Raw genomic sequence first — 57671 nt, forward strand, 5'->3', positions numbered from 1 at the left:
ACCGGAATACTACTTGTAGCTATAGTCAAAATCTATAAAAGGTGCTAGAAATATAATATTGGACAAAAATATCAATTCCTTCTATATTATGTGCCGGCGTGAAAAGCCTACAACTGCAAAATTTTGCAAGGGAGACTCGCCATGTCAGAAATTAAAGAACGAAATTTAGACTTTGATACCGTTATTGAGCGTCGCCATACCAACTCTATCAAATACGATTTTGCTATTGAACGCCGTGTTGTAAAGCCAGGTGAAGATCCATACAGTCTTCTCCCGCTTTGGGTTGCTGACATGGATTTCAAGACATCTTCGTTTATTCAAGATGAGTTGACCCGCGTTGCCGAATATGGAATCTTCGGGTACAGCGAACCCAAAGAAGACTACTACGAAGCTATCAAAAATTTCTACCACCGCCGACACCACTATGATATAGAAGACCGCAAATCGATTATCAAGATTCCCGGTGTGATGTTCGCGCTTGGCATGGCAATAAAAGCATTCACAAACGTTGGCGATGGAGTACTTATCCAGCAGCCGGTCTACATGCACTTTGTTGACGTCATCGAAGACAACGAACGCAAAGTTGTCAGTAACGATCTCGTTTACGGCGAAGACGGTCGCTATCACATTGACTTTGAAGATTTCGAAAAGAAAATTGTCGAAAACAATATCAAGCTCTTTTTGCTTTGCAGCCCGCATAATCCCGTTTGTCGCGTCTGGACTCGCGAAGAACTTACACGCCTCGGAGAGATTTGCCTCAAGCATAATGTAATCGTCGTGAGCGATGAAATCCACAGCGATTTCGTCTTTGAAGGTACGCACACCGTATTCGCCTCCATAAGCGAAGAACTGGCCAACAAATCCATCATCGTCACGGCGCCAACAAAAACATTCAACTTGGCAGGCATCCAAATCGCACACGCCTTCATAAAGAATCCATCAATCCGTCACGCGTTCCGCAAGCAAATCTTTGCCACCGGTTATAGCCAAGTCAGCATCCAGGGAATCGTCTCGACGCAAGCCGCCTACAGCAAAGGTGAAGTCTGGCTCGATGCCCTCCTCAAGTACATCAAAGGCAACATTGAATTTACAGACAAATTTATTAAAGAAAATTTGAAAGGCGTCAAGCTTGCGCCAATGGAAGCGACTTACCTCGCATGGATAGACTTCAACGGGACAGGACTTTCGCCAGACGAAATCCAAGATCGCGTCCGCAACAAGGCGCGACTGTGGCTCAACAACGGGATCTTTTTCGGGAACAACGGAGAAGGATTCCAGCGGCTTAACCTTGCTTGTCCACGAAGTATCCTGGTCGAGGCACTCGATAGACTAAAAGTTGCGTTCAATACATAGGCTACGCACATCGAGAAGCTCCCAGGAAGCCTAGAATCCACCTGGGGGTTTCTTCTTTTTTTAATATTCCTACAATACATATAGGATTCTTCTATTAAATTTCTTATATTTACCACGTAACTATAAAGGGATATAAACAGAACATGACACTACAACAATTACGTTACGCCATCGGGATTGCAAAAGCAGGCTCCTTCAACAAGGCCGCCGAATCCTTGTTCATATCCCAACCGTCTCTCACGACAGCCATCCGCGAGCTCGAAGATGAAATCGGCATCACCGTTTTCAACCGCACAAGCCGAGGCATCACGCTCACGCCCGAAGGCGAAGAATTCATCGCCCGCGCGAACGAGCTCTACAACCATTACGAGTCCGTTCTCGAACGCTACAGCAAGGAAGAACAGAAGAAGAAGCGTTTCGCCGTTTCGACACAGCACTATTCCTTCGCCGTCAAGTCCTTCGTGAACATGGCCAAAAAGTTCAACATCGATGATTACGAATTCGCCATCCGCGAAACAAAGACCAAAGAAGTCATCGATGACGTGACGAGCCTCCGCAGTGAAATCGGCATCATCTACTTGAGCGATTTCAACCGCAAGTACATCACGTATTTGCTCAAGGAACACGATCTCGTTTTCCAAAAGCTGATTGATTGCAAGGCTTACGCCTACATGTGGAAAAACAATCCACTCGCCAACAAGCCTTACGTGAACCTTGAAGACCTTTCGGATTACCCGTGCCTTTCTTTTGAACAGGGCGAAAGCGGTAACTATTACTTCGCCGAAGAAATCTTGAGTACAAACGAGTACCACAAAACCATTAAGGCAAACGACCGCGCCACAATGCTCAACTTGATGGTGGGTCTCAACGGTTACACGCTTTGCTCCGGCATCATTAGCGAAGAAATCAACGGTTCCGATTACGTTGCCGTGCCGTTCAAGGACGCCAAAGGCGAAGACGACCGTTCAATGGAAATTGGCTACATCACCAAGAAGAATTTTATGCTCAGCACCATCTGCCGCATCTACATCCGCGAGATGGAAGAATACCTCAAGGCTTACACCGCTGAGCACAATCCAAGCGCCTAATCAAGCGTACAAACTCATTGCATCACGCCCATCAACGATGGGCGTTTTTTATTATAGCAAAAACCTATAAAACACGCTAAAAATAAAGTATTGGACAAACTCATATTTGCCTTCTATATTTGGCATCGAACAAAAACAAAAAGTCATCTAGGAGGTCATTATGAAACAAGGTATTTTATTCGGCGCAACAGCAATTGCATTCGGCGTTCTCGTTTCGCTACTTTCATTTGTTCTGCTTCCATTTTGCTCGGGTCATGGAGACATGATCATGCGCTGCCAAAAGACCTCTAGTGTTGACGGAATTATCGGCATTGTCATCGCGATTTTCGGTATCGCCTATATCGCGATCCCGAAAGCACAAAAAGCATTATCGGCAGCAGTGATTGCAGGCGGTGTTTTCACAGCCCTTGTACCCGCCGTGATTGTAGGCGTTTGCGCAGCACCCCACATGCATTGTCATTCCATTTCTTCCCCGGTTTTGCAAATCACAGGAATCGTCATTGCGCTCGTTGGAATCGCCAACAGCATTTACTTATTGAATCGCAGTATAACGCGACAGGAGACTTTAAATGAATCAAATCATACTTAGAATTATTTATACAAACTTTTGGCGTCATCCGTTCCGAAGCATTGGACTTGTCATCTTAACCGCAGTCACTTCGGCAACACTTTTATCAAGCGCTCTTTTTTCTGAAAGCCTTGACGCAGGCCTGGAACAGCTCTCATCGCGCATGGGCGCAGACTTGCTCATCGTTCCATACGGTAGCGAAGCAAAAGACCAACCAGTTCTCTTGCAAGGAGAATTAAGCCATCGCACGCTCCCCCGAGAAATTCTCGAATTCACCCGAAAAACTCCTGGAATCAAAATTGCCACATCGCAATTTTATTTTTCCACGCTCGGATCTAGCTGCTGCGATAAAAAAGTCAACATCATCGGTTTCGATTCCAAGACCGATTTTACCATCAAGCCGTGGATTCGCAAAACATACAAGAAAGACTTTCCCATTGGTTCTGTAATCGCGGGTAGCGACATTCAAGTCGATGAATCCGGGAAAATCAAGTTCTTCGATCAGGAATTTACTGTCGTAGCACACCTAGAACGCATGGGTAATAAGCTTGACCAAGCCATTTTTGCCGATGTCGGGACCATCGAAATCTTGCAGAAAGCAGCGAAAGAAAAAGGTATCAACTTCATTTCCGAAGGCGAACCTTCCGCGATTCTTGCGAATCTCGAAAAAGGTGCAGACTTCGAAAAAATTTCGCAGACGCTTCACGAGAAATTCGACAACATCCACGTGATTCCGCGCAAGGATTTATTCGATAACGTCATCGCCACGGCAGGTTCTTTCAAGATTATCGTATGGGTTATCGCCGTATTCTTCTTGATTGTCTCCATCGCCGCCGTTTCCATAGCCTTTTCAATTTCTGCAAACGAGCGCAAGCGCGAATTTGCAACACTCCGCGTCATCGGTTTCACGCAAAAGAGATTGGAACACATCGTTCTTGGCGAATCATTGCTCGCAACCATCATCGGCACTGTCGTAGGCGCGTTTATCAGCGTATTTGCAACGCTCTCGTTCCGCGTGTTCATTATCGACAGTTTATCCGTACCGTTCTTGCTTCCGAGCGCACTAACCATTTTTGCGATTATTATCGTTGCAATATTCATTCCCACAATCACAGGCACAGGAGCCGCCTATCGAATAGCTAAACAAGTTGGCCGTCTAGATGTTTACTCGGCTTTAAAGGAGGAAACTTAATGATACTCAATGGTAACAACATTACAAAAGAATATACCCGACGCGGTGAAAAGTTCCCAGCCGTCAACAACGCCGATTTTTTCGCCTGGTCAGGCGATTACACGGTCATCTTCGGAGAATCCGGAAGTGGCAAGAGCACGCTTTTGAACGCCCTCGCAGGCATCAGTGCACCAACATCTGGCAGCATCGCCATTGACGGACAACCGCTTTACACTTTGAATGACGAAGACCGTTCAAAGTTACGCAACGAGCGCATCGGCTACATCCCGCAAAATGCAGCCTGCTTGCCCGCATTCACCGTAACCGAAAACATCGAACTCGCTGCAAGCCTTTACAAGCGACGCATCGACAAGGAGCAAATCCAGAGCCTCCTCAAAAAGCTCGGCATCGCTCATTTGGCAAACGAATACCCCGCCAACTTATCGGGTGGAGAATTGCGCCGAGTCGCCATCGCACGTGCTCTTGTCAACAATCCCGATTTGATTATCGCCGATGAACCGACAAGCAATCTCGACGAAGATAATAGCCGCAAGGTTTTCAGCCTTTTCGGAAGGCTTGCAAAATCAGGCGCAGCAGTCATTGTCGCCACGCACGACCGATCGGCATTTGGCTACAGCAATCGCACGTACCACATGAAATCGGGAACACTCATCCCCGACATCGGAGAATACGGCAATCTCTAAAATTTCTAATTTTACAACGTCGTAAACCTGTCATGCCCGATTTAATCGGGCATCGCCTTTTCATGTCGATATGAAGCTATTACTCATATACTTCTTTGTTCTCGGTTTCATCTGCATTCGAGACTTGTTCAAAGTCAAGAATTTTGACGATTATGTTGTTGCAGGTCGCAAGCAAAGCTCCCCATTCGTATTCATGAGCCTCATGGCAACAGTCCTTGGGGCATCAGCAACGGTGGGCATTGCCGCACGTGCCGAGAGCATCGGTTTTGCCGCCTTTTGGTGGCTCGCCGTTGGAGCTATTGGGTTCTGGTTTCAAGCCGCATTTTTGAGCAAACCCGTTCACGATCTTGACGTGCGCACGCTCCCCGAAATTGCAGAAAAGACAGTCGGCAAAACAGGTCGAAAGCTTGTCGCTTTAATCATCGCCGTTTCGTGGATCGGAATCATCGCCGCACAATTTGCAGCCGTCGCAGGATTCATCGGGCTTGTGCTCGGTCACGATGCAGGGACGCAATCCGTATTGATTACCGCCGTAATCGTCATTGTCTACACGCTATTGGGCGGGCAACTTTCTGTTGTCCGCACTGATGCTTTGCAATTTGGGATTTTGACGCTCGGATTTTTTGCAGCTGCCGTTTATCTGTTCGGCGGATTCTCGGGCGCCGAAAATGCAGCACTCCAAGCCGCTGGCAATCTCGCCGCCAGCAGTTCGACAGCGGGTAACGCAGGTCTCGCGACTTTCGGCAACTTCAATCTTTTGAACGAAAAATTCGGTGCTAGCGATTTAGCCATTATGCTATTCACAATCGGCGGCGCTTATTTCCTTGGCCCCGATGTAATTTCCAGAAACCTCGTCGCCAAAGATGCCACATCGGCACGCAAGGCTGTTGTCGCTGGCAGTTTTGCCATCCTCGCCTTTAGCGTGATTATCGTTTTGCTCGGCATGTGGGCCGCCACTTACGCCCCCGCTACAGCAGGCTCCACCACAAATCCGCTATTCCGCCTCGCCTCCGGCGTGCTCCCGCTCCCGCTTGCCGCCCTCCTTTCCGTCGGGCTTTTATCAGCACTCCTTTCGTCGGCAGATACATGCCTTATCAATTCCGCCGCCATTTTCGGGAGCGACATTCTGAACACGCGTCGCATTTCTGTCGTGCGCATTTCAGTCGTTGTCATCGGCATTATCGCCACATACCTTGCACTCCAAGGTAAAGACATCATCGGACTTTTGACGATGGCGTACTCCGTTTACACGCCGGGCATTGTCGCCCCGCTCGCAGTCGCCATCATCGCGCACAAAAAGTTCAATGTCAAGAAAACGCTCTGGTACGCAGGCGTGATTATCGGCGGGCTCTTCGGGCTCATCCCCGCAATTCTCGCCTCCACCGCAAAAATCCAAAGCCCCGCTTACTTGCCGCTTGTCGGGATTGCGATATCGCTCGCGTTTGCATTGGCAAGTTTAAAAAAGAAATAACTGGATCCATCGTCGCTTCGCTCCTCAGGATGACGAGGTGCGACATTTCCTAACAGAGAAATTTCAAAGGGAGATGTCCGATCGGTGTCGGGCATGACATAGAAAAAGCCGGACTTAAAGTCCGGCTTTTTCTGTTCAAATTTTTAGCAATTCGAAATTTTAATTTCTCAATTACTTCTGCAAATTGAGGCTTGCGTTGGCAGCGCCGTACAAGCTAATGCTGTAATCCTTGATGAGGTACACCGGGATCTTGTTCAAGAGCGGACGGATGTTCGGATTATAGTTCTTTTCGAACCAGGTCATGAACAAGTTATCGCGTTCGAGCCAGCGGAGGTCCTTCTGCACCGTGCCACCGGCGAGGTAGAAACCGCCGAGCGGGAGGAACAACGTGCAAGCGTCGCTAGCAAAGCGGGCAAGCATCTTCACGAACATGCGCATCATTTCGGCAGCCACCGGATCGGTATCGCTTGCGCGGCTGATGTACTTCGGGCGGTCGTGCCAATCGGTTTCTTCAATCTTCTTGAAGGCATCGTTCTGCGGTACGCCCTTCGTGTCGCGCCACCATTCATAGAGGTGAGCAAGGCCCATGCCAGAGACGAGCGGTTCAACGCCCGGCACCGTGCCGATGCGCTTTTCCATGTAGTCGCGGAAGTCCTGAGTTTCCTTGTCGAACGGAGCAAACGTAGAGTGGCCACCTTCGGAGCAAGCCGGAATGTACTTCTGACCGTCAAATGCGAGGAAGCCAACGCCCATGCCCGTACCCGGACCAATCACAGCCTTCGTGGCAGCCTGCGGCTTCGGTTCGCTACCGTCGGTGTGCTTGAACTTGAGAATCTGCTTCGGATCATCGACGTCGAGGGTCGGGATGCCATAGCTAATAGCCATAAAGTCGTTAATCACGAGGGTCGGGATGCCGGTTGCATTCGTAATAGCATCGCCGTCAACGCACCACGGGAGGTTCGTCATGACGCACTTGTTGTTTGCCACCGGACCTGCGGCGCTGATGCAGATGTGGGACGGCTTCAAATCCGCGCGGTTTTCGATTGCTGCCTTGAGCGTTTCACGGATCGGGGTGTCGAGTCCTTCAATGCACTGGCTCGGGCAAACGGTTTCGAGAATGAGCGTAAACTTGCCATCCTTGTAGCCCACAAGACCAAGGTTCGTATTCGTACCACCGATATCACCCGCCAAAACGAGACGGTCAAACTGAGCATCGGGATTAAGCCATTTAATTTCCATAATTTAAAACTCCATGTTTTTCTCGATGAATATAATAAAAACAACTGTTTCAACCCACTCAAAAAATATACATTAAGCCCATAGGGACCTAATAAACAGGTCTAATATTCACTTTTAACAAGCAGAGACCATGCGCGCTATTCTTGCACTCTTTTATTACATCGTCGTTTTCACTATCATGGTTGTTGCGGGTATCCCCTACACCCTCTATTGCGGTATCCGCGGGCACTGGGAAAACTGCACCAAGATTTGCACTTTCGCCTTCAGGAACATTATTTTCAAGCTTTTCGGCATTAAAGTCGCGGTCAAGGGGGCAGAAAACATTCCAAAGGGCGTAAACTACGTCATCGTCGCCAATCACCAGAGCTTTTTGGACATCAACGTCGTCTGGCATTCCATCACGTCGGCGTCATTCATGGCGAAGGCAAGCCTCTGGAAAGCGCCCGTATTCGGCTGGGTCCTGAACCGCTCCGGCAACATTCCTATCCACACGAACCCGCGCAAAAACGCAGGCCTCGGCAAAATCCTCAAGAAGCGCCTCGAAAGCAATTACAACATTGTCGTGTTCCCCGAAGGCCACCGCAGCGAAGACGGGCACATGTTCAAGTTCCAAAATGGAATTTTCCGTTTGGCAAAAGAACAGCACTTTGACATTTTGCCAGTTACATTTATCAATACCGGAAAGATTCTCCCGAAGGTCAAGTGGGCGGTCTATTCCGGCACCGTCGAGATGGTCGTTCACCCGCTGATCCGTTATGAAGATTACGCCGAGAAGCCGATGGCCGATCTCCGCGACGAAACGCACGATTTAATTGAATCCGTAATGCCGTACAAGCAGGCGGAACTTGCCGCAGCAAAAGAAGCGGCAACAGAAAACAAGGAGGCTTAATTATGGCTAAGGAATTACCGAGCGAAGAACAAATTATTGCAATCCTTCGTGACGAACCTATGGTAGGGAGCCAGCTCCGCAGCGCTCTCGGCCTCCCGAAAAAACAGAAGATGGCTTTTAAGCAACTCCTCGCCGACATGATCGAGCGCGGTGTTCTCAAGCGTTCCGCCCACAAGGAATACCAGCTGGGCGATGGCGAACCGCTCGAAGACAAGCGCGAAAAGCGCCGCAAAAAGCTTGCAGAGCAGGGAGTTGAAGACAACCGCCGTCCAGGCGCACGCAGCCGTCGCCAGACCGAAAAGGATTCCGGCACACGCGTGAAGCGCGGCATTCTGCACCAGACCGGTGACGAAGACTGGCAGGTGACCGAAATCGATACGGGCAAGGTGTACGAAATGTGCCACCGCAGACAGGCGCCGGGCAAGGAAGGCGAGACCATCAGCTTCACGCTTTATCCGCACCCGAAGCTCAAGCACAGCTACTTGGCGAAGGTCGACCGCTCCGCAGAAATCATGAACGTGACTTGGGACGAAGTCAAGAAAAAGTTCATGGAAGAGAGCAACTTGCCCAAGGGCTTTAGCCCCGCTATTGAAAAGTACGTGGCCTCCATTACAGAACCGACCGAAAAGGATTTCAAGGGCCGCGTGGATTATCGCAAGCTCGACATTCTCTGCATTGACCCCGAAGGCGCCATGGACCACGACGATGCTATCAGCGTGGAACGCAAGCCGAATGGTGGTTACAAGCTCGGCGTGCACATCGCCGACGTGAGCTACTACGTGCCTGAAGGATCTGACCTCGACGAAGAAGCTCTTGAAAGAAGTTATACGCAATACTTGCCGTGGACGGCAGTGCCGATGCTCCCGGAAAAGCTTTCGAGCGGCGTTTGCAGTTTGCACGAAGGCGTAGACCGTTGCGCATTCACCTGCATGATCGACTTGGACAAGGAAGCAAATGTTCTCGGTTGGGACTTCCACCGCAGTGTCGTGAACATTACGAAGGGCATCACGTACCAGCAGGCAGTGAAGATGATGGAAGAAGGCGACGATTCCATCAAGGCTCTCGCCGAAGTGACGGCACTTCTCAAGAGGAACCGCACCAAGGATGGCTTGCTCGAATTCCAGACAACCGAATACGGTTGCAAGTTTGACGAAAACGGTGAACCAGTCAAGATTTTCCCGCGCGAACACGACGAATCGAATTCCTGGGTCGAAGAATGCATGCTCATCGCGAACAATTGCTGCGCGAAGGAACTCAAGCAGCGCAAGCTGCAAGGCATTTACCGTATCCATGAAGCTCCGGACACGAAGGACATCATGGAACTCTATTACATGTACCCGGACCTGTTCAAGGACGCTCCGGTAATGTTGCGCGACTTAGGCAAGCCGCGCAGCGGCGATACAAACTTGAACCCGGTAGCCTTCAAGCTTTACGAACACTTGGTGAAGCGCGCCGCCGGTGACGAGACGCTCACGAACCGCATTTTGCGCAGTATGCAGAAGGCCCATTACGACAGCAACAGCTTCGGGCACTTCGCCTTGAACTGGCAGGATTACAGCCACTTCACTTCGCCGATCCGCCGTTACGCGGACCTCTGGTGCCATCGCGAACTCGCCCGCAAGGGTAAGGAAATCGACGCCGAACGCGTGAACAGCGTGATTGAAGTTTGCGACTTGATTTCTGCAAACGAAATCAAGAACATGAAGGTGGAACGCATCGCCATCAAGGTGTGCAGTTGCTGGATTTTGAAGAGCCGCATTGGCGATAGCTTCGAAGCAAATGTAACAGGCATCGAAGAATGGGGCATTTACGTTTCTATCGACGATCCGATTGCCGAAGGTCTTGTGCGCTACCGCGATATCACGGGCGATGACTTTTACGTGTTCAATCCGGACCAGGGTCTTGCATTTGGCAAGCGTAGCGGCCGCACCTTCCGCCGTGGCGACAAGGTGATGGTTCAACTCCTCAGAGTTGACCCATTGCGCGGTCAGGCAGATTTCAGCATCACCGAAAAGCTGAGCCCTGAACCGAAGAAGCGCCGTACCCGCGAAGATACCGAACGCGACATTCGCAATTTCAATGAAAGAGCTGACCGCGCTGCGGCCGCCGAAGCACTCGGCTATGTAAGCCAGCCGGACGAAGACGACGATTACGAACCGGAATACGTTTCTCGCGGTCGCCGTGGACGTCGCGATTTCGATGGTCCGATTTTTGAACGCACCGGACGCGATTCTCGTGAACGTGGCGGTTTCCGCAAGGGCCGTGACGAATTCGATGAAGGCCGCCGTTCCGACAAGCGTGGGAAACACGGAGGTCGAGACTCCCGTGATTTCGGCGAAGGATTCCATGTAGCAAGCGAGCCGCGTGAAGCAAGACGTGGCCGCAGATCTAGCGAAAAAGGTCGCGGACGCAGCAGCCGCGGAGGCCGCAGAGGAAGATAGCTGATGGACGCATGCAATAAAGTCGCCCTCTATGCCAGTTACCAAACCGGGGAAGACCTCCCCGGCTATGTCCGTTTTGCGCTCAAGCATCTTGCCGAGACCGACTTCAAAGTCGTCCTCCTCACGAACCGCCGAACGCTTTCGAACGACACCTACGATTTTCTGAAGGAAAATCACATCGAGCTTTTCCTCACCGAAAATCGCGGATTTGACTTTGGCATGTGGCGGCGTTATTTGCAACTGCAGGCGAACCGAACAGACGCTGCCGGCAACTACGTTCCCGGCGTCATCACGCGCGATGTGGAACGCTTGTTGCTCATCAACGATTCCATCGTCTATTACCAAAACAAATTCAAAGAATTCTTTGAACGCGCCGAACAAAGCAACGCCGACGTCGTCTCGCTCACAAGCAATGACGAATTTGCACCGCACCTGCAATCGTTCTTCTTGTACATGAAACCAGCCGCACTCGGCGTGTTCTTCTTGCACATTTTCGAGACTCCCGAACAGACCGAATTCTACGATGTCACCCGCAAGCTCGAAGTCGGCTTAAGTGAAAAATTCACCGAAGCCGAAGTCATCATGGAATCGCTCTACCACACGGAACGTCCCGTGTTCTTCGCATACGACGAGCTCATCCAACAAGGTGCTGGTTTCGTAAAGCGCAAGCTTCTGGAACGCCGTTTCAACTACGAAGAAAAGAAACACTTCGTACGCCATCATGCCTACGATGCGCTCAACAAGGACTACACCGCACTCATTCTAGAAGCCGGGCTAGACGCCGATTTTGACGAGAGTTGGCTCCCGAAATGCAATGAGACTCGTGCAGAGCGCATCAAGGACTTTATCTGGGAAAAAGGTTTCCAGCTCGTCGGCTTCCCCGCTAAACGCCTGATTGACAAGCTGAAGAAATAAATGCTCTTGATGGAGATGCCCGCACAGAGGCGGGCATGACAAAATTCACATTATACGTTTACTAGCGTTCCTTAAAACGGTAAGTCGAATTCTTCCTCTTGGGCGCGTTTCAGCTGATTGCGAAGTTCAGTCGCAAACTTGCGCGGAACAGGTCTCGAAGGCGGAAGTACGTTCACGGAAAGTTCATCAGAAACACAATAATTTACGGCTCCATTTTCCGACACAGAGTAAGTGACGACTTTATAGGAATCACCCATGCTCAATTCGTTTAAAAGCGGGCTCGCTCCATCCTTAGAATTACGAAGTTGCTCACGGACTTTTTCGATTTGCTCTGCAGTAGACGGCGTATTCCACACAATCGCAAGCTGAGCGTAATCATTCCGCGGGATTTCTACAATGTCCCCTTGCTTAAAACGAATCGTCTTGGGGTCACGACCATTATAAGGTTCTTTATTGCATACCCTCAACTGTCTCGGGAGATTACTCGGTCCTTCACTTTTCAGCCACAAAGAACCATCTTCGAGGTAACGCCAGCACGAAACATAGTCTGTAGAGTGCATCAAAGATCCCAGCGGCAATTCCGTCACTAAAAAGCCATAGGCGTCATTTGATTTTTTCTTGACGATTTTACGAATACTCTTTTCGGCATCCGCCAAAGATTGATAGTACCCGACCTCACCTTCCATCAAATGGAAACAAGGGCAAACAGAGGGGTAAAATGCGAGCTCATCCTTATCAATACTAAAGCTCTCTTTTTTGCTAATCATATAGCGAAAAACGCGTAAAACGAACAGATTTGTATTGTTTTCGGACTGTTGTGGCATATATACCTCTCTTTTTATTCAAAATAACAGGTATAATTTATAAAATCGTACTGACATATAATGACATTTTGAATATATTTTTGCACCTAGCCCCTTTCCACAAAAAGAAGCACATCAGTAAAGCAGGTATGGAATGAAGAAATTTGGTTTAACAGCGATTGGTTTTGCTGCTTTTGGGGCATCGTTATGGATGGCGGGCTGCGGCTCCGACGGAAACCCCTCTAACGGTGGCGATATCGACCCGAGCCAGCCTATTTCTCTTCTCGACACTTTGACCGTTCCGAGTGCAGCCAACTTGCCCGCCTGCGATGCAAGCCGAGAAGGTCGTGCGTTCTTTGTGCAGAACGAGAACTTGCCGCGACTTTGCGTAAAAGGCTCTTGGCGCAGTGCAGCGGACTCCACAGACTTTAGCATCACCTGCAGCGACGGATTTTTGCACGCGGTTGACAAAATTTCGTCAACCGGAACAACCGTCGGTAGCGCAGACACGGTCTTTGTCGAAGGCTTCGTTTCGCCGATTTCTGGCATTGCACAAAAAGGGCCGTTCGTCTTTGGCACAAGCGTTACCATCACCGAAGCGAACAAGGAATTCAACACCGAGACTTACCAAAAAGCAGAAGGCTGCATCCTCACGAATGACGGCCGCTACACCTTTAACGAAGTCCATTCGAATTCCAACTGCGTGAAAATCAGGGCGACCGGATTTTACCGCAACGAAGTGACAGGCAGAGTTTCAAACAACCCCATTACACTTGCTGCAAAGACATGCTCGCCCGAACATGCGAACGTGAACATTCTCACGCACATTACCATCCCGCGCATTGAGCAGCTCACGATGAACCACATTGACTTCGCCGAAGCCAAAGCGCAGGCGGAGCGCGAAGCATTTGCCGCATTCGGGATTGATACGGTCATGCTTTATTCGCAGCCGTACTTTACCGACGGGCGAACCGACAAGCCCGTTGCCGAAGATTTGGACATGTTCGGGAACAGCGAATATAGCGCCGCACTGTTTGCCATCTCCGCCATGATTCAAGGCGAGCGCAGCGAGAACGACATGATGAATCTTGCGAACAATCTCGCCGAAGACCTCAAGGGCGATGGCACTTGGAACGACCAGAACTGGAAAATTCAAATTGCCGACTGGATTGTAGGTCTCGACACGCTTTGGAAATACAACGACATCCGCAACAACGTTTCATCGTGGGGCATGAGCATCCCGAACTTTGAGCGTTACATGCGCGCGTTTATTCCTATCGCTTACGGATTCGAGCCATGCACGGACGCCAACGCAGGGCAAGTCACGTACGTGAACCAAGGTCAAAGCGCCCTTTTCGCAAACGACTACGAACACGCCGACCATTCTAGAGTCCGATTCATCTGCGATGCAAATTCCAAGGAATGGCGCATTGCACAGCCCATCGAAAAAGACACGGCTGGATTCGGCCCCGGCGAATACGACAAGGAAGTCCGCGAAGGCCGTGTAAATCACGACAACTATTACATCTTCGAAACCGCCACAAACGCATGGCGCGTCGCCACCCCGCAGGAAGCCGACGGATTTACAGACCTCGTTGAAGTTTATGCAAATCTCAAGTCCGACGAAAAAGCAGTCTTCATCATCCGCCACAGCGAACGCACCGATGACACGGGCCCGAACGGCCACTTGACTAGCAACGGAAAAACGTATGCTCGCAATTTAGGCACACGCCTCGCTGCCGTTGCGAAGGAAGATTTTTACTACGGTTATTCGGGCTACACACGCACGCAAGAAACTTGCGAAGAAATCGCCATTGGTAAAGGTCAAGTGGGCTACACGCTCAACATCCTCCCCTACATGGACGGAGCCTGGTACATTAAGGACGAAGCCACCGCCAACAACTATATCAATGCCGAAGGCGGCTGGGTCGTATTTTCCAAGTACGGCTTTACAGGCGCCTACCCAGACGCATTCTACGATTTAGAAACTCGCAGCGAAGAACTCCTGAAGAACAACATCCTCGCAAACCTCCCAGCCATGAAACGCGTAAACGTCATGTGCACGCACGATTACCTGGTCGTGCCGCTCCTCGCCTACACCACCAACGGTCACGCGAACGTGCGCTACTACGAGAAATGGCGCTGGGTCAATTACCTCTCGGGCGTTGCAATGATCATCTCCGCTGACGGTTCCGTGCGTTACGTCCCCGTCAAGGGACTTGAATCGGGAACAATGTAATTACTTGCGCTTCGCACGGATTTTCGGATCGAGCCTGCGCTGTAACATCGTAAGCACACGAGTCAAAATCCAGATGATGATCAGGTAAATAATTGCCGTCATAATCAGCGGGAAGAACGCCTCGTAAGTGCGGCTGCGGATAATGTCCGACGCCTTTGTCAAATCCAAGATGGCAATATAGCCCACCACCGATGTCATCTTCACCATGCTGATAAATTCGCCCTGGAACACCGGCAAAAAGTGGTGCGCCGCCTGCGGGAAGACAATCTTGAAGAACGCACGAGGTTTCGTATAGCCGAGCGCAAGCGCAGCTTCCATTTGTCCTTTATCGACCGCCAAGATTCCCGTGCGCATAATTTCGGCCGCGTAAGCGCCAAAGTTCATACCAAAGCCGATAATGGCAACCCACACGCCATCAAGCCCCGTACGCGCAAACACGATGTAGAACAGCACCATCAAAAGCACGACCGACGGAATCCCTTGCAAAAGGCGAATGTAGCCTAGCGCAAAAACATTCGCGTATAGACGACTCGAGAGGCGCAACATGCAAAAGCCAAAGCCAATCAACGAGCCCAAAATTCCCGAAAGGATCGAAATAAAGATGGTCACGCCGACACCCTGCGCCACAAGCTTCCAACGGTCTTCACGAATAAATGTTCTCTCGAAGCTTTTCTTTAAAGAACCCCAAAAGGTTTCTTCATAAGGGGCAATAGCCTCTTCTTCTGCAGTCCGTTTTACAATGGCAACGACTCCACCATCATAAACAGGAGTAGAAAAATTAACGCTTCGCTTTCGTTCTGCGGTAACGGTAATCTCCCCCACGGCCAAATCACTTGCGCCAGACACGATCGACGGCAATATGGATTCAAAATTCATATTCACAATTTCAAGTCCATAACCATAAGCCTCACAAAAACGGACAACCCAATCAATATCATAACCAACAATAGCATTGTCCTTAATGTAAACAAACGGGGCTACCTCCACATTCGTGGCCAAGTGAAGTGTTCCATTGGTCGCTTTCAACTTTGACAAATCAATTTTCTTGAGCGATTCATCGGATCCAAACCAGACTGATTCCAAATCAGTTTGCAAACCTTGTTTGATAGAATTTTGAATAAATTCTGTCATTTGTGCACACAACTTTTCACCTTTTTCACTTTTTGAGAAAGCAAAGGCATAGTTAGCCTTTTCTAAAATCTTATTTACAATTTCAACTTCTTTACGACCTTCTACCAAAAGCCTTGCGGTAGGCTCATCAACTAGCATGGCATCCAATTTTCCAGCATCAATCGATTTGACCATATCAGCATAAGTATTGAAAAACAGGGATTTCGCTGTCGGGAAAAATTCATTCAATACTTTATCGAAGACTCCTCCTGTCATAAGGCCAATCTTAGCGCCATCGCGATTCAAGCTTTTAATCATGTCTTCAGGATTTTTCGCTACCTGTTGCTTAGCTTTACCATCAAGAATCTGCACCGCCATCACGCATTCAGAAACGTAAATAGGATGCGATAGATAATTTTTCTCCTTGAATATGGGAGTGGCGCTAAGCGTTGCCGCCGCAAAATCATACATTCCCGTTTCGATACCAAGAATCACCGATTCGAAAGCCACGTCATGGACCTCAATGCCGCAACCTTTTTCCTTGCAGAAACGCGCCATCAAATCCATTTCGTAACCGACAATTTTGCCATTCTTGATGTATTCAAAAGGCGGATTCACGGCGCTCGTCGCCATTTTGTACGTAGGCATCCCCGGTTTTGCCTTCGGGAATTCCACGACCTTTTTCTCTTCATCTTCACCGAGCCAAATGTTATCAATCGAATCCAGCATTCCAGACAGATGCATCTTGTCGATAAACTCATCCATCTCGTCTCGGAGAGCTTTAGCCTTTTCATTCTTCGGGAAAACAATCACAATATCCATCGGCTCAAAGTCGGCATGGATATAGGCAAGATTTGGATTTTCGAGCGCAGCATAGCGGATCACAGGCTCGTCATTGATAAAGCCATCCAGCTTGCCGTTCGCCACCATGTAAGCCATGTCCGGAGTAGACTTGTAATACTTGATTTCGGCCTTGGGGAGCATTCGGCGCGTTTCTTTATCGACAAAGACAAAACCCGTTTGCATTCCAAGTACAAGATTCTCGTTTTTGTTCATGTCCGCAATGGAATTGTACTTGAGGTGCAATTTTCTAAATCGTGGCGGAACATCCTTCAATGCAGAATCACGCCCTTCTTCGTAGCCAATCGAATATTGCGGGTCGTTCAGCTGGGCCGCACTTTCAATTTTACGTACTTTTTCATCGCAGCCCGTCAACAAAACCGTCAAAGCAATGAGAGCTGCCAAATATTCGAGAATCTTTTTCATAACGCCCTCCTACTTGACATGGAAATGAATGACGGTCAGGCCATTGACAACATTTTGTTCATAATGTTCTGTAGCCACATTAATCAATTGTCTTGAGATTTCGTCGCAGGCATCCAATGGATTCACGTTCGGTCCTGCGAATTCAAGCCGAATTTCTGCACGGCTGTTGTCTTCGGAATACTCCGCCATTAAACGGATATCCGTACCTTGCGGCAGTTTGGGAACAAGCCCAAGCATCACCATTTCGTCGAGAACATAGCTCACGTTTCGAACGGTCCGATTGTCCATCTGGTTCTTTTCAGCAAAGATCAGAAAGCGGTTCATGATTCCCATAAAATCAATATTTCCAACGACAAGATGTTCGTCAAACACTTTCAAATGCTTGATAAACAACCTCGTCTTTTCGCGCTGCGGATTTTCAAAAATCTGCTTCGGAGTCCCCTCTTCGTAAATCACGCCTTCGTCCATGTAGAACACGCGCGTCGAAATATCGCGGGCGAACTTCATCTCGTGCGTAACAATCATCATCGTGAGTCCCTGATTCGAAAGGCCCTTGATTACCGCAAGGACCTCCCCAATCATCGTCGGGTCCAAAGCGCTCGTCGGTTCATCTAGCAGTATAATTTCAGGGTCCATCGCTAGCGTACGTGCAATAGCGACACGCTGTTTTTGTCCGCCCGAAAGTTCCTCGGGTAAATTATCGGCCTTGTCCGCAAGCCCCACACGACGCAAAAGTTCCATCCCTTTTGCGCAGGCATCTTGCTTGGAACGGTGCAAAATATCCATCTGCGCGACCATGATATTTTCGATAATCGTCAGGTGGTTGAATAGGTTAAACGACTGGAAAACCATCCCCATCTTGCGACGAATCGCAGGTACATTCGCCCCATGTGCCGTAATCGACTTTCCGTCAATCAGTACCTCCCCCGAGGTCGGACGTTCCAAAAGATTTATACAACGCAATAACGTCGACTTACCCGTTCCCGATGGGCCTATAATCGACACAATATCGCCACGATTAATCTCGGCATTGATATCCTGAAGCGGAGTCGCATTCGGGTACACCTTTTTCAAATGACGAATCGAAATCATCAAAATACCCTTTTTCCCCTTAAAAAATGTGATATTTATCTATTTCCCCATTTAAATTATATCATTCCTTCCTAAAATGATACAAAAAGTTTACTTTTACATCAAAACATATATATATTAGACCATACAGAAGGGTTTTAAAAATTATCCAGAGGGGAGCTTTATGGATATTGGAAATATGTCGTCCTGCAACGTCAGGGGTTCTAGCCTGTCGAAAAAAACGATAGGATTAACAGCTGTATTATGTTTATCTATGATACTTGGTGGTTGCGGTGACGACAATTCTTCTAGCGCTTCTGTGAACTTGAAAAACGCACCGATTGCAGAAGGCACGGCGCCCGCATTCTTGAAAAAAGGCGACAAGATTGCGCTCCTTTCGCCCTCCTACACAACACCCGATTCCACAATCCAAAAGACCGCAGACGTCCTCGAGGACTGGGGATTCAAGCCCGTCATCGGTAAGAGCGTCGGCAAGGTTGAAGCAGGCAAGTTAGCAGGCACCGCCGAAGAACGCGCCGAAGATTTTGAAAACGCACTCAAGGACACAAGCATCAAGGCGATCCTTTGCAATCGCGGTGGCTACGGCACTATCCAGCTTGTCGATTTGATAGACCCGCAGCTCGTAAAAAAGAACCCGAAATGGGTTATCGGCTATAGCGATGTGACCACGTTACACGCCATGCAGACCAAAGCGGGCGTCATGAGCATCCACGGTACCATGAGTTCGAGCATCGCAAAAACCGAGGGCAAGGATGAAAATAGCACGCTCCTGCGCGACTTGCTCAAAGGCGAAGTCCCGACGTACAAAGTTCCTAAGCACAAATACAACCAGAAAGGCAAAGCCGAGGGTATTCTCGTAGGCGGCAACATGGCAACATTTGTGCCACTCATCGGCGCTAGCGACATCGACGTTTTCCAGAATGACGGCGTCATCCTCTTTATGGAAGAAATCGGCGAAAACTTGCGCAACATCGACCGCATGTTCCATTCCATTGAGCTTCACGGCGTGATGGAAAATGTAAGAGGCGTTATCCTTGGTGAATTTGTAAGCTCCGGAACAGACCTCGATTACGAAAGCACCGAAGCGATGCTCTCCAAGTATTTGAAGGAATACGACATTCCTGTGATTTGCGGATTTCCCGCCGGGCACGACGACATCAACGTACCGATCGTTATGGGATCCAAGGTGAAAATGGAAGTGACTAGCGACGGGGCTACAGTTTCCTTCGACATCAAGGGCGAAAAGAAAACAGTCGACACAGACAAGCTCACGACTCCACAATCGCTCCCCAAAGCATTGCTGAAAATGATGGCGGGCAAAACATTTGATGTTGAAGAATAATTTTTGAGGTATTTTTATGTTTTGCAAAAAGCATGTCATTGCGAATTTGCTTGGATGTACGGCGACAGCATTTTTCCTTACCGCGTGCGGTGACGATTCTTCGAGCGGGCCATCGTCTGAAGATTCCGCCATCCAGAAAATGTCCATCCGCGAAAAAGTCGGGCAGATGTTCTTTGTGCGCCCCGAAGCATTGGACACAAGCATCCATTGGAACGAATACGCTGAGCTCCCCGATTACAAGCTTGAGCAGGTCAACAAGACCATGTTAGCGGTTAATAAAGACTACCCTATCGGCGGAATGATTCTTTACGCACACAACATTGTAGATGAAACCCAGCTCAAAAAATTCATTGAAGAAATTAGAGAACTGAACGGCTCGCCGCTCCTTGCGATTGACGAAGAAGGCGGTCGCGTGGCGCGCATTGCCAACAACGAAAATTTCGATGTGCCTAAATACGAAAGCATGGCCGCCATCGCAGAAAGCGATGACCCGGAAGAGGCTTACAAAGCCGCATTTACCATCGGGACTTACGTCAAGAAATACGGTTTCGACATTGACTACGCTCCAGTCGCTGACGTGAACACGAATCCAGACAACATCGTTATCGGTCCGCGCGCGTTCTCGGACGACCCGGAAACCGCGGCCAAGTTTATAGTGAGCTATTTGAATGGTCTTGAATCCGCAGGCGTCATCGGCACACTCAAGCATTTCCCTGGGCATGGCGATGTAAGCACGGACACGCATTACGGCTACGCTTCAACGGACAAGACCTGGGATGAAATGCTCAAATGCGAAATGATCCCGTTCAAGGCGGGAATCAAGGCTGGCGCCCAAATGATTATGACAGCGCACATTGCAGCCCCGAAAGTATCCGGCGATGATTTACCGGCAACGTTATCATCGGTTATTTTGCAGGATAAGCTCCGCGGCGAGCTCGGTTTTGACGGAGTTATTGTGACCGACGCCATGGACATGGGCGCCATCACCAAGCAATTCAGCAATGCCGAAGCGGCGATTAAGTCCATCCAGGCTGGCGTCGATGTGGTGCTTTGTTCCAGAGAATTTACGCAGGTTTTCGATGCAGTTGTCAAAGCGGTCGAAAAAGGCGAAATCAAGGAATCGCGCATCGACGAAAGCGTCAAGCGAATTTTAAAACTAAAACAAAAAAACTAACAAGGAGTTGATTATGAATTTCAAAAACAAATACACTGCATTGATATTCGCGTCAATGTCCGTTTTCTATGCTTGCGGAGACGATTCTTCGAGCGAATCTTCAAGCAATGCCCCTGATACTAAAACAGATTTAGTATCCTGTTACGTCTACAATGTTGTCGATGAAGAAAATGACGAAATCGACGAATCCTGCGTCGAAGTCGAAAAAGGCTCTTCATTCGAAAAAAGCATCAAACAAATGTGCGACGATATAAACGCAGACATTATCGATGGTGCAAAAGACAAGGCTGAATACGGGGACGGGTGTAGTACAAAGAACGTTCTCTACTCTTGCGATGACGAAAATGCAAAGGAAAAATTCACCTACATCTATTACACGCTCGACGAAGACCGAAAAGCTTTAATCGTCAAAGGCAATGACAAAGCCACGTGTAAAAAGCTCATCGAATTCGAACAGCAGGAAATTGAAGACGATCCTTACGACTTCGAAGAATCTGACTCGAACCCAGATGATGAATAAAACGCTATGAAATACAAAAAGAAGCTGCGGGTGCGGCTTCTTTTTTAAATGGCGATCCCGTCCCCATACGCGGATCATGACCACGTAAGCGCTGAAGCGCTAAGTGGTCAAAGAAAACAAGTCCGGGATGACATCGCACGGCGGGAAAGCCCGCGCATTTCAATTACTTCACGATTTCAGCGTCCTTGACGTTCTTGCCCTTGAGCTTGGTAGAAGCTGCGGGCTTGTTGCCGTTAACCGGCGGGAACTTGCTGTAGATGTACTTGTACTGAGCAATGCTCCAGATGTTACCGATAATCCAGTAGAGCACGAGACCAGACGGCATCACGGCGCTGAACAAGAGCATCATGGCAGGCATCATCCACACCATCATCTTCTGCTGTGCAGGATCCATGCCGGCGTTGGAGCTCATCGTCACCTTGGTCTGGAAGTAGGTCGTTGCGACCATGAGCCACGGGAGGATGGCAAGACCAGACGGCATGATGATAGGAATGCTGATACCGTTCCAGACAACGTCACTGCGGCTGAGGTCAGAAATCCAAAGGAATGCCGGAGCGCCACGGAGTTCGATTGCACGGCCAAGCACAAAGAAGAGACCCATGAAAATCGGCATCTGGATGAGCATCGGGAGGCAGCCACCCGTGCAGCTTGCGAGCGGGTTGATGTTGTTCTTGCTGTAGAGTTCCATCATAGCGGCCTGCTTCTTCTGCGGGTCGGTACGGTACTTCACGTTGATTTCATCGAGCTGCGGCTTGAGAGCGGCCATGCCACGCGTAGACTTGATCTGCTTCACGGTGAACGGAGTCGTGATACCGCGAACGATGAGCGTCACGAGGATAATAGCAATACCGTAGTTCGGGATAATGCTGTAGAAGAGGTTCAAGAGCTTGAGAAGCATCTTGCAAATCCAGACGAACCAAACGTCTGCACCGCACCAGCTCCAACCACTCACGATAATCTTTTCGTAGTCCTTGTCGAGAGCAGAGAGTTCATCCCACTTGAGCGGGAGAATCATCAAGTCGTAGCTGAGGGACTGAGCGCCACGGAAATCGTCGGCAATCGTAAGCTTGTACGTACCCGGATCAACTTCGCTATCTTCGACCTTCATCGGCTTTGTCTTGAGCACAGCCGGAACAGCTTCATCGAACTGGACCGTCATGGCGACGTACTTGCGACGCAGCCCTGCCCAAACGACCTTGCCTTCAGTTGCATTGAAAGAAGCCTGTTCGCGCGGCATTTCGCGTTCCACAGAATAGCGGTCATTGAAAACGACTTCGCTGAAGTAGTAGGTGCCACCACCGCCGATGCCCATGATGCCCTTGGACTTCGGGATATCTTCCGTTTCCTTGAGACCGCCCTTCCATGCGAGTTCGTAGGCATTCGGCTGGAAGCCGATAAACTTGTTTTCTTGACGGACTGCCGGACCTTCCTTGGTGAAGCCATAAGAACGGATGACCTGGTTGCCGTTTGCGTCCTGGAATGCGAACTGTACCTTTGCGCTGTCGTTCACGACAATCTTTGCAGGCGTGTTGCCGAGTTCGAACATCGCTTCGCTCAAGTCTGCGTTGTCGAGCTTCAAGTCAAAGGCGCCAAGCGTCGTATCCTGGATGAGTTCCGGGAACTTGCCGGTAGAATCCGGAAGAGCCTTCACGATAACACTCTTGACCTTAGCACCCTTGTTGGTGAGGGTCATGATGAACTTGTCGGTTTCGACCGTCACGGAGCGTTCTGCAATTTCAGCCTTCGGAGCAACCGGAGCTGCGCTATCGTTTGCCACAGCCGGAGCGGCAGCGTTTTCAGAACCGCCCAAGACCGGTGCAGCCTTGATTTCTGGAGTCTTGCTCGGAATCACGAGCGACTTTGCAGAATCTGCAGCGACCTGCTTTTCGGTTTTAGCCTTAGCCTGTGCGGCACGGGCTGCAGCCTGCGCCTCGGCATTTGCATTATTGACAGCCATCCACCAAATCACGATGACCGCGATAAGGATGGAACCAATGAGTGTATTCTTGTTCATTTTTTATCCTTAGGGAGCGGAACGGGATCATATCCGCCCTTGCAGAAGGGGTTGCATCTTAAGACTCTAAAAACCGCAAGATAGAAACCTTTGATGGGCCCGTGGAGGCGTAAAGCTTCAATTGCGTAGTTTGAACACGTAGGCTGGAATCTACAGACCCCATGGAAAAAATAGGGGTGTACCAGTTGGTATAGACGGATGGGGGCAATCAAAGCCGCCACCAGAGCATTTTTAAGCTTCTGCCACATCCGGTTGCTTGTCCCATTCCATCTTGTGGAAAATTTTCTGGGCGGACTCGCGGAAACGTTCAGAGGACATTTCCTTGGAATTGTCGCTCACGATAATCATTGCCCAGACGGGCTTTTTGATATTCGGGACAATACCATAAAACAGTGGACGTAGAATCCTACGGCACTTATTGCGATACACGGCATTTCCGTTCTTCTTCTTGGCTAAGAAGCAGAAACGACAAAAACCGTCCGGAGCTTCAATCCATCGCATGCTAAAAGCAGGTGCGCGGAGGAACTTTCCTTGGACGGCTACTTGCCGGTAAGCGGGCTGATTGGGCAGCCGATAAGAACGCAGAGTGGCTATAAGCCAGCCCCGACTTACTTCTTATAGATTTCGTCGCTGACGGTGAGGACCTTACGGCCCTTAGCACGGCGACGGCTCAAGACAGCACGACCCCAACGGTCTTCCATACGGGCCATAAAACCGTGCTTGTTAACGCGCTTACGATTGTGAGGCTGGAATGTTCTTTTCATGATAAAAACCTTTCTATGAAAACAGAATTTTTTTGAGACTCAAATTTAGTAAAATGTCGGTATTTATCAAGGGGTTACAACCGACCTAAAGGGTAATTTTTCACCCTTAACGGGACTCAAACAAAAAGCATTCAGCAAAAGCACAACGTATTAACAATATATAAACAGATATTTTTTAGGGTGGTCAGTGGTCAATAGTCATTAGTCAGTAGCAGAATAACCAACAACCAGCAACTATTGACCAATAACTAATGACTAACAGCCAACAACCAACAATTCCTTTTATATCTTTTACTTATATAATAGAATATAGCGTAAAAGCAGGATTTTATGGAACTCACTCCGCTTGATATTAGAAACCAGACATTTCATAAGAAATCTTTTAAGGGGTACGATCCGGAAGAGGTGAAGGCTTTTCTGGAGACAACGGCGACCGCGTTTGAAAACATGTTCCGCGACCGCACGAACCTGACCGAACGCCTGAAAGTCGCCGAAGAGCGCGTGAACTACTACCGCCAAATCGAAAAGACGATTCAGGACGCCGTTGTGACGATGCAGCGTACGATTAACGAGGTGAAGGCATCCGCAGAGAAGGAGGCGGAAATCATCATCGCCGAAGCAAAGGCACGTGCCATGCGCGAAGTCGAAAGCATCAAGCGCGAAAGCGAAAACCTCCGCACCGAAATCGAGCAGCTCCGCCAGCTCCGCACCAATTACTTCATCCGCTGCCGTGCGCTCATCCATAGCCAGGACGAACTCCTCTCCGCGATGGAAAACGACCAGCAGAGAGAATTCGAGGCGCCAGCTACGATACAGAACGACGGCATCGCCCTTACCTAGTGCACCATGAGAATCAACATCAAGGTACACGCGCGCAGCAAGCGAGAGAGCGTCACACCTCAGCCCGACGGGAGCTACAAGGTTGAGGTCAAGGCGCCACCAGTCGACGGAGCTGCGAACGAGGCAATTTGCGAGCTGATAGCCGATTACTTCCACGTCCACAAACGAGATGTTTCGGTTGTCATGGGATCGACAAACAACAAAAAGGTCATCGAAATAATGGGGAAATAGATGAAACGTCGATTTAGGGCTACAATACAGACAAGAGTATTGATACTTGCACTTTCGGGACTTGTCCTCTGTGCATTTGCATTCGGAAAACTCTGCCTGCATACCACAGACAAAGTTGTCCACGAAAGTACCGAGAAGCACCTACACAATCTGACGAGCATTGAAACCATTAAAATCAACAACAGGCTAAAAAACGTCGAGCAGTACGTCAATACGTTGAACATCGCCGTGATGGGCATGCTCGACAGTCTCGAACAACTGACTGACTCTACACACCTCGAAGAATTTACCGAAAAGAGCCGCGAGCTCATCCGCCTGACCATCGGCAATACAGATAAAGCCGTTGCCGCCTATTTGCGATTCAACCCCAAGTTCACGCCCCCGACTTCGGGCATTTTCATGGCAAAGACCTCGCGGGACCACGAGCTCAAATTCCTCGAGCCGACCGATTTTTCAAAATACAATCCAGATGATATCGAGCATGTCGGCTGGTATTACGTTCCCATCAGGACAAAGCAGCCTACATGGATGATGCCCTACCTCAACAAGAACATCGGCATCTACATGATTTCGTACGTCATTCCTTTGTTTAAATTCAACACGGAAATTGGCGTTATCGGCGTCGATATTGACTTCGATTACCTCACCCGCGAAATAGCCGCCATCAAACTCTTCGACAACGACTACGCATACCTCGCCGACAAAAGCGGCAACATTCTTTTTCATCCTAGCATCCCGAATGGACACAAGTTCACATTACCCGAGAACAGCCTCCTCATACACAACAAGCTTGAGAACGGCATGGACTTGACATTCGTCATACCGAAATCTTCGATTACGGCAAACAGGGACAACCTTATCAAGAACCTGATTCTCATCACGATGCTTATTTTAGTAGCCTTCATTTTTGCATCGCTCATTTTTGCAAATTCAATTACGAAGTCGCTCAAGCAACTCACGGACTACGCCAACAGGCTCATCGACGGAACAATGAGCGCCACGCTAAACATTACCAGGAACGACGAAATCGGCGACCTCGCCAAGAGCTTTGTCAACGCAAAAGTTCGACTTGCAGAGACCATGGGACACATCAAGGGACTTGCATTCAGGGACCCGATTACCAGCGTCCGCAACCGCAACTCATTCGACCACTACATCAACGAATTCAGTATCAAGGCGTCTGCAGGCGAAATAAAAACTTACGGAATCCTCGTCGCAAGCGTAGACAATTTATTCAAAATCAAAAATAAATTTGGGAATTCGAGGGCAATCTCTTTGTTGCAGGCATCAAGCAAGATTATCTGCACAACGTTCGATCACAGCCCCGTATTCAGAGTCAACGAAGACGAATTTATAGTCATCCTCATGAACAACGACTTGAAGGACTGCGAACGTCTGCAAGCAAAACTGGAAGAAGGCGTAAAGAAAACAGCCTCGGCAGAAAACCCGTGGGATTGCGTCAAGATTTCTATTGGCACCGCAATTTGCGAAGACTCGCAGTCGTCTTCTTTGTCGGAACAGCTCGCCATTGCTGAGAAAAACATGTTGAAATACCGAAACGATATTGAGTAAATTATTATGAGACTTTCGATCCAATCTAAAATTTTGATTCTTTCGTTATCAAGTACGCTCATCGGAACGCTTTCGCTTGGCGTTCTCAGCACATTGTTCATCAGCCGAACGACCCAGCGCAATTCCATGCAGTACTTGAAAGACCAGGCGAACAGCGAAGCTGCCAAGCTGAACAATCTATTCGAATCCCACGAAAAATACACGATGGCGACCGCAGCGGGCATTTATTCGCAAATCAAGGACGATTCGACATTTTTGACAGACCCCAAGAATCTTTCCAGAAACATAGACGGCATTAGGGAACGTCTCAAATCCACCATTTATAATCTTTCAAGCACCAAAAGTGTATTTGTCAGATTTAATCCCGACATTACCCATTCTAACGAAGGCGTTTATCTCGTTCGCAATGCTCCCGACGGAATGTTCGAAAATCATGCGACGACAAACATCAAGCAATACAGCCCATCGGATGTAGAACATGTAGGATGGTACTATAAGCCCATTATGACCGGGAGCCCGGTCTGGCTTCCGCCTTATTACAACAAGAACATCAACGCATACATCATTTCTTACGTCATCCCGATGTTCTTAGATAATAAGGAAATTGGCGTCGCCGGCATCGATATCGATTTTGACCAGCTGACCAAACAGCTTTCGCAAGTACACTTTATGCAAAGCAGTTTTGCATTCCTAGAAGACGCGGAAGGCGCAGTCGTTTACCACCCGACACTCCCTAACGGGCTCACGTTCAAGCCGGAGGAAGACCAGATCGAGTTGTCAAATTCTCTTTACAACGGGATGAACCTGATTACGGTGGCACCGATTCTTGAAATCAACGCCCAACGCGATAAGCACATCAGACAAAGTATCATTTTCATTTTATTACTCCTTGGCTTTACAACTGCCATTACCATATTCTTCTCAAGGAGCATTACCAAGCCGCTCAAGGAGCTTACGACAGAAGCAAAGAAGATGATTACAGGCGACATGAACGCAGAATTCAACATTCGCCAGAACGATGAAATCGGAGAGCTCGCCAAGAGTTTTGCAGCGGCGAAATTCCACATCATCCAGCACATGAAGCAGATGCAGGGGCTAGCCTTCCAGGATTCGCTCACAGGCGTACGCAACAAGATGGCTTACGACAATTACATTGCCGAGCTCGAAAGCCGCATTGAAAGCGGCGAGGTAAAGTCGTACGGTATCGCCATCCTTGACACGAACAACCTCAAGGAAATCAACGACACATACGGTCACGAAAACGGAAACGCTTATCTCGTGAATTCTTGCAAGCTGATTTGCCAGATTTTCACACACAGCCCCGTCTTTAGAATTGGCGGTGACGAATTCCTAGTCGTCCTTACCGGCAGGGATTTAGACAACCACCACGAGCTTATGAGCCAGCTTAAAGAAAGCATGGACTTGACCAAGAACGCCTCGTTCCCGTGGAAGCAAATTTCGATTGCATGCGGTCTTGCAATAGCATCTTACGCCAAGGCAACGACAATCGCAGACACGTTCAACAAGGCAGACAAGAACATGTACATCAACAAGCGCGAAATCAAAATCGCAGAACACAGACCCCTCAGCCGCGACGAAGAAATGCACGAAGAGAAACACGCCGCAAACGAAGCCCAGGAACCGGGAACAACTGACGAAAACGCATAACGAGATGCGCTAACAAATCGCTGCGAGTGTTGCGGGATGCGCCGCAAAATATGCGCAAGAAGCGTCGCAGACTAGGTCTTGTTTTTGTATTCCTTGGGCGAGCAGCCAGTGTATTCCTTGAACGATTGCGCAAACTTGCTGGAGTTTGTATAGCCCACACGGCTTGCGACTTCAGCGACATTGAATTTGCCATCTAGCAAGAGCTGGGTGGCTTTTTTCATGCGGTACGTTTTAAGGTACGAATAAATGGAATCGCCGTACGCCAGCTTGAAATACTTTTTCATTTGCGTCGGGCTCATCTCGATTTGCTTGGAGAGCTGTTCAAGCGTCAAATGCTCTTCGACATTTTCGCGGAGGATTTCGCGCAGGAGTTCCATCTTGCTCTTGTACGCGCTCGGGATTTGCGCCGCCGTTTCGTACTTGGCTTCGGAATCAAGGCGGCTCAAGAAGAGGATGAGTTCGAGTACTTTGATTTTGAAATACGGCAAGCGGATGTTTTTCGGGAGCCTGTAGAGTTCCGAGAAAATGTGGCTCACGTGCTCGCTAGACGGGAGTTTCAGCGGGAGTGTAAGCGGCTGGATTTTTTCGATAAGAGCCGCAAAGTCAACACCGACCGCCTTGAACATGTTCATGAGTTCGCACTGGCAGCGTTCCATAGAAAACACGACAGAAATCCCGTGATAGCAATGCACCGGGAATTTGAACGTCTTGCTTGCCGGCATATTGTCGAGCAAAACGAGGCCATTCTCTTCCATGGATTTCGGCATGGATTCCGAATTCAGCCATTCTGCGCTGCCGTTATGGCAATGGAGCACAATCAAGTTCTTGCCTTGATTCTCAAAATTGAAGGTAAATTCCTTGAGATGGAAATTGCAGTAGAAGACTTGCAGCCCAGGCAATACGTTATATGTTAGAAGGTGTCCCGTCCCGGTTTTATTTTGCAACATATAATGGGAAAAGAAATCTGTATTCTGGATTTGAATCAGCTTCTTATCGGGTACGGGCTTTAACATAATCTCACTCTCTCAAAAATTAGACCGAACCAAGTATTTTAGTCAAAACCAATTTTATTAGGTTTATCTAACTTAGTCAAGTCTAAATTTAGGCAATTTTATTTAAAACGGCAAGTGACTTTTCTAGAAGAAATACTTACCTTTTACCCATATTTGCGTATTTTTCTTGTAAGTTTTAAACGTACCGCGCCTTCCGCCAAGCCAATCGCCGCCTAACGCAATCGTTATTTGGTCATTCAGCAGGTAATCTGCCGCCGGACGGATATAGAAACCGACATTGTCGACATCGTACATCCCGTAAACAGAAAGCTTGAGCGTATTGTTCAAGACTTCTTTGGAAATGCGCGCCGTAAGCATAGACGTATTCTGTTCCGTTCCTAGCACTTCGCGGTAATCCATGACCACCTTGTGCATGTACTGGAACATGAAAGTCCAGTTATCACCCGCATACCAGTCAATACCGAGTAATGCGTTGAACGTCTTTCGCAGCCAGTAATCGCGAGAATTTTTCAAGGCAATGGGCTCGCCAAAGTACGCAGCCACCTCGCCACGAATCACAATTTCGCCCACCGGGATCGAGACATCGCCACCGACAACATTCATCGGCTCGTAGATGCCCTTAATCACGGCAGATTTCGTTTCCGGATCGAAGCTCGCAATCGTGACAGGCGACTTGTTGAAAGTTCGTAACGCGGTAAGCGAGAAGTCGAGATTTTCAAGGAAGAATCGCAAGCGGCCACCCACTTCGCTGTTCTTGAGGCGCTTTTCGGGAGTACCGCTCAAATCCATGCTCGTATTCGCAGGTAACGGCATGGTCCACGGATTGTCTTTACCCGAGGGCATCACAAAATACTCCGGAACCGGCACAAAGACGAGTTCGGCGGAGAAGCTTTCGCCAGGATACTTGAGGTTGATGGCGTTCACCGGCACACGAATGTCGTCGTAATCGTTCGCCATGAATTCCGTGTAGTCCATAGGCGAAATCAAGTCCGTAAGGCGGAGCCCATCGGCAACGCCCCACGTGATAATTTGACGGCCCACCTTGACTTCAAGGTATTTGCCGGCGTAGTCGAAATACGCTTCGCGAAGGAACGCACCCGACTGGTCTTTGATGAGGCTGTTGTACGCGAGATTGACACTCGAGAAAAGCGAAGCCTCGCCGTAATTCGCCCGCATTTCAAGACGGAGGCGCGTCCGCGAAGACATAATCTTATGCGGATGTTCCACCTGCAGCGCGTGATACGAATCCACAAAGCCGTTCAGCTGCAGAGAAAGCTCGTCTTCCTGGGCGTGCGCGGACAAGGCGAACGCTGCGGACAATAACGCGAAAACCGTTTTTTTAAACATTTTTCCTCCTTAATGGGAGATGCCCGCGCAATGGCGGGCATGACAATCATACATTCACTGGATCCTATCGGGGCATCGCCCCTCCAGGATGACACAGGACTGTACAGCCTACTAACTACAACCCACGTTCCAACTTGTTCACAGAGAAGATCTTGGAATCGAGCTGAATGTTGTATTTCGGATCGAGGAAAAGGAGTTCTGTAGAATGTCCCGTCTGCACGTTCTTCATTTCCATCTTGCCGACCGTCCAAAAACCGTCAACCTTCTTGATATCCGAAGAAACCATCTGACGATGGAGCTTGCCGAGCTTGTCGTAGAATTCGACCTTGGCGACGACATCGCAACCCTTGCGGATCCAGACGAGCTTCTTGGAGAAAATTTCGCCTTCCTTCTTGGGAGTCGATTCGACGACGTAGTAATCGAAACCGTCTGCCGATTCTTCGCGCAAGAGCTTGTGCGTATCTTCATCGACATTGCGCTTGCCGATATCATCGTATGTGAAGTCGGAGCCCATGAAGTAATCGGTCTTGGAGCTCTTTCCGCTGATGCGGCGGGTCTTCTTCAAAGCCGGGAGATAGAGCCACTTGTCGTCTTCCTTATTAACGTCATCGTAGTTCACGGTCAAGAAACCCGTGCCTTTCACGTCGTTCGGATAAAGGAAAAACATGATGGTTTTCGTGTCCTCGCCCACGTCCATGGCGTAAGAGGTAATCTTACGGACGCGAGTGTTACCGCTCTTGTTCACGAGCTTCATTTCCATCGAGGAAGAACGCGTATCGCCATCCGGGCGGTTCTTGACCTTGACCATAATGTCACGGGCATTCGTTTGAGCCATAGACATTGCACTGAGAGCGACAACGAGCGTCGCAGCCATTTTTGAAATTTTCATAAGATCCTCCTATTTTCCGAAAATTTTAAACTTCTTGATCAAAAGCGGTGTCACGAACAGGTCGGCAAGCAAAGCCGAGACAAGGCCCACAAACACCACAAAGCCAAAGTTGAACATCTGCGTGGCCTGCGAAGTCGTAAAGCCCGCAAATGTCGCCACCATGATAATCGTTGTCATCACAAGAGCAGGTCCTGCAGCGCGGAACACCTTGAGAATGGAATCCTTGTAGTCCTTGCAACGGTCAAATTCCACATGGCCATGGTTGATGAAATGGATCGTATCGTCTACGGAAAGGCCGATGATTATTGGGATAAGCGTTGCCGTCATCATGTCGAGCGGGATGTCGCTAAAGCCGAGATAGCCACCCACGAAAATACCCGGAGCGATGTTCGGGATCATGCCGATGAGACCCGTGCGGACGCTGCCGAAGACAATCATCAAGAGCACCGCCACAATCACGACAGAGATGAGGAAGGATGTCATCTGGCCTACTTCCAAATACTGCTGCATAGCGGTAAACTGCGGCAAGTTACCCACAGCCGTCACCTTTGCATTCGGATAAAGTTCGCGTGCGAAATTCTGCAAGTCCTCGATTTCCTTCTGGAGTTCGTTGGAGTTGTAGCTAGAGATTTCGACCATCAAGCGGAGCTTCTTGTAATCGTAATCCATCCAGTAGCTTGCTTCGGAACCACCGGCATTTTCGTACAGGAGCAAGAGCTGAGCCACCTGTTCTTCCGTTTCCGGGATGGCGTACATTTCTTGGCGATTTTCGTTCAAGGTGCGATCCAAATCCTTCAGGATGTCGAGAATGGAAGTGGAGCGCTTTGTCAGCGGATACTTTTGGGCGTGATCCTGTAACTGTTCCAGCTTCTTGAGATTATCGACTTCCTTAGCCTTATCGTTTTCGCCAAAGTCAATCACCAAGTCGTAAGAGTAGAAGCTACCGATTTCAGATTCGGCAACGTAGAGCATCTTGTTCACGTATTCGACCTTGCGGCCCATCGTGCGTTCCACGTCGAAAGCGGGTTCCATCTTGGTGACGCCGTAAATCGAAATTGCGGTAATCACAGCAAAGATGATCGCAATCGGCTTTCCATGAGTCAGAACAAACTGGCCGAGATTATTGAGGATGAGGCCCATACGCGTATCGCCCTTCTCAAGCACCTTGGCGTTCGGCTTCTTGTCCTTGCCAAAGCTCAAGAGAATCGGCGAAACCGTAAGAGCCACAAGGAGAATGAAGCCAACAGCGATAGAAGAGAGGATGCCCACGGAGCGGATAGGCTTAAGCATCACCGACAGGAACGACAGAAGTGCCACAATTGTTGTGAGTCCCGAGAACAGCACTGACCAGCCGGTTTCTTTCATGGCGTAAAGCACAGATTCCTTGCGCTTACCCGTGAGCATCATATTCTTGCGGAAGAAAGAATGGATATGAATGTTATACGCAATGGAGACGGCAAACGCCAAGATGACAGGCACCATGATGTTGGTCGCATCCATGTAAAGTCCGAGATAGCCGACCAAGCCAAAAGTCATGATGACCCCTGCGAACGTGGTAATCAGCGGAGAAACGATTCCGCGGAGCGAACGCGTCACAAGGAACATCACGATGATGGAGCAAAGAACCGTAATGAGGAAAATACGGCTCATTTCTTCGCCGATGTACTTGAGCTTCTGATGGCTCAAGTAAGGCATACCCGTTGCAAGAGGGTGCAGCGGAGCGTACTTTTCCTTGGCGATGATTTCAGAGGTTTCGCGGCCCGTCTTCATGTCCGGAGCTTCGGCTTTAACGCCCTTCGCTTCGCCTTCAGCCTTCCACACGGAATCTTCCGGGAACGGGCGGAGCTTTACGTTAATGAAGGCCTGCTTGCGGTCTTTAGAGATGAGCTTTTTTGCAAGCTCCGGCTTTGCTGCAAGGCGCTTTTCGATTTCGGCAAGGCCCGCTGCATCTGTCGGGATTTCTTCCGGCACAATCTGCACGATTTCCATGCCTTCGTCCGTGCCAAGCATGTATTCCAAATCGACAATCGATGTTGCCTTGCCGTCAGAATACGAGAGGCTATCGCGCAGTTCGTTCGAAAGTTCACGCAACAGCTTCAAGTTTTCCGGCGTCAAAACGGACTGTTCCGTTTCGACCATCACACCCACGAAATAGTCGTTGCCGAACGTTTCCTTGAACTTGTCCGTTTCGACAAGCATCGGGTCGCCTTCGATAAAGTAACTATCCCAAGAAGATTCGACGTAAATCTTTTTCATGCCCACGATAGAAATCGCTAGCAAGGCGATAAACGAAACGAGAAGCAAGGCCCTGTGCGAAATCAGGAACCTTGCGAAGTTTTCAAATTTTTCGTTTACCTTTTCGATATTTATTCGAATACGTGACATCTTCTCACTCCTTTTTTAATTCATTGACGAATTGTATGTTGTAAATCTTTTCCATCTGGAGAACATCCAAGACTTCTGCGACTTTTTCGTAAGGAGTCTTTTTGTCGATTTTCAAGGCCACTGGAGCTTTCTTGTTCTGCACGGCAGCACTCTTGTTCTTCAAAATTTCAACTGTCGCCAATTCACCGTTGATGGCTATTTCCGATTCTGAAAGTTCTATAAAGAATCCTTCAGAAACTTCCTGCTTGACTTCGCTCGAAGTCTCGGGCAATAAAAGTTTGAGGACGGATTTGTCCTGCTTAAAGACAGACGTCACCAAGAAAAAGACAAGCAACAAAAATACGCAGTCAATTAAGGGCGTCATGTCCAGCGATATGCGACGACGTCTTTTAGCCATTGCGAGACTCCGTTCTCTTTGCGTCACGTTCCTGCAAAGTCTTACCCAAGTGCAAAAGTACCTGGTTTTCGACTTCGTCCTGTTCCTGCTCCATGCGGGCGTTCAGGTAGTTGAACGCAATCACGTGCGGGATAGCGACCACAAGCCCAAGGACCGTTGTCACGAGAGCAAACTTAATGCCCGTCGCAAAAGCGGATGGATCATCAAGGCCAGAGGCCGCTATCACCGTAAATGCGTTGAAAATGCCCACCACCGTACCGAGGAGGCCAAGCATTGGAGAAATCGATGCGATATTTTCGACGGTCGTAAGGCCCTTCGTGAGCGGAGAGAAGGCAAGGCCGATTTCGGTGCGGATGCTTTCTGTAATGATGTGATGGTCGGTATTGCAAGTCACCACACGATGAATAACCTTATCTGTCAAACGCGGCTGAACCGTTTTATTAAAGACAATTAGCGAAATCACCTTCCAGATAATGATGGCGTAACCGATAAAGTTCAGTGCAACCAGGATGTAGCCGATGTAACCGCCCTGTTTGACAAAGTCGAGAATGAAGTTCATTACGATCTCCCTGCATTAAGTTTGTACTGGATTGGAATTTCGATTCTCCAGCGTTCTTTTTCTAAAAGTTTTGGAATAGGTTGAAATTTTTCCATCTTCGCCACAGCTTCCAAGGCGCTATTGTCCAAGGAAGAATAGCGGCTCGATTCTGAGACTTCAATCTGTTCAATCTTGCCATCGGCGAGGATGGTAAACCGCACACGTACCGTGCCTTCCTGCTTTAGGCGCTTCGCCGTCGCAGGGTAATCCTTGATCTGTTCCAGTTGCTTTTTGAGCGAGCGCAAGTACGTGCGGGTCACCATTTTTATAGAGTCTGCCGAAGGTTTGGGCGGTTCCTTGACCACAGGGGGCGCAGGAGGCGCTTCGACAACAGGTTCCGCAACTGCGACTGGTGCCGTTTCTGTTACCGGTTCCGGGATTGGTTCCGGTTCAGGAGGCTGTTCTTCGACCGGTTTTTCTACGACCTTCGGGATAATTTTAGCACGAACGACCTTTTTCACGACCGGAGGCGCTTCTGGAGGCGGAGGGGGCGCGATATAGACCTTTTCCGCATGCATTACGGGGCTATCAGGGCGTTGCGTCGAGATTTCTTGTTTCTTGAAATACGGGTTTAAAAGTGTGGCGATATGGATAAGGATTGCAACGGCAAGCCCTATATAGAAGGCCTTGTTAAAAGACAAAGCTGAATAGATTCGTTTCTGAGTCATTTGAACCACACAATTGGACGGACAAAAATAAATCAGAACACCCCTATATTCTACTCTAAACGGTTTAAAAAAGCTCCAATTAGACTAGGGTAACATTTTTAAAATTTTGAACAAAGCGAGATAAAAAAAATATGACGCACCGCATGAATCAACAATTGGCACGCCATACTTTTTCTTCTATGGGAGTCTGGATCAGAAGAGTAGGAGTCTTAAATCCTAAATTAATTAGTCCTTAATCGGAACGATGTAGTAAGCAGTTCCCGTCTTAACGCTCATTTCCTTTTTGACCTTGCCAGAAGCAATGTCGTAGCGGTAGATGGCACCACCCTTGCTGTCAGCATGGCCAAGCAAAACGCTCTTGCCATCGGCATCCAAGTGGATAGACGGAGCAAACCACGGAATCGTCGGGCTCAAGTCAAGCTTCTTGATGGTCTTCTTGTAAACATCAACCACCACAAAGTACCATTCATAGTTATTGAAGTTCGTCGGATCTTCAAAGTTACCAAAGAAACCCATGAACTTACCGTCACCCATATAGGTTCCGCCAACCATCAAATGATTGTCGTTCGTCTTCTTGCCATCGTATTCAGCTTCATTCATGCGGAAAATCCAATCCTTGTCAAATTCGGATTCACCCTTCTTAATGCGCACCCAACCTTCCTTATAGCCTTCAACAAAGCCGTAAGAAGCATTGGAATAGAAGTAGACATCGCCCTTTTCATCAACAAAAGAAGCCGTGCCATTCATATCGTCCATGCCACCGACAGCAGAGACCTTGTCACTATAGACAACTTTCTCAACCTTGTCGGTCTTGGTGTTAATAATAGCGACGGATGCACGCGGGCCAGCAATCATGTTTGTAAAATCAACAAACTGGTTCAAGCAAACATACATCTTGTCACCGCTAATCACAGCAGAACCCGGAACCGTGCTCAAAGCACCATTTTCTTCATCGATGTAGCTAGAAAGGTCAATATTTGCAGTTTCCTTGAGAGTCGTCGGATCCAAAGCGGTAATCACGTCACCCAAAGCCTGTTCAACATACATCTTATTCTTGTCTACAAACTTCATTGCAATAGACTGCGTTCCCGTAAACTTAGCCGTAGCAGTAGCCTTGTCAGCCATCTTGCCATCCTTAACTTCATAGCGGGAAAGAGTGCTGTTCATGGCATTGTCAGCAGCGAGCACATAGACAGAGCCATTGAAATACATGACAGAACCAGAATTCGTTGCTTCGACAAAATTCTTGACAACCTTGGACTGGTCATCAGAAAGCGAAGCAATACCCACATACTGAGACGTTTCCATCATAAAAGAAAGAACGTACTTCTGATCTTCAGATTTCTTTTCTTCTTTAGAGGAGCTGCTAGACTTAGCCGAAGAGGAGCTCTTTGCAGACGAAGAAGAACTCTTGTTTTCTTTCTTGACAGAAGAAGAACTCTTTGCTGTCTTTTCTGAAGACGAAGAGCTTTTCGGTTCATCAGCTGGAGCATTGGATCCAGAATCATCGCCGCAACCAGCAAGCATCAGGCCGAGTGCTGCTGTAAGAATAAGGGACTTGTAGGATTTCATTTTTATTCCTTTTTGTTATTTGTTAAATCTTTCGTCTTGTCATGCCTGCGGGCATTTCTTTAAAGCGAGAACTTCACCTTCGTCGCAAAAGCGCGACCTGGCTTAGATTCTCCGTACTTGTCATAGACAAGTTCATCCGTAAAATTCTTGACTTCAAAACTCCAAGAGAGCTTATTTGCCATAATGGAGTATTCAACACCTAAATCTTGCGAGAACGAACTCGGGATCGTGCGATCTTGTTTTGCCGAAACTTTCCAGCCGTAATAATATTCATCCGTATAATTTGCAAACCAATAAAGCTTGAAGAAGTCATCGCGGAAGAACAAATCACCAATATGGAATTCTGCACCAAAATTCATATAGAACGTCGGCGTATTCGGAACAGTAAGACCTTTCGCAATACCAAACGACATATCCGCTTCGCGGCTTTCTGCATCCTGCTTTGTCAAGTTAAACGAGAGCGCAACATATTCGTTCACATCAATCGCAGCGTCAATTTCAAATCCTGAAGTTATCGTACCGACGCTATTGTAGTACGGGCGCGGAATAGAGGCATAATTATTCCAATAAATGCGATCTTCCATCAGCAAGTAGAACCAGTTGAATTCCAAATGCATTTTAAGCAAAAGAGGAATCTTATCCAAATCAAGTTCTGCACCGGCAGTAAAATTATCCGATTTTTCAGGTTTCAAATTCGGAGCACACTGCACATACATTCCATCGCCAAAAATTTCTTCACGAGTCGGGAAACGCAAGCTATGCTGGTATCCACCTTTAATCGCAAACGGTTCAAAAATCTTGATACGTAAGTTTTCGCTATAGCCAACATCCTTATTTGTGGCATCGTCATCCGTTAAACGTTTCAGTTTTCCGTCAACATTATCGGCAGTAATGGAGTAATAATACACCTTAAATCCCGCCACATTCTGGATTCGCTTATTCCAGAAATTATTTTCAGAAGAAAGACCAACCACCAACGAATTGCTATTTCCAGGGAATCCCGCATTATTCAGGAGTTGTCCCTTAGCCGCCAACTTGTCTTTCGGTTCCTGTGATTCATAGCGATAAAGTCCGCTAAGCAAAAGAGAATGATCATCATTGAAATCGTAACCGATATTCCAAGGCATCGTCAACGTATAATTTTTGCGTTCAACATAAGTTGCACTGCCCATGGACATTTCACCGGAAGAACGTTTCATCTCCTTGTAATTACTCTTATCCCATCCAAAGTAATACACATGGCTTGTGTCAACGACACGATCCTTGCTGTAATTAAAATTCACAGACAATCCAGCAGAAAGACCCTTCACAAAAAGATCTTTCTTCTCAAGCCCTAAAGAAACGCCATAGCCCCATGCCTCAGCAAACGCATCTTCAACACGATGCGCCGTTGACTGAATTTCTTTATTCATTCCACCAAAGCTTGCGCCCAACGAAATACGGTCAAACCAAAAACGGTTCAAGTTCACAAACGGAGCAATGCTATAGCTGTAATAACGATCGTGTTCACGCGTCACCGTCGCATCCATATACGGCGTGGTAAATTCATAATCGTTATCGGAATAGTTGTAATAAGCCGAAATGCCCGTTTCTACAGAGCGCTGATTTGCAGAATCGACCGCCCAAACATATTTCGCATCCAACGAAGCCTTGTGCGTATTGAAACTTTCAAAGGAATATGACCCAGCAATGGAACTTTCGGGCAAGTTATGCGTCACGATATTGATGACGCCGCCCATGCCATCCGTCGCAAAGCGTTCCGGCACATAGCTCTTGTAAACTTCAATGCGATCAATTTTATCTATCGGGATATCATTTACAGATAGGCTTCCGTTACCATTATCGACAGGCACGCCATCGACAAGGACTTTTACGTTTTTGCCTTCCATGCCGCGAATATTGATTTTACTTTCGCTGCCAAGACCACCTGATTGACGAACCTTCACGCCACTTGAGCGATTTGTTGCATCGGCAATTGTTGCACTGGAGCCTTGCAATTCCTTTGCATCCAAAACTTTGACGGATTCCGCTTTCGTTTTTGTATCGACAGGAGTAGCTTCCGCTTCGCTTTCATCTTCGACAGACAAGCCGTCAAGAACCGTAACATCAGAGGGCTTTGAGGAATTCTTGGAAGGCGTTTCTGCAGCAATTTCAGATTTTACAGCAGTTGGAGCAGATTCTTCGTTTATTGCCGCGGGTTCATCAAAAAATGCATCATCATAGCTTGTAACTTCATCGTTCTGCGCAAAAACACAAGCAGAACACAACGCAACAGAGAACGCAATTTTCTTTTTCATTTTTGAATGCCCCAATTCCAACATGGACGAGTAAAAATAAATTAAGCCCCTATAAAGGTTCTACTCTAAATAGTTTTAAAACAATCCGATTAGACAAAGCTAATTTCTCGTCATTCTGAGCGCAGCGATATAAAACAAGTATGGCGCACCGTTCGGCACGCCATACCCGCTTCTATTGTAGTCTGGGTTTTTCGAAGAAGTCCTAAAGCACACACAGCGCAATGTGGTAAACGATAAACGCCAAACCAAGCGAAATCGCAAAGTAATAACCCGCAATTGCAAGCATCCACTTAAGGGAATGCGTTTCACGATACGTTGTACCCATCGCAAGTACACAAGGGATATTGAACATGGATGCAAAAATAAATGCAAGAGCTTCCGGGATGGTCACCACGGCACGCATCATTTCGCCAAGATTTGCACCCGCCTCATTTCGGGCAACAAGCGAGAACGCATCCGTTGTACTCGAGAAGACAACGCTCATCACGCCAAGCGACGCTTCCTTGCTAAAGATTCCGCCGATATACGAAATAAACAGTTGCCAGCGCATACCGAAAATCTGCGTAAACGGTTCAATCGCATTGCCAATGGTGTAAAGCACGCTATGTTCCACATTTCCATCTTTCGAATATGAAATAAGCCAGAACAAAAGGGACACAAACCAAATGACCGCAATCGCCTTCTTGAAAACCGCCCAGACATTGCGAGCAACCGTCTTGAGCAAAATTTTCCAATGTGGCTTGTGGTACGGCGGGAGTTCCATAATCATGCCCACGCGTTCATTCACCGGCATCAGCTTGTTTCCGAAAAGTTTAGACGAGAGCCAGAACGATGCAAAAATCATCGCTACATAAACCAAGCCAAACAGCGGAGCCGCCGAGCCAAAGAAAACGGAAGCAAGGAAAAGCACTACGGCAACTTTTGAGCCGCACGGAATCGACCACAGAAGCACCATCGCAAACAAGCGCTGTCCACGTGTATCTAGCACGCGCGTACCGCAAACGGCGCCGCCCGTGCAAGCAAGCCCAGAGAACAGCGGCATAAATGCCTTGCCATGCAAACCAAGCCTTGAAAGCCACGAGTCAAACACATACGAAGATCTCGCCAAGTAGCCAGTATCTTCCATCAAGCCAAATGTCACGAGAATCGCAAAGACAAAGCTCATCATGGCGACAGTCACGGAAAGCCCGCCAATGATAACGCCATTGATGAACGATGCTACAGATGGCCACCAGCCAAACTTTTCGCACATTTGAACCACAAGCGGTTCTGCAACATGCTGGAGTCCAAAGCAGCTTGCAATAATCGGGACTGCGATCATCATGCTCACCGCAAGCGTAAGCACGAGAATAAAGAACGCGACAATTTTACCCCAGATGCGGTGTGTCGCAATTTTATCAAAGCGAGAAAGCTTCATCGACTTTTCTTCGCCTTCAGACGCATCACGGAGAACTTCAGAGACAAAGCGGTACTTCGCTTCACCCGTCAAAAGTCCGCCATCAGAACCTTCAGCATCAAGAATTTCCTTGATTTGCTTCCAATGTTCCGGAGTCACCGCCGTTTCGACTTCCGAACGCACAAGCGAATCATTTTCCAAAAGCTTTGATGCAACCCAGAATCTTTCGCGATTGTCAAATTTTAGAGATGCAATCAAATCTTCAAGCTTTTTCAGATTTTCAACACGCGACTTTTCGCCTTCGCGTTCAACAATATCACGAATTTTATCCGACGAAATCGTCGCCTTCTTTTCAAGCGCACGATTCAGCGTTTCAAAGAATTTCGGATAGTCGTCCAGATTTGCCGCCGTAAAGCCAAGCACCGGAATGTTCAAAAGCTTTTCGATTTTCTGGACGTCAATCTTTTTGCCCTTCTGCTCGGCAACATCCATCATGTTGAGCACAAGCATCACCGGGCTTTTCACGCCCGCAAAATCTGCAAGCATGTAAAGGCTGCGTTCCAGCTGCGAAGCGTCAACGATAATGCAGACAATGTCGGCATAACCGTGTTCAATGTAAGTGCGCGTTACAACTTCTTCGGCAGAGTTTGCCGTAAGCCCATAGCTACCCGGCAAATCAACAACGCGATAAAGCTCTTCGCCTTGCGTGAAAAAGCCTTCCGCCCTTTCCACCGTTTTTCCGGGCCAGTTACCGACATGCTGATGCGAGCCCGTCAATGCATTAAAAAGAGTGGACTTGCCGGAATTCGGCTGTCCCAGCAAAGCAATCGTTCTCATGCCATCTCCACATCAATCTGCATGCATTCCTTGCGGTTAATCGCAATCATCGTATCGTGCGAATACACGAGAACCGGAGAGCGACCATCATTTTGCAGCACCAAGAACGGACTGCTCGGCGGAAGCCCCATCGAAACCACGCGAGAAATAAAGCGGGAATCCCCGTTAATCTTTTGAATCAAACCCTTTTGATTTTCCTGTAATTCAGACAAACACATTCTTACAAACTCCTTCTATTTAAAACTGTAGCGAATCTTTGTTGCAAAACTTCTACCCGGTTTACTTTCACCAAACTTATCGAACGATTCGCTATCCGTGATATTATCGACTTCAAAGCTCCAACCCAGTTTATTATCCCAAATGGAATATTCAACGCCCACATCCTGCGTGAACGAAGCTTTAATTTTACGGCTCTGGCGGGAGCTAATCTTCCAGCCGTAGAAATATTCATCCGTATAATTTGCAGACCACCAGACTTTCAAGAAGTCTTCTTTGCCAAACAAATCGCCAATATGGAATTCCGCAAGATAGTTCATAAAGAATCGCGGAATGTTAGGCACAATCGCCTTCTTGGGAACGCCCTGTTTTGCCGTATATTTCATATTACGCAAGTCCTGGAAAGTCCAGTTCGTCCCAAGCAAAACCCATTCATTGACATCCAACTTCACATCGCCTTCGTAGCCCCAGGCACGAATCGGATTCATATTAAAGTAAGGTGTAGACATCTGTGCCGAACTCATGTAATGGATTCTATCTTTGTAGTACGAATAAAACACATCGCCATCAAAGCGGAGCCTTGTCACAAGCGGCAATTCCTGCAAATCAACAGAAATTCCAAAGTTGAAGTTATCAGCCTGTTCGGGCTTGAGGCTTGTCGCCGCGCTCACGCGAATGCCGTCGCCAAAGAGTTCTTCTGGAGTCGGCAAGCGCACAGCATGCTGATACGAAGCCTTCACAGAAAGTGGCTTTGCCACCTTGAACATCAAACTTTCATCGTAACTGAAATCATTGTAATCATTTGATTCCACCGCAGGTTCAATCAGAAGGCTCGTCGGCATATTCGAAATTTCAGCCTTCATGTAATGGAACTTGAAACCAAGAAGATTCTGGAGACGCGAATCAAAGAAATTATTTTCAAGAGAAAGCCCTGTCGTTATCGAGAAAACTTCTCCCGGAAGCCCCGCTGTGTTAAACTGAGCCTTTTCAGAGCCGTAATCGTCTTCAGGATTTTCCTTGTGGTACTTGATGAGCGTATTCCAATAAATTTTTTGATCCTTAATAAACTGGTAATCAAAATTCAGCAAGTTATTGAAATCATACACCTGCACCGTGCGCAATCTCGGAAGTCCCATAGACACGAGTTCGCCTACATTCTTTTGCGCTGTATCGCAGCTAAACCAGTTACGGCAATGGACTCGGCTCGTATCAATGATTTTATTTTCAGCAAAGCCAAACGAAAAATTGTCGCCGAAATTCAAGTTTTTCGCAAAGAAATTCTTCTTGTCCAGTCCGAACGAAACGCCAAAATTATAGCCTTCAGAAGCCGCTTCCTTAATGCGATTCTCAATACCCTGAATCTGCTTGTCAAACGCGCCAAAGCTTGCACCCAACGAAATTTGGTCAAACCAGGCGTTCATCAAATTTGCAAAAGCCTGCACATTGTAGGAGGTGTAATGATCGTGATTACGAACAACGCTCGTATCTTCGCCCGTAGAACTTTTCATATACGGCGAAGTAAATTCATAATCGTTATCGGAATGGTTAAAGTAACCAGATACGCCAATTTCAAGGCTTGCAGCTCCCGCAATGCTATCAATCAAATGGCTCGCGGCAACAGAAGCTTTATGCGTGTTGAAACTCGAAAAACTATAAGAAGCGTCCACAGAATTTGTCGGACGTTTTTTAGTCACAATGTTAATGGCACCGCCTGCGCCATCCGTTGCAAAACGCGCCGGGATATAGCCCTTATAAACTTCGATATCTGCAATCTGGTCGATAGGAATATCGTCAAGTCCCAAATTTCCTTGCGTTTCGACAGGAACGCCGTTGACAAGCACCTTGATGTTCTTGCCTTCCATGCCGCGAATATTTATTTTGCCTTCGCTACCCATTCCGCCAGACTTGCGAACTTTCACACCAGACGCAGAATTAATTGCCTTGGAAACGCTCTTGCTCGTATTTTGCAATTCAGCGGCATCAATCGTAGAGACTGTTTCTACCTGTTTTGCAATGGCAGCCTGTTCCGCTTCGGATTCCGTTTCAACCGAGAGTAAATCCAGCTTCGTCACGTCTTCGGAACTTGTGGAAGCGCCCGCAGCATTTACTTCAGAAACGCCACCATTGGAAGCATCAGTCGCATTGCTTTCCGCGACGGGTTCATCAAAATCTTCGAACGAAGTAACTTCGTCATCCTGCGCATAAGCAGAAACAACGGCAAATGCCGCAAAAGCGGCAAAAACAGTAGCAAACTTACGAATATTCATCTTCAATAAAACCCAGAACTACTTTTTACAAGAAGGAGATTCCCGGTCAAGCCGGGAATGACACAACACTGTCATGCCCGCCTCCAAGCTCTTTGATCACTTAGTGAGCATGATCCGCGTATGGGGAGGGCATCTCCAATTCATTACTTCAACGGAACAATCCACATCGGGATTTGTTCGGCTTCAGCAATTTTCTTAGCCTTATCCGTCTTCGGATCATAGCGGAAGTATGCATTGCCATCTTCTTCAGTAGAGACCGCAAAAATTACGTTGCCATCATCTTCCACATACTTGCCGTAGCTTGCCCAGCTCGAAGAATAACCAATCGGCAAAGCCTTGATCTTCTTCTTGGCAAGGTCAACCTGCACCGGCTTGCAAGTGTTATTGTGATAGCTATCCATGTCCGTCCAGGTCTGCTGCAAATCAACCATCACGTTCAAGAAAGCATAGACATAGCCATCTTCCGACGGGAACGTTGCCGGAGAGAGATACTTGAAGTTACCCTTTTCCGTAAGGTTCTTGATGCCAACTTCTTCGCTGACCTTCCAAACATACTTTTCGTCGAACTTGGTTTCACCCACCTTAATGCGGAGGAAACCATCAACCTGGCCCGGAGCGTAGCCCCAAGAAGCGTTACTGTAGCAGTAGATATAGCCATCAATAACAGTAAATGCCTGGTTCTGGGAGTCATCCAAGGAACCCACGGCAGCAATGCGGTCATCCTTAGCAACAGCGACGACTTCGTCCTTCTTGACATCGATAATGGCGACCTGGGCTTCATTACCCGTAGCATAATCGCTCACATTCTGCAAAAGACCCACATAAAGGCGGTCGTCAACAATCACGCCAGTTCCCGGGCTCACCACGAGAGCGTCCTTATCCTTGTACTTGGAAAGGTCAATGGCGCCCGTCTTCTTCATGGTTTTCGGGTTGATGATGATCAAGGAATCAAGCATGCCGCCCAAATAAGCCTTTTCTTCGTTCACAAAGTAAATGTGGTTTACCCAAGTTCCCGGGAGAGAAAGCTTTGCAGTCACCTTGCCAAGCTTGTTGTTTTCAGTCAGGCTATAACGGGAAATAGAACCAACATCCAAATCAGCGATGAACAGAGAATTATCATAATAGACAACGCCTGCACGCGTACCGACTTCGACAAAGTCCTTGCCCAGATCATCTGTGTGATCGAGGGACATTGTGCCGATAAACATCGTTTCGCCGGTCGAAATGGAAGTCGCAAATTCGCGCTTGTAATCATCCTTTTCAGAATCAGCGTTACTCGAAGAATCGCTACCGCAGGCGGCAAAAAGGCTTGTAGCAAAAGTAAGTGCAATGAGTTTTTTATTCATACAGTTCTCCTAGGGTTATACACCTTTCAAGTTTCGCCCGCATTTTAGAAATCCCAAAAGACCGCCTCAACTCCAAATGGACTCAAACCAATCCAAAAAGTTAGATATGACTAATATAACCTTTAAAACAAGACCTCAATAAATTAAAATTGGTGCGAAAAACAAACAGAAGGTAACTATGAGTGTTTTCAAAAGACTAACACCTTATATGCAATCGCGAAAAATTTTATATCCGTTTGCACTTTTATTTTCATCATTGAGTTCCATCGCAGGGATCGCTCCCTTTATATATGTATGGCTCATCGTCCGTGAATTATTCGCTGACACAGGTAATATTTCATACGACATGGTCAAGCATTACGCATTGATGGCCGTCATTTTCTCCGTCATAAGCATCGTGCTCTATTTTTCAGCGCTCATCTGTTCGCACTTAGTCGCCTTCCGCATCGAAGGCAACATCCGCAGAATCACCATGAAAAAATTGCTCAAGCTCCCGCTTGGCTTTTTCGACAAGAATCCCACCGGACGCATCCGCAAAATCATTGACGACAACGCAGCCGTCACACATACATTCATGGCGCACGAGCTTCCGGATTTGGCAGGAACCATCGTCGTTCCCATCGCCTCGCTCGTATTGTTGTTCATTTTCGATTGGCGTCTTGGCATCGCATCACTCGTCCCAATTGCCTACGCCATCATCACGCTCGGCTCCAAGATGAACAAGAGCAAGGACTTTATGCAAAAATACATGAAGTCTCTCGAAGACATGAATACAGAAGCGGTCGAATACGTGCGCGGCATCCCCGTTGTGAAAGTTTTCCAGCAAACTATTTATTCCTTTAAGAACTTCTATAAAACAATTGATGATTACCACCAAATGGTCACTGCATATTCTAGCAGTTGGAAGTTCATCATGTGCTCTTACACGACGCTCATCAACGGCGTCGCCCTCATCCTCGTCCCCACAACATTCCTCATCGCAACGAGTTCAGGCAACATTGCCGCCACAATCGTGGACTTGATGCTCTACGTTCTCGTGACCCCCGTTTTCTCGCAGTGCGTCATGCGCAGCATGTACTTGAGCCAAGCCGTAAACCAGGCAAAACTCGCCATTGGTAGCATTGAATCGTTAACAGATTACCCAGAACTTGCTACACCGACAAACCCGCAAGAAGTCAAGCATTTTGATATTGAATTCAAGAATGTCAAGTTCACCTACCCCGGCACAGAAAATGAAGTCCTTCATGACATTTCATTCAAAATAAAGGAAGGCGAAACAGTCGCACTCGTTGGTACATCTGGCGGCGGCAAGAGCACCATTGCAAAACTCGTCCCGAGATTCTTCGACGCCAACGATGGTGAAATTTTAGTCGGCGGCGCGCCCATCAAGGAAATACCCCAAGAAGTCCTCATGAAAAACACATCATTCGTTTTCCAGAATACTCGACTCTTCAAGAAGAGTATTTTGGAAAACGTCCGTTACGGAACTCCTGAGGCATCCATTGAAAGCGTCAATAAGGCACTCGATCTCGCCCAATGCCGCGAAATCATTGACCGCCTGCCCGAAGGCATCAACACCGTCATCGGTAGCAAGGGTACATACCTCTCCGGTGGCGAACAGCAGCGAATCGTCCTTGCCCGCGCCATTCTCAAGAACGCACCGATCGTCGTTCTTGACGAAGCGACCGCATTTGCAGACCCCGAAAACGAAAGCCTTATCCAGCAAGCACTGCAAACGCTGTCGAAGGGCAAAACAGTCTTGATGATTGCACACAGACTCACAAGCATCGTGAATGCCGACCAGATTCTCGTCGTACAAGGTGGCCGCATCGTGGAACGCGGCACGCACAAGGAACTCATCGAAAAGGGCGGCATATTCGCCAAGATGTGGCAAGATTACCAGCAGTCCGTCAGCTGGACTATCGGAGGCAAGAATGTATAACTGGATCAAAAATCGCTTTGTTCTCTCTGATGAAGGTACAAAAACATTTATCAAAGGCGTATTTTGGACAACGTGGCATTACCTTTCGTTAATGCTCCCGCTTTCGTTCGTATTCCTGTTCCTCAAGGAATTCATGGCGAAGCTGAAAGAACCAGAGGCAATCACCTTGGATTTTTGGCAATATTTAGTCATCGCGGTCGTCATTTACCTTGTCATGTACTTCATCTATGCGCTCTCTTACGACAGCACATACGAATCCGTCTATTCGGAATGCAAAAAACGTCGCATCACGCTTGCCGAAAAGTTGCGCAAGCTCCCGCTCGCCTTCTTTGGCAAAAAGGACCTTTCCGACTTGACTTCGACTATCATGAACGACGTGAACGCCCTTGAAATGATTTTCTCGCACGCCGTTCCTGAAATTTTTGCAGTCGCCGCGATGCTCGTTATCTGCGCAGTCGCACTCATCATTTACAATCCGTTGATGGCAGCAGCACTTTTGTGGGTAGCACCATTTGCAGGATTGCTCATTTACTTGTCCCGCAAATTACAGTTCAAAAACTTCAAGCACACCTACAATGCGGCCCGCGTCATTACCGAAGACATTCAGGAAAGCCTTGAAAACATTCAAGAAATCAAGTCCTACTGCGAAGAAGAAAGCGTCTGCAAAGCATTGGACGATCACTCCAAATTCTATGAACATTCCCAGATTAAAGGCGAATTCATGTCTGGTGTCATCTTGAACGGCGCCCAGATTTTCTTGAAACTCGGCCTTGCTTCCGTCCTCATTTTCGGTTCCATCCTCCTTGCTCAAGACAAATTGAGCGTATTTGATTACCTCGTGTACATCGTCTGCGCATCGACGATTTACAGCCCCATTTATCTCGTTCTAAACAACATGACGGAACTATTCTTCTTGGATGTTCGTCTCAAGCGATTCAAGGAAATGGACGATATGGAAGTCCAGCGCGGTTCCACAAAGTTTGAGCCCGCTGATTATGACATTGAATTCAAAAACGTTGATTTCTACTACAACGAAGAAAAACAAGTTTTGAAGAAGGCTTCGTTCACCGCCAAGCAAGGCGAAATCACCGCACTCGTTGGCCCCTCTGGCAGCGGAAAGACAACCGCAGCAAAGCTCGCCGCCCGTTTCTGGGACATTCAAGGCGGCACCATCACGCTCGGCGGCCAGGACATCTCAAGAATCGATCCCGAAACGCTCCTCAAAAACTTCTCCATCGTCTTTCAGGATGTCGTGCTGTTCAACACCTCCATCCGCGACAACATCCGCATCGGTAAGCGCGACGCCACCGACGAAGAAATCCTGCGAGCCGCAAAACTTGCAAACTGCGATGACTTTGTCCAAAAGCTCCCGCAAGGCTACGATACAGTCATCGGCGAAAACGGCGATACACTCTCCGGCGGCGAACGCCAGCGAATCTCCATCGCCCGCGCCATCCTCAAGGACGCCCCCATCGTGCTCCTTGACGAAGCCACCGCAAGCCTCGACGTCGAAAACGAATCCAAGATTCAGCAGAGCATTTCAAAACTCGTGCAGAACAAGACCGTCATCATCATCGCCCACCGCATGCGCACTATCGCCAATGCAGACAAGGTCGTGGTGTTGCAAAACGGTCAAGTCGTCGAAACCGGCTCCCCCGCAGAACTCAAAGCGAAAGGCGGCCTCTTCGGCAAAATGCTCAAGCTCCAAGAAGTAAATTAGAACTCATTCAATAACCACCTACTAAATTGCCCCGGAGTAATCCGGGGCAATTTTCTTAACATATTCTTGTCATTCCCGCCTCCGAGCGGGAATCTCCATTTTTGTTCAGCGCCCCACTCAAATGTATTGCTTTTGTGCGGACAAATATGTATATTGAATAACATGAACAAAACCGCAAATTTATACGCCCGCATAGAGCCCGATGTCAAAGAACAAGCTGAAAACATCCTGGAAACTCTCGGTATATCCGTTTCCAGCGCTATCAACATGTTCTATAAGCAGATTATTCTGCAACAGGGAATTCCCTTCGATGTGAAGCTGCCTAAAGCTCCCGAAAATGCCGCTAAATGGTCAAAAGAGCGCCTCGACACGGAACTCGAAAAAGGATACAATGACATGCTGAAAGGTCGCACCCGCCCTGCAGCGATGGTCCTTTCCGATGTCAAGAAAAAATACAAGGTATGAATTTCAAAGTTTTCTTTTCTTCTGCCGCACAAAACGACATCGAGCAAATCTTTGATTATATCAGCATAACTCTTTGTTCGCCTATTGCAGCGAAGAATCTAATGGGAAAATTTCAAGAATCGGTTAACACATTATCCGATTTTCCTGAAGCATTCGCCTTATGTCAAGACGAACCTTGGTTTTTACGCGAAGTGCGTTCAATACCAGTCGGAAACTACCGACTTTTTTATCATGTCAATCACGACAAGCGAGAAGTCGTCATTTTGCGCATCTTTTATTACAGACAAGAAGCGAAATAGTCTTCATTTCCCGCATTCCACGTAAGCTAAATCAATTCGGTCCTTGATAATGCAAACATCATTAAAATCTATAGATCCTCTACTATCGCCTTCAAATTTTCCTGTTTGAGCTGCTTTTTAAAGCAAACTTTCACACCTTCACTTTCCAAATTCTCAAAGAACACCTTAGCAGATTCAATCTTGATTTTTTCGCCACCGCGTAAATCAGTCTCTGCATTTTCAACGTCCTTACACTCTACGATGAGATTCAACTCATTTTTATCTTTACGACGAACGATGTACATAAAGTCAGGGCTATAAGTTTCACCCAAGATAGTGGGAATGCGAACGGTACTTTTCGGAATTTTTCCGTAAACTTCGACGCCTTCCACATCGTTTAAGATGTCGTCTTTTTCAAGTGGAGAATCATAAGCAATGCTATCATAGAGATATTTTTCAGGAACTTCGCCCACATCCATGAATTTACCAACAAGTCCCAAAGTGATAAACTCTTCGGAACTCCCATCAGCCTTGTTAAGGGTGGTTTTCTTAATGCGAGTACGCTCCACTTTTTGATAGGAAAAACGCCCCATCAACTTTTCAAGTTTCCAGCGATGGATTTCTGCGCAAATATTTTTAAGGCTTTGTTCGTTGAACATCGGCTCTCCGCCGTCTTGAACGAATTTGCATATTGCCTGGTGCATTGCGACAACAGGAACGGATTCTTTTTGCTGAATTCTCTGCAAAAATTTTCCGTAGCCGATTTTTCTTTCCACTTCATAACTGTTGCCGCTAGAATCATGCAGCTTTGCAACGCCATTTTGCGTAGTAACCTTTTGACGAATACTTTGCGCGACTGTTATTGCAAAAAGATCTTGCTTGATAAGGGCCGGCAAAGCATTCTCTAACTCGTCATTCAATTTGTCATCGAATGTGAGTAGGTAATGCTCGTTCATCTTAAGCCAAAGATTCTTCAACTGGTTATAGCGACCGCTTCTAATCTTGATTTTATCGCAGCCATTTTTCTTGTTGCGGTCAATAATTTTGCGACTTGTGTCACAAACCTTAAATAAGTCGGGGTACTCAGACGCAAATTCGTTGACCTTTTCTGGATTCACAGGGAGTCCCGGCATATCCCCTTTGCGCATCTTGACGAATTTTTTCCCAAGAAGTTCTGAAAGCAGGTCTTCTGCTTCAATTCCGTTTTTCTGAGCAAATTCTTCAATTTGTTCATCAGTGATGAACATCAACTCTTCGCGTTCACCGTTGATTTCCGCAATAAGCTTGTCGGCAAATTCCTTTTCGGTATAGTCAACGATATAGTTTAACGTAAATTCTTCGTCTGTAATGCGTTTCCCGAATTCATTTACAGGGAGGCGAAGCCCACGACCCACTTCTTGCAACTTGCTGATTTCAGAACCACTACTACGGAGTTTCGCAATTGTGAATACGTTCGGATTATCCCAGCCTTCCTTGAGCGTCCACTTGGAGAAAATAAACCTTCTCAAGTTATCCATTGAAAGTAACTTTTTCTTGTCGTGTAGGATTTCTGAAATCTCTTGAGCAACGGATTCTTCGCTACTTGAGTTATCCTGCGCAAAATAGCCGCCATGTGTTGCAGAAATATCGGTGAGCGATTTTTGCAGATATCCGCAATATGGATCTGTTTCTTTTAAACCTTCGATTTTTTTGTTGATTTCTGCTTTCAAGATTTTCTCAAACGAGCGTCGCAAAGCGCCGTTGTCATGTCGATAGGCGGAAATGTCATCAATAAAGAAGAGTGCAAGAGTTTTTATCTTGTCTTCGCGATTGAAATTCTGCTCTTCCGTCTCCAAATGTCGGCGTATTGCCATACGCATCATGGCTTCTTGATAGGTTGTAGCATACATATCAGGTGTAAGGGTGTCCCCGACCTTTAGTACCACACCATTAGAAAGATGAATTTCGTTCTTGTCAAAATCTTCTATGATAAGGTTTCCAAAGTTCTCATGAATTTCGGAAAGAGGAATCCCAAGAGCCAATGTCTTTCGATGTGATTTGCCAAGGGCATCTTCCCATGAGAATCTTGTTTCGCAGTTGTCCTTGTCTATTTTGGTAATCTCTGCAACCTTGACCTTGATGTTTTCCGCATCCTTTAGCGGATTGAGATGTTCCTTTGCGATTCCCTTGATAAGGTTCTTATTGAAGGATTCGTATGCATCAAGGTTATAAACTAGGTTCTTGTAATCCTTGACAATTCTCTTCTCTTTTCCTCTGCCAACAGTCATTTCGGGGAATGTCGCTCCAAAACGAATCAGCATTTGCGGACAGAGATTCATGATGGCGTCCATGGCCTTGTTTCCATCAGAAAAACGATGTGGTTCGTCAATAATAACGATGGGGCGCGTCGCTTTCAGGGCTTCTAAGGGACAGTAAAAATTGTCTATACCATAATCAAAATCGTCATTCTTGTAATTGGAATTGGTTAGTAGCGCACTATTAAGCAACAGAACAGAAATATATCGTTCTGATTCTCCAGGATTTTGATAAAACCCTGAAACCGCAGAAGGGAAAAGTTTCTTTTTCTTGTTGCCCTTTTGCTCCGATCCTTCAAATAGGCGAATTTCTGCGCCATATCCGCATGTGTCACGAAAATGCCTGCGTACGTCGGGATCTTCTATGAAGTTTTTTGCACCCGCCTTAATTGCTTTTCCGGGAACAATCAGGATAAATTTTGAAACACCCAACTGTTTGTGCAATTCATGAATAGTTTCAGTATAGACGTATGTTTTGCCCGTACCCGTTTCCATCTTAACGTCAATATAAAGGCATGGCATCGAGGCGACTCCCGCTGCTTTTTGTGCCGTGGTAAAGCCTTTCATATTGGGTTGAAAGTCTTTTTGAATTTTGCTCAATTCAGCCTGAAGCTTGGAGTCGTTTGGATAGATATCGCAGTTGGCGAAGTGGTTGAGCGAATGTTCTGCATGCAAAGTTCCTGTCAACGCAAGAATTCTTTCAATTGCTTCACGCTGGTGCGGCAGATTTTGTTCAAATTGAAATTCCATAAACACCTCAGTAACGGATTTCAAGGTGAATGTCAATGCCGTCAACGTTCTTGATGTTGGCTTTCAGCGTATCCAGTGTCGTCATGCCGAAACTGTAGCCGAAAAGAACGATATGCTTTGGCTTGAAGTTTTTATCTTCATCGTATTTTTTGAACAATTCCTTAACATGTTTGCCATCTATGCCACTATTGATGAGATAGAGATAATCATTCACCTTGTAAGCAGTATAACCGTTCAAGTCAATTTTTTCAACATTTGCATTGAACGTATGACCATCATCAACCATCCATGTAGCAAGAACTGTTTCTGCACCAAACTGTTTCAAAATTGTTGCTTCGCCGAAATTCGGATTGGGTTCAAAATTCTTGATGCTGTCAAGTGATTTTTCAGCAGGTTTTTGAATGATGTAGTGTTTAAAACCGAAATCGCATTTACTGTCGGGATGTTCTTCCTTGATTTTCGCTGCAGCGCGGCGAATTCGTTCCATGCCGATTTGGTCTATTGTTTTGTAACCAGCCTTAAAAGCTTCACTTTGCTCTGGGCATGATGCTGAAATTTGAACCACAATAAATTTACAATTACCATTTTCTTCTGCATTTTGCCGCATCACAGCATGTGCTGTTGTTCCTGAGCCACTGAAGAAATCGAGAACAATATCCGAATCTTGCAAATTTGCAAGATTCATTACTCTTGACAACAATTTCGTTCCCTTAGGATTATCAAACATACCCTTCCCTATCACTGAAGCTAATTCTTCATTATTTTCATGGGTATGACCAACATCAGAATATTTTAGAATACTCCCAGGAACGACTCCCTTCTCAGAGACCTCAGACAAATAAGTTTTTTTGTCAACTCCTCCATTTTTATTAAAATAAAGCTCATTTTGTTCATATAACTTCAACAAAGTATCTTTTGAATATCTAGGAAAACGCCCCTGAGGACATTTCCACGTAATCCCATTGCTAAAAGTAATATCATATTTTGATTTTTCCGTTCCACTTTTCGCATGCAATGGAGTAGCCTTCCAGGGTCCCTTAGGATCGTTATCGCGATTTTTATATGAAGCGTTTTGTTCTTCCGTTCTTTCCAATCGTCCTATCTTAAACGACTCTATTTTTCTAGCATAAAACAAAACATATTCATGTTGCGAAGATACATATTGAGAATCGTTTGAAACAGTATATTTACTTTCCCAAATCATATCAGCAACAAAATTTTCTTCTCCAAAAATTTCATCGCATAAAATCTTCAAATTCGCCTGTTCGTTATCATCAATAGAAATAAAGATTACACCATCATCTTTCAACAAATCACGAGCCAATTTCAAACGAGGATACATAAACGTGAGCCATGCCGCATGAGAGCGTGAACCACGCTTTCGCATATTCATAATTTTTTCAACTTGAGCATCATCATCCAAGCCCAATTTTTCTTTCAAATCTTTTTCAGTAAAATCAAAAGAATCGTTATAGACAAAGTCGTCAGAACCAGTGTTGTATGGAGGATCAATATAGATGCACTTGACTTGACCTTCATAAGAATGACGTAAGTGTTTAAGCACTTCCAAATTGTCACCCGACAAATAGAGGTTTTCGCTATTCTTATTTTCCGATTTACGATTATTTTCTTCATCAGGAGTGATAACCGTTTCTGTGTCAAGGGCGTAAAGCAGACGTGCATAATCTTTGCCCAAAAAATTGAACGTTTCGCGTTCTTCCGTCACAAGTTTCGGATCGCCCACTGCACATTCGGCCCAATAGCGGATGGCATCAGCATCAATAGAGCCGTCTTTCGCAATGACACCAGGAATCAGGGATTTTAGTTTTTTCAGAAGGTCTGCATTTGGGTTTACCCTTCCGTTTTTCTCAATAATGTCACGCACCATAACGGCTCCTCGTATAAAAGTTTACGAGTCCGCTCTACTCTGTGTCTCAATGCCCACAAAACAAAAAAGGCGTGGCATCGTTAGCACTTACCGTCACAGAGGGCTACCACACCCTTTCGCATAATAAGCACAAAACGACCCACGCCCCATACGGGACGTGAGCGTTCGTCTTATCCTCATGCGTTTTGAAAGTGGTAGTTTCTGTGGCGAGAATAAGAGACGAATCTCAAAATTTTAGTCGCTCCGCACCATTCGGTACAGAGCTATGTCAATGGGAAATATATAAACAAATCTCTAATTACACCGAATTCGGTACAATAAAAATGGCGATTTCACCATAATTATTCAAGCTATTGACGGAGAGTTCCAAAATGTCTAATTTGACAAAAGAAGAATTCGAGGCGTACCAGAAAGTGTACCATAAGGAATATGATCATAACGCCATGGTAGATGGCATTTTCGAAGAATTCGCGGACGAAATCAACGCGAAGGTGGTTTCGAGCGTTCAAGACCGCGAACGAGAAATGGCTCGCAACATGCTCGCCGAAGGTGATTCTGTAGAAAAAATTTCTAGAATCACCAAGCTTTCCGAAAGGGAAGTACTCAAGCTGAAGAAAGAACTTGAGAAAACTGAAGAAGCGAAATAGTCTTCATTTTCCGCATTCCACGTAGGCTAAATCAATCCGCCCCTTGATAACGCAATTTTCCGTTATCGTCCAGCCATTCCCTTTCAAGAAAGACTTGTATTCGTCTTCCGTCCATTCGTGCGCAAAGCGAACACCGACAAGACTCAAAAGCTTTTGCCACAAGTTTCTTTTGCCGTCAGCAGGGAATATAAAGTTCGGAGCTATCAGCACGCCGTCATCTTTCAAGACGCGGCGGATTTCCGCAAGCGCCTTCGAGGGCTCCGGGATAATGTGGAGTGCATTCGCAATCACGACGACATCAAAAGCGTTGTCCATGAACCGCAACGAAGTCGCATCAGCCACTTCAAAACGCACATTCTCCGGATTCTTCGCCTTGCGAGCCGTCTCAATCATCTTCGGAGCAAAATCAGTCGCCACCACATGATTTGCATGCGGAGCAATATGCCGCGCAATCATCCCCGGACCCGTTGCAAGCTCAAGCACATCCTTGCCCCGCGCGACCTCGCCAATTCGCCCATACATAAAATCATAAATATCCTTCTGCGAACGCATCGCGAATTCATAAACCGGCGCAAAGATATCCCAAATGTTCTTACTCATCATTTTCTCCTAAAAAACGCACTCTCCTCATGACAAGGAAAGTGCGCTAACCGATTAAAACAAAATCTAGTTATTAAAAGTTCTGTGCAACGACAATTTGCTTCCGCAAAATGGCACCATCCAAGAATTCAAACATCGTGCGGTATGCTTTATCGCGGACATCCTTACGCGAAAGGAACAAGTCGTGCATGCCGTCCGTAATCGTTACAGTCGTGACATCGTTACCCAATTTCGGAGCCCACTTTTCAAGGAGATTCACATCGAGCATGCAATCGCAACGCATGTAGTCGTCATCCCACTTGACCGTGTTCACCGTACAGCCGCTACGCATCATGAGAACAGGAGCCTTGATCTGCATTCCCGCATGGATCCACTTGATGCCGCGAGTTGTCGCACGGAGGTATCCAAAATACTGTTGTGGCCATTCATCGCTTTTCAATTTACGATTGAATTCCCACTCGCCCTTTTCACTTTTCAAAAGAGATATGTTGTACTTAGGGGCTTCCTGTTTCGGAGCGGGTGCATCGGGCAACAACAGCGCAATATCCGAGAATACAGGGAACGCCACATTGCGGACAAACCAGCTATTTTTATAATCCAGGAACGGACTATTCAAAACGAGAGCTGCAAAATCTTCGCTATTACGTTCATTCAAGTAATTCGGCGTGATCAACCCACCCTGCGAATGGCCGAGAATGACAAACGGCAATTTTGCATTTGAGCCTTTCGCAGCAATACTCTTGCTAAGCGCAATAGCCGCATCCAATTCCGCATAGTATTCCTTGACGCTACGCATATCCGAACGCGGCTCGCCTTCACTATACGAACGACCATTGTAATGCAAGTCAATTGCAAAGAACGCAAAACCCGCAGAATCCGATTTTTCCGCAAGTTCTTCCTGGAAGAAGTAATCATTGTAGCCATGCACGTACAAGATAATTCCACGCGGATTCGGTTCATGCCTCAACGCACGCGGAGAACTTCCGTAAGGATATTCAATCAGCGTCGCATGGAAATCTTTATCATACGGCTTTACGTCAATCGGATAAACCTGATAAGGTTCGCCAAGTTCCGGGTCCACAGCCTTCAGCGGCAAAGCGTTATCAATAACAGTCTGCAATGTAGCAGCCGAGAGTTGCTTACTGTAAGCCTCATCTCGTTTCTTTTCCTTGCAAGCTGCAAGGCACGCATTTGCAGAAGTTGTAAAAAGCAATACGACAGAGGCCGCGACAACAAAAGACTTTAACTTATTCATGCGTCTACGATACAAAAATGTAATCGTTTACGCTACTCCAATTAGACCTTCAAAACTCCAGCGCGTTTTTTGAAATTGTCAAGTTTTAATACTATCTTTTTTCGTATGACTCAACCTATTTTACCCATTA

49 protein-coding genes (2 of these 49 only partly in view) are annotated in these 57671 nt (G+C 47.3%); 24 read left to right on the forward strand and 25 right to left on the reverse strand.

All coding sequences use genetic code 11. The features are described 5' to 3' along the window. The 7 genes from B9Y77_RS09150 to B9Y77_RS09180 all read left to right on the forward strand — a co-directional run. Positions 1–19, forward strand: the end of a protein-coding gene (locus B9Y77_RS09150) for an ABC transporter ATP-binding protein (RefSeq protein ID WP_085491314.1). It extends 785 nt beyond the left edge of the window; 19 of the gene's 804 nt are visible here — the last part of the coding sequence; its start codon lies off the left edge, out of view; the stop codon is at positions 17–19. Positions 20–141: 122 nt separating this feature from the next. Then, entirely contained in the window at positions 142–1353 is a 1212-nt protein-coding gene (locus tag B9Y77_RS09155; protein WP_085491315.1) for a MalY/PatB family protein, read from the forward strand. A 143-nt stretch (positions 1354–1496) separates the two neighbouring features. Further along, positions 1497–2441, forward strand: a complete 945-nt coding sequence (locus tag B9Y77_RS09160) for a LysR family transcriptional regulator (protein WP_085491316.1) — start codon at positions 1497–1499, stop codon at positions 2439–2441. A 160-nt stretch (positions 2442–2601) separates the two neighbouring features. Continuing rightward, on the forward strand, positions 2602–3030 hold the full coding sequence (locus B9Y77_RS09165) for a DUF4418 family protein (protein ID WP_073423787.1): 429 nt from the start codon (positions 2602–2604) through the stop codon (positions 3028–3030). Next, positions 3011–4201 carry an ABC transporter permease gene (locus tag B9Y77_RS09170; RefSeq protein ID WP_085491317.1) on the forward strand — a complete coding sequence of 397 codons (1191 nt, stop codon included), beginning with the start codon at positions 3011–3013 and terminating at the stop codon, positions 4199–4201. The genes B9Y77_RS09165 and B9Y77_RS09170 overlap by 20 nt, the downstream gene beginning before the upstream one ends. Further along, positions 4201–4884 carry an ABC transporter ATP-binding protein gene (locus B9Y77_RS09175; RefSeq protein ID WP_085491318.1) on the forward strand — a complete coding sequence of 228 codons (684 nt, stop codon included), beginning with the start codon at positions 4201–4203 and terminating at the stop codon, positions 4882–4884. The genes B9Y77_RS09170 and B9Y77_RS09175 overlap by 1 nt, the downstream gene beginning before the upstream one ends. A 70-nt stretch (positions 4885–4954) precedes the next feature. Then, complete coding sequence (locus tag B9Y77_RS09180) at positions 4955–6355, forward strand: sodium:solute symporter family protein (protein ID WP_085491319.1); 1401 nt, start codon at positions 4955–4957, stop codon at positions 6353–6355. A 171-nt stretch (positions 6356–6526) separates the two neighbouring features. Here B9Y77_RS09180 and B9Y77_RS09185 read toward each other — a convergent pair whose 3' ends face one another. Further along, entirely contained in the window at positions 6527–7594 is a 1068-nt protein-coding gene (locus B9Y77_RS09185) for a glucokinase (protein WP_073423791.1), read from the reverse strand. Between the two features lie 130 nt (positions 7595–7724). Between B9Y77_RS09185 and B9Y77_RS09190 the strand changes: the two genes are divergently transcribed. From B9Y77_RS09190 to B9Y77_RS09200, 3 genes are read left to right on the forward strand one after another with little or no spacing between them, the layout of a single operon-like run. Continuing rightward, the gene (locus B9Y77_RS09190; protein ID WP_085491320.1) at positions 7725–8483 is read left to right on the forward strand and encodes a 1-acyl-sn-glycerol-3-phosphate acyltransferase; all 759 of its coding nucleotides are present in this window, start codon (positions 7725–7727) and stop codon (positions 8481–8483) included. 2 nt (positions 8484–8485) lie between these two features. Then, on the forward strand, positions 8486–10924 hold the full coding sequence (locus tag B9Y77_RS09195; RefSeq protein ID WP_085491321.1) for a ribonuclease R family protein: 2439 nt from the start codon (positions 8486–8488) through the stop codon (positions 10922–10924). A gap of 3 nt (positions 10925–10927) precedes the next feature. Beyond that, a complete protein-coding gene (locus B9Y77_RS09200) occupies positions 10928–11839 on the forward strand; it encodes a hypothetical protein (RefSeq protein ID WP_085491322.1) in 912 nt (303 codons plus the stop codon). Positions 11840–11910: 71 nt separating this feature from the next. Here the strand turns inward: B9Y77_RS09200 and B9Y77_RS09205 are convergent, their stop codons facing one another. Further along, positions 11911–12606 carry a hypothetical protein gene (locus tag B9Y77_RS09205; RefSeq protein WP_254899977.1) on the reverse strand — a complete coding sequence of 232 codons (696 nt, stop codon included), beginning with the start codon at positions 12604–12606 and terminating at the stop codon, positions 11911–11913. Positions 12607–12796: 190 nt separating this feature from the next. Here B9Y77_RS09205 and B9Y77_RS09210 point away from each other — a divergent pair, with 190 nt between their 5' ends. Beyond that, positions 12797–14881 (forward strand): histidine phosphatase family protein, encoded by a 2085-nt coding sequence (locus B9Y77_RS09210; RefSeq protein ID WP_085491324.1) that lies wholly within the window; start codon positions 12797–12799, stop codon positions 14879–14881. Here the strand turns inward: B9Y77_RS09210 and B9Y77_RS09215 are convergent, their stop codons facing one another. Further along, entirely contained in the window at positions 14882–17257 is a 2376-nt protein-coding gene (locus B9Y77_RS09215) for an ABC transporter permease subunit (protein WP_085491325.1), read from the reverse strand. Between the two features lie 9 nt (positions 17258–17266). Then, entirely contained in the window at positions 17267–18349 is a 1083-nt protein-coding gene (locus B9Y77_RS09220) for an amino acid ABC transporter ATP-binding protein (protein WP_085491326.1), read from the reverse strand. 253 nt (positions 18350–18602) lie between these two features. On the opposite strand from B9Y77_RS09220, the gene B9Y77_RS09225 reads away from it, so the two are divergent. Genes B9Y77_RS09225 through B9Y77_RS09235 form a run of 3 tightly spaced genes read left to right on the forward strand, consistent with a single transcriptional unit; the run spans position 18603 to position 21385 of the window. Beyond that, on the forward strand, positions 18603–19691 hold the full coding sequence (locus tag B9Y77_RS09225) for a S66 peptidase family protein (RefSeq protein ID WP_254899978.1): 1089 nt from the start codon (positions 18603–18605) through the stop codon (positions 19689–19691). 16 nt (positions 19692–19707) lie between these two features. Next, positions 19708–20865 (forward strand): beta-N-acetylhexosaminidase, encoded by a 1158-nt coding sequence (gene nagZ, locus B9Y77_RS09230; RefSeq protein ID WP_085491327.1) that lies wholly within the window; start codon positions 19708–19710, stop codon positions 20863–20865. 13 nt (positions 20866–20878) lie between these two features. Beyond that, positions 20879–21385 (forward strand): hypothetical protein, encoded by a 507-nt coding sequence (locus B9Y77_RS09235; RefSeq protein WP_085491328.1) that lies wholly within the window; start codon positions 20879–20881, stop codon positions 21383–21385. A 163-nt stretch (positions 21386–21548) separates the two neighbouring features. On the opposite strand, the gene B9Y77_RS09240 is transcribed toward B9Y77_RS09235, so the two are convergent. Genes B9Y77_RS09240 through rpmH form a run of 4 tightly spaced genes read right to left on the reverse strand, consistent with a single transcriptional unit; the run spans position 21549 to position 24163 of the window. After that, positions 21549–23399: a YidC/Oxa1 family insertase periplasmic-domain containing protein gene (locus tag B9Y77_RS09240; RefSeq protein WP_085491329.1), complete on the reverse strand. Its 1851-nt coding sequence runs from the start codon at positions 23397–23399 to the stop codon at positions 21549–21551. Continuing rightward, entirely contained in the window at positions 23396–23647 is a 252-nt protein-coding gene (gene yidD, locus B9Y77_RS09245; protein WP_014546419.1) for a membrane protein insertion efficiency factor YidD, read from the reverse strand. Before yidD ends, B9Y77_RS09240 begins: the two co-directional genes overlap by 4 nt. Beyond that, positions 23631–23993: a ribonuclease P protein component gene (locus B9Y77_RS09250; protein ID WP_348536613.1), complete on the reverse strand. Its 363-nt coding sequence runs from the start codon at positions 23991–23993 to the stop codon at positions 23631–23633. The genes yidD and B9Y77_RS09250 overlap by 17 nt, the downstream gene beginning before the upstream one ends. Positions 23994–24007: 14 nt before the next feature. Beyond that, positions 24008–24163, reverse strand: coding sequence for a 50S ribosomal protein L34 (gene rpmH / locus B9Y77_RS09255; RefSeq protein WP_014546417.1), 156 nt, complete (start codon positions 24161–24163; stop codon positions 24008–24010). 330 nt (positions 24164–24493) lie between these two features. Here rpmH and B9Y77_RS09260 point away from each other — a divergent pair, with 330 nt between their 5' ends. The 4 genes from B9Y77_RS09260 to B9Y77_RS09275 are packed head-to-tail and all read left to right on the forward strand — an operon-like array spanning position 24494 to position 28474. Then, positions 24494–25003: a DivIVA domain-containing protein gene (locus B9Y77_RS09260; protein WP_014546416.1), complete on the forward strand. Its 510-nt coding sequence runs from the start codon at positions 24494–24496 to the stop codon at positions 25001–25003. A gap of 6 nt (positions 25004–25009) precedes the next feature. Further along, the gene (locus tag B9Y77_RS09265; RefSeq protein WP_073423803.1) at positions 25010–25234 is read left to right on the forward strand and encodes a DUF167 domain-containing protein; all 225 of its coding nucleotides are present in this window, start codon (positions 25010–25012) and stop codon (positions 25232–25234) included. Next, positions 25235–26806 (forward strand): diguanylate cyclase domain-containing protein, encoded by a 1572-nt coding sequence (locus B9Y77_RS09270; RefSeq protein WP_073423804.1) that lies wholly within the window; start codon positions 25235–25237, stop codon positions 26804–26806. Between the two features lie 6 nt (positions 26807–26812). Further along, on the forward strand, positions 26813–28474 hold the full coding sequence (locus tag B9Y77_RS09275; protein WP_085491330.1) for a sensor domain-containing diguanylate cyclase: 1662 nt from the start codon (positions 26813–26815) through the stop codon (positions 28472–28474). A 71-nt stretch (positions 28475–28545) separates the two neighbouring features. Here the strand turns inward: B9Y77_RS09275 and B9Y77_RS09280 are convergent, their stop codons facing one another. From B9Y77_RS09280 to B9Y77_RS09340, 13 genes are all read right to left on the reverse strand, one after another. Then, positions 28546–29487: a helix-turn-helix domain-containing protein gene (locus B9Y77_RS09280; RefSeq protein WP_085491331.1), complete on the reverse strand. Its 942-nt coding sequence runs from the start codon at positions 29485–29487 to the stop codon at positions 28546–28548. Between the two features lie 123 nt (positions 29488–29610). After that, positions 29611–30834, reverse strand: coding sequence for a DUF1302 family protein (locus B9Y77_RS09285; RefSeq protein ID WP_085491332.1), 1224 nt, complete (start codon positions 30832–30834; stop codon positions 29611–29613). A gap of 115 nt (positions 30835–30949) precedes the next feature. Then, on the reverse strand, positions 30950–31723 hold the full coding sequence (locus B9Y77_RS09290) for an outer membrane lipoprotein-sorting protein (protein ID WP_085491333.1): 774 nt from the start codon (positions 31721–31723) through the stop codon (positions 30950–30952). A gap of 9 nt (positions 31724–31732) precedes the next feature. Beyond that, positions 31733–34108, reverse strand: a complete 2376-nt coding sequence (locus B9Y77_RS09295; protein ID WP_085491334.1) for an efflux RND transporter permease subunit — start codon at positions 34106–34108, stop codon at positions 31733–31735. Positions 34109–34112: 4 nt separating this feature from the next. Further along, on the reverse strand, positions 34113–34505 hold the full coding sequence (locus B9Y77_RS09300; RefSeq protein ID WP_073423809.1) for an ExbD/TolR family protein: 393 nt from the start codon (positions 34503–34505) through the stop codon (positions 34113–34115). Continuing rightward, positions 34498–35064, reverse strand: a complete 567-nt coding sequence (locus tag B9Y77_RS09305; protein ID WP_014546407.1) for a MotA/TolQ/ExbB proton channel family protein — start codon at positions 35062–35064, stop codon at positions 34498–34500. Before B9Y77_RS09305 ends, B9Y77_RS09300 begins: the two co-directional genes overlap by 8 nt. Further along, positions 35064–35771, reverse strand: coding sequence for an energy transducer TonB (locus B9Y77_RS09310; RefSeq protein ID WP_085491478.1), 708 nt, complete (start codon positions 35769–35771; stop codon positions 35064–35066). The genes B9Y77_RS09305 and B9Y77_RS09310 overlap by 1 nt, the downstream gene beginning before the upstream one ends. Positions 35772–35996: 225 nt before the next feature. Beyond that, complete coding sequence (locus B9Y77_RS09315; RefSeq protein ID WP_085491335.1) at positions 35997–37343, reverse strand: hypothetical protein; 1347 nt, start codon at positions 37341–37343, stop codon at positions 35997–35999. Positions 37344–37402: 59 nt separating this feature from the next. Then, positions 37403–39640 carry a TonB-dependent receptor plug domain-containing protein gene (locus tag B9Y77_RS09320; protein ID WP_176221725.1) on the reverse strand — a complete coding sequence of 746 codons (2238 nt, stop codon included), beginning with the start codon at positions 39638–39640 and terminating at the stop codon, positions 37403–37405. A 202-nt stretch (positions 39641–39842) separates the two neighbouring features. Further along, positions 39843–41873, reverse strand: coding sequence for a ferrous iron transport protein B (gene feoB / locus B9Y77_RS09325; protein WP_085491337.1), 2031 nt, complete (start codon positions 41871–41873; stop codon positions 39843–39845). Further along, positions 41870–42091 carry a FeoA family protein gene (locus B9Y77_RS09330; protein ID WP_014546404.1) on the reverse strand — a complete coding sequence of 74 codons (222 nt, stop codon included), beginning with the start codon at positions 42089–42091 and terminating at the stop codon, positions 41870–41872. Before B9Y77_RS09330 ends, feoB begins: the two co-directional genes overlap by 4 nt. A 15-nt stretch (positions 42092–42106) precedes the next feature. Further along, positions 42107–44356 (reverse strand): TonB-dependent receptor plug domain-containing protein, encoded by a 2250-nt coding sequence (locus tag B9Y77_RS09335; RefSeq protein ID WP_085491338.1) that lies wholly within the window; start codon positions 44354–44356, stop codon positions 42107–42109. Between the two features lie 143 nt (positions 44357–44499). Beyond that, positions 44500–45702, reverse strand: coding sequence for a hypothetical protein (locus B9Y77_RS09340; protein WP_085491339.1), 1203 nt, complete (start codon positions 45700–45702; stop codon positions 44500–44502). A 178-nt stretch (positions 45703–45880) separates the two neighbouring features. Here B9Y77_RS09340 and B9Y77_RS09345 point away from each other — a divergent pair, with 178 nt between their 5' ends. The 4 genes from B9Y77_RS09345 (at position 45881) to B9Y77_RS09360 (ending at position 50128) form a co-directional block, all read left to right on the forward strand. After that, entirely contained in the window at positions 45881–47644 is a 1764-nt protein-coding gene (locus B9Y77_RS09345) for an ABC transporter ATP-binding protein (RefSeq protein WP_085491340.1), read from the forward strand. Beyond that, positions 47637–49364, forward strand: a complete 1728-nt coding sequence (locus B9Y77_RS09350) for an ABC transporter ATP-binding protein (RefSeq protein ID WP_085491341.1) — start codon at positions 47637–47639, stop codon at positions 49362–49364. The genes B9Y77_RS09345 and B9Y77_RS09350 overlap by 8 nt, the downstream gene beginning before the upstream one ends. A 162-nt stretch (positions 49365–49526) precedes the next feature. Further along, positions 49527–49829: a type II toxin-antitoxin system RelB/DinJ family antitoxin gene (locus B9Y77_RS09355; RefSeq protein ID WP_074209231.1), complete on the forward strand. Its 303-nt coding sequence runs from the start codon at positions 49527–49529 to the stop codon at positions 49827–49829. Next, positions 49826–50128 (forward strand): type II toxin-antitoxin system RelE/ParE family toxin, encoded by a 303-nt coding sequence (locus tag B9Y77_RS09360; RefSeq protein ID WP_074209232.1) that lies wholly within the window; start codon positions 49826–49828, stop codon positions 50126–50128. Before B9Y77_RS09355 ends, B9Y77_RS09360 begins: the two co-directional genes overlap by 4 nt. Before the next feature lie 68 nt (positions 50129–50196). On the opposite strand, the gene B9Y77_RS09365 is transcribed toward B9Y77_RS09360, so the two are convergent. Both B9Y77_RS09365 and B9Y77_RS09370 read right to left on the reverse strand, forming a co-directional pair. Beyond that, a complete protein-coding gene (locus tag B9Y77_RS09365) occupies positions 50197–53196 on the reverse strand; it encodes a type III restriction-modification system endonuclease (RefSeq protein ID WP_217807225.1) in 3000 nt (999 codons plus the stop codon). Further along, complete coding sequence (locus B9Y77_RS09370; RefSeq protein ID WP_085491343.1) at positions 53159–55039, reverse strand: site-specific DNA-methyltransferase; 1881 nt, start codon at positions 55037–55039, stop codon at positions 53159–53161. The genes B9Y77_RS09365 and B9Y77_RS09370 overlap by 38 nt, the downstream gene beginning before the upstream one ends. 371 nt (positions 55040–55410) lie before the next feature. Between B9Y77_RS09370 and B9Y77_RS09375 the strand changes: the two genes are divergently transcribed. Next, a complete protein-coding gene (locus tag B9Y77_RS09375) occupies positions 55411–55686 on the forward strand; it encodes a hypothetical protein (RefSeq protein WP_085491344.1) in 276 nt (91 codons plus the stop codon). Positions 55687–55689: 3 nt separating this feature from the next. On the opposite strand, the gene B9Y77_RS09380 is transcribed toward B9Y77_RS09375, so the two are convergent. Continuing rightward, on the reverse strand, positions 55690–56286 hold the full coding sequence (locus tag B9Y77_RS09380; protein ID WP_085491345.1) for a class I SAM-dependent methyltransferase: 597 nt from the start codon (positions 56284–56286) through the stop codon (positions 55690–55692). A 73-nt stretch (positions 56287–56359) separates the two neighbouring features. Then, positions 56360–57541, reverse strand: coding sequence for an alpha/beta hydrolase (locus tag B9Y77_RS09385; RefSeq protein ID WP_176221727.1), 1182 nt, complete (start codon positions 57539–57541; stop codon positions 56360–56362). A 105-nt stretch (positions 57542–57646) separates the two neighbouring features. On the opposite strand from B9Y77_RS09385, the gene B9Y77_RS09390 reads away from it, so the two are divergent. Beyond that, positions 57647–57671, forward strand: the start of a protein-coding gene (locus tag B9Y77_RS09390) for a ZIP family metal transporter (RefSeq protein WP_085491346.1). The gene runs 764 nt beyond the window's last position; 25 of the gene's 789 nt are visible here — the first part of the coding sequence; it begins with the start codon at positions 57647–57649; the stop codon falls past the right edge of the window.

It is taken from the genome of Fibrobacter sp. UWB13, assembly GCF_900177805.1.
Lineage (GTDB): Bacteria > Fibrobacterota > Fibrobacteria > Fibrobacterales > Fibrobacteraceae > Fibrobacter.

What these genes read in the sequence shown, in the direction of transcription:
- B9Y77_RS09155 (WP_085491315.1), top strand. Translation starts at nt 142, where the DNA reads ATGTCAGAAATTAAAGAACGAAATTTAGACTTTGATACCGTTATTGAG.
- B9Y77_RS09160 (WP_085491316.1), top strand. Translation starts at nt 1,497, where the DNA reads ATGACACTACAACAATTACGTTACGCCATCGGGATTGCAAAAGCAGGC.
- B9Y77_RS09165 (WP_073423787.1), top strand. Translation starts at nt 2,602, where the DNA reads ATGAAACAAGGTATTTTATTCGGCGCAACAGCAATTGCATTCGGCGTT.
- B9Y77_RS09170 (WP_085491317.1), top strand. Translation starts at nt 3,011, where the DNA reads ATGAATCAAATCATACTTAGAATTATTTATACAAACTTTTGGCGTCAT.
- B9Y77_RS09175 (WP_085491318.1), top strand. Translation starts at nt 4,201, where the DNA reads ATGATACTCAATGGTAACAACATTACAAAAGAATATACCCGACGCGGT.
- B9Y77_RS09180 (WP_085491319.1), top strand. Translation starts at nt 4,955, where the DNA reads ATGAAGCTATTACTCATATACTTCTTTGTTCTCGGTTTCATCTGCATT.
- B9Y77_RS09185 (WP_073423791.1), bottom strand. Translation starts at nt 7,594, where the DNA reads ATGGAAATTAAATGGCTTAATCCCGATGCTCAGTTTGACCGTCTCGTT.
- B9Y77_RS09190 (WP_085491320.1), top strand. Translation starts at nt 7,725, where the DNA reads ATGCGCGCTATTCTTGCACTCTTTTATTACATCGTCGTTTTCACTATC.
- B9Y77_RS09195 (WP_085491321.1), top strand. Translation starts at nt 8,486, where the DNA reads ATGGCTAAGGAATTACCGAGCGAAGAACAAATTATTGCAATCCTTCGT.
- B9Y77_RS09200 (WP_085491322.1), top strand. Translation starts at nt 10,928, where the DNA reads ATGGACGCATGCAATAAAGTCGCCCTCTATGCCAGTTACCAAACCGGG.
- B9Y77_RS09205 (WP_254899977.1), bottom strand. Translation starts at nt 12,606, where the DNA reads ATGATTAGCAAAAAAGAGAGCTTTAGTATTGATAAGGATGAGCTCGCA.
- B9Y77_RS09210 (WP_085491324.1), top strand. Translation starts at nt 12,797, where the DNA reads ATGAAGAAATTTGGTTTAACAGCGATTGGTTTTGCTGCTTTTGGGGCA.
- B9Y77_RS09215 (WP_085491325.1), bottom strand. Translation starts at nt 17,257, where the DNA reads ATGAAAAAGATTCTCGAATATTTGGCAGCTCTCATTGCTTTGACGGTT.
- B9Y77_RS09220 (WP_085491326.1), bottom strand. Translation starts at nt 18,349, where the DNA reads ATGATTTCGATTCGTCATTTGAAAAAGGTGTACCCGAATGCGACTCCG.
- B9Y77_RS09225 (WP_254899978.1), top strand. Translation starts at nt 18,603, where the DNA reads ATGATACTTGGTGGTTGCGGTGACGACAATTCTTCTAGCGCTTCTGTG.
- nagZ (WP_085491327.1), top strand. Translation starts at nt 19,708, where the DNA reads ATGTTTTGCAAAAAGCATGTCATTGCGAATTTGCTTGGATGTACGGCG.
- B9Y77_RS09235 (WP_085491328.1), top strand. Translation starts at nt 20,879, where the DNA reads ATGAATTTCAAAAACAAATACACTGCATTGATATTCGCGTCAATGTCC.
- B9Y77_RS09240 (WP_085491329.1), bottom strand. Translation starts at nt 23,399, where the DNA reads ATGAACAAGAATACACTCATTGGTTCCATCCTTATCGCGGTCATCGTG.
- yidD (WP_014546419.1), bottom strand. Translation starts at nt 23,647, where the DNA reads ATGTGGCAGAAGCTTAAAAATGCTCTGGTGGCGGCTTTGATTGCCCCC.
- rpmH (WP_014546417.1), bottom strand. Translation starts at nt 24,163, where the DNA reads ATGAAAAGAACATTCCAGCCTCACAATCGTAAGCGCGTTAACAAGCAC.
- B9Y77_RS09260 (WP_014546416.1), top strand. Translation starts at nt 24,494, where the DNA reads ATGGAACTCACTCCGCTTGATATTAGAAACCAGACATTTCATAAGAAA.
- B9Y77_RS09265 (WP_073423803.1), top strand. Translation starts at nt 25,010, where the DNA reads ATGAGAATCAACATCAAGGTACACGCGCGCAGCAAGCGAGAGAGCGTC.
- B9Y77_RS09270 (WP_073423804.1), top strand. Translation starts at nt 25,235, where the DNA reads ATGAAACGTCGATTTAGGGCTACAATACAGACAAGAGTATTGATACTT.
- B9Y77_RS09275 (WP_085491330.1), top strand. Translation starts at nt 26,813, where the DNA reads ATGAGACTTTCGATCCAATCTAAAATTTTGATTCTTTCGTTATCAAGT.
- B9Y77_RS09280 (WP_085491331.1), bottom strand. Translation starts at nt 29,487, where the DNA reads ATGTTAAAGCCCGTACCCGATAAGAAGCTGATTCAAATCCAGAATACA.
- B9Y77_RS09285 (WP_085491332.1), bottom strand. Translation starts at nt 30,834, where the DNA reads ATGTTTAAAAAAACGGTTTTCGCGTTATTGTCCGCAGCGTTCGCCTTG.
- B9Y77_RS09290 (WP_085491333.1), bottom strand. Translation starts at nt 31,723, where the DNA reads ATGAAAATTTCAAAAATGGCTGCGACGCTCGTTGTCGCTCTCAGTGCA.
- B9Y77_RS09295 (WP_085491334.1), bottom strand. Translation starts at nt 34,108, where the DNA reads ATGTCACGTATTCGAATAAATATCGAAAAGGTAAACGAAAAATTTGAA.
- B9Y77_RS09300 (WP_073423809.1), bottom strand. Translation starts at nt 34,505, where the DNA reads ATGGCTAAAAGACGTCGTCGCATATCGCTGGACATGACGCCCTTAATT.
- B9Y77_RS09305 (WP_014546407.1), bottom strand. Translation starts at nt 35,064, where the DNA reads ATGAACTTCATTCTCGACTTTGTCAAACAGGGCGGTTACATCGGCTAC.
- B9Y77_RS09310 (WP_085491478.1), bottom strand. Translation starts at nt 35,771, where the DNA reads ATGACTCAGAAACGAATCTATTCAGCTTTGTCTTTTAACAAGGCCTTC.
- B9Y77_RS09315 (WP_085491335.1), bottom strand. Translation starts at nt 37,343, where the DNA reads ATGAAATCCTACAAGTCCCTTATTCTTACAGCAGCACTCGGCCTGATG.
- B9Y77_RS09320 (WP_176221725.1), bottom strand. Translation starts at nt 39,640, where the DNA reads ATGAAAAAGAAAATTGCGTTCTCTGTTGCGTTGTGTTCTGCTTGTGTT.
- feoB (WP_085491337.1), bottom strand. Translation starts at nt 41,873, where the DNA reads ATGAGAACGATTGCTTTGCTGGGACAGCCGAATTCCGGCAAGTCCACT.
- B9Y77_RS09330 (WP_014546404.1), bottom strand. Translation starts at nt 42,091, where the DNA reads ATGTGTTTGTCTGAATTACAGGAAAATCAAAAGGGTTTGATTCAAAAG.
- B9Y77_RS09335 (WP_085491338.1), bottom strand. Translation starts at nt 44,356, where the DNA reads ATGAATATTCGTAAGTTTGCTACTGTTTTTGCCGCTTTTGCGGCATTT.
- B9Y77_RS09340 (WP_085491339.1), bottom strand. Translation starts at nt 45,702, where the DNA reads ATGAATAAAAAACTCATTGCACTTACTTTTGCTACAAGCCTTTTTGCC.
- B9Y77_RS09345 (WP_085491340.1), top strand. Translation starts at nt 45,881, where the DNA reads ATGAGTGTTTTCAAAAGACTAACACCTTATATGCAATCGCGAAAAATT.
- B9Y77_RS09350 (WP_085491341.1), top strand. Translation starts at nt 47,637, where the DNA reads ATGTATAACTGGATCAAAAATCGCTTTGTTCTCTCTGATGAAGGTACA.
- B9Y77_RS09355 (WP_074209231.1), top strand. Translation starts at nt 49,527, where the DNA reads ATGAACAAAACCGCAAATTTATACGCCCGCATAGAGCCCGATGTCAAA.
- B9Y77_RS09360 (WP_074209232.1), top strand. Translation starts at nt 49,826, where the DNA reads ATGAATTTCAAAGTTTTCTTTTCTTCTGCCGCACAAAACGACATCGAG.
- B9Y77_RS09370 (WP_085491343.1), bottom strand. Translation starts at nt 55,039, where the DNA reads ATGGTGCGTGACATTATTGAGAAAAACGGAAGGGTAAACCCAAATGCA.
- B9Y77_RS09375 (WP_085491344.1), top strand. Translation starts at nt 55,411, where the DNA reads ATGTCTAATTTGACAAAAGAAGAATTCGAGGCGTACCAGAAAGTGTAC.
- B9Y77_RS09380 (WP_085491345.1), bottom strand. Translation starts at nt 56,286, where the DNA reads ATGAGTAAGAACATTTGGGATATCTTTGCGCCGGTTTATGAATTCGCG.
- B9Y77_RS09385 (WP_176221727.1), bottom strand. Translation starts at nt 57,541, where the DNA reads ATGAATAAGTTAAAGTCTTTTGTTGTCGCGGCCTCTGTCGTATTGCTT.